This is a genomic window from Shewanella sp. SW32 (genome assembly GCF_025653365.1).
Lineage (GTDB): Bacteria > Pseudomonadota > Gammaproteobacteria > Enterobacterales > Shewanellaceae > Shewanella > Shewanella oncorhynchi.
The window spans coordinates 55,846-113,516 of record NZ_JAKKSJ010000018.1 but is presented as its reverse complement, the minus strand read 5'-3'; the positions used below and the strand labels follow the sequence as shown (position 1 = coordinate 113,516).

Sequence of the window (57,671 nt, the reverse complement as noted above, 5' to 3'; positions counted from 1 at the left end):
AACAGCGATACGGAACCCACTTTACTAAACACACTGGATACGGCATTGAGTGCGAGTTGTTGCTTCTCAAATTCAGTTATCGCAGTGGCATAATCAAGATCTTCCAATTTGGATAATGCCGAGGTGTTAATCAATTTTTCATCAGTGTGCTTATCAGTGTATGTTTCCAGTACTTTTAAACTGTTACCTGCTAAGCCCTGTTGTTGACTTATTTGTTTGACACCACTCTGTACATTATTCAATAACTGTGCCAATTCTGATTGACCTGAAGGGGTTTGTACTTGATCGCCATTTTCAAATAGGGCTATGGCCTTACTAAGAGTGTCGAAAATACTCACCTCAGACTCTTGATGAAGGGTAAAGCTGTCACCTATCTTTGGCTCACCTTCAATGTTTAGCGTTACACCGTCAAAATTGATTGAGGTTGAGGGGTCAAAAGGGGCAGCAGCTAAAATCACATTAGCAGGGGCTGCGGTATCTGTGACTTCCACATTAATGCCACCCGCACCATCATCTAAAAAATTAATCTTATAGTCGGAAAGTGAAGGCGTTACACCGTCAAGCTTGGCACTTGTGACACTGAAATCCCCTTGCTGGGGTGACGAATAATTGACGCTATAATCGCCCATTGCATTGGGTGATTTTATAAAAGCGGTATCTCCAGCCACATTGGTATTAAGCTGAATACCTGTAGCAATCATGCTATTACGAACGCCTGAGTCGCCTGAGTAAATAATTTGACCATTGTTATCGAATTCGAACGGTTTCGTGTCCGTTTTATTACCTGCAAAGAGATAGTTTCCCGATTCATCTTTGGTATTCGCAATCGTCAGTAATTGATCCAGACTTTTACGCAGATCATCGGCAATTGTTTGCCGCTCTGCCTCGGTCATACTGCCGTTTGACCCCCTTAGCATCATATCTTTCATGCTCGATACTAATGTATCCGCTTGGCCAAGTTGACTTTCGGTTTGTTGTAAGTGATTCGTTGCATAATCAATGTTCTTAATGAACTGATCGACGAGTGCATTTTTCTGATTCAGATTATCGATACCCTGCGACGCCACAGGATCATCACCGGCAGTATTGACTTTCTTACCACTGCTCAATTGGTCAAGAATTTTGCTGGTCGCCGTTTGCTTTTGCAGCACACTGGTAATGCTTTGATTAAAGATCTGCGCGGATGATAATCGCATAGTTAAATCTCCTAACGCACTGAGGATAATAAGGTGTCAAAAATCTGCTGTGCGGTCGTCATTATCCGCGCAGAGGCTTGATAGGCTTGCTGAAAACGCATTAAATTTGCGGCTTCTTCATCTAAGTTCACGCCCGACTCACTCTCTACTCGCGCATAAGCTTGCTGATACACGGCCTCAGCCGAACCAGTACGCACTTCGGCCGCTTTCGTTTTACTGCCAATATCGAGCTTAGTGTTCTCGAACACATCCGCTAAGGTCGATTTGCCATTATTCATCACTTTGCTTTCGCTCAATTTAGCCATAGCAACAGCATTAGAGTTATCGCCCTCGGCAAAGGATAAATCGAAGGTAAATCTGTCATTGCCTGCAGCCGCTTTGCTGTCAACTTCAAAGGTAAAGCCAAAAGCGCTGATGCTCGGTGGGGTATAAGCTGTAGCTGCCCCAAGTGATGTTCCTGCGGCATCAAATGCTTCATAGGTAGGTGGCAACACTGTGGTATCGAGCTTTATTGTCAATTCACTGCCCGTCACAGGGAAATTTGCGGCATTGCGATTGCCAATTTGAGTCAACTTAACTTGGGTATTACCCGAGTTAGCGGCATCTGCAGTAATCTTTGGGGATGCGGCGGCAATACCTTTAGGGTCTTTCATGACAACTTCAATGCCATTGGAGGCGCCCGCGGTCGGGCGAATGGCAAAACGATCCCCCGACGCCATCGCGCCCGCTTTTATGTCAATTGAAAATCCAAAAGTCGAGCCTGATAAAGTCAGCGGTGTTATCACCCCCGTTTCCGTATCTCTCAACTCATAAGAAGCTGGCGCAGTACTGACACATGACAGCTCGTAGGCACCACCAGTTAATAGACTGGTATCATCGATGGTGACGCCTAATGTTGCATTGCCCGTATTACCAGAAAAACCAGCTACACGACCCAAGGACATCAGAGGATCATTGATATCTTTGAAGATATTAGCGCCGACTTGCCCATTGAGGTCAATGCCTTGCGCTTGCATTTTGTTGAAGTTATCAGCCACGCCCAAAGCTAATTGGTCAAGCTCATGACCCGCGGGGATTAACGTCTGGTCACGAAAGTCAAACATAGCTCCTAGCTGACCGCCAAGTTTACTTGGGTCAACTGTGACGCTTTGCGAACCAATACTTGAATTAAGCTGTAACTCTTTGGGAAATGGGTTACCCGCTTGAGTGCCCATACTCATGGCAATCTCACCGGAAACTAGCATCACAGAGCCACCGAGCATAATACTCTTAGCGCCATTTTCTTGCGGGATAACATTCACTTGGGCGTACTGACTTAACTCTTGAACGAGTGCATCTTGCTTATCGAGTAACTGCGCATCTTGATTCGGTGACTTCATCAGCTCTAGGTTTAAATTTGCCAGTTCTGTACTGATCTCATTGATACGCTTAGTCATACCAGTGATCTGGTCATTGGTCTGATTAAGCTGGCCATTCAAATACGACTGCATCTGATTAAGACTGCTGGCAACTTGCTGTGCGTTTGTTAGGGTCGAACTCCTAATACCCAAATCTGCAGGTAAATCAGCCACACTATTCAGCCCCGAAAACAGGTCATTCAAGCTTTGTGGCACAACTTTACCTACCTGTGAAAACAGCTGATCTAACTCACTCAATTTACCGTAGCTGGCTTCGGCGGCGCTTAACGTTGTTTGGCCAATGCGTAACTCTCTTGCAGCATAGTCATTGTAGATACGCTTAACGTCATTAACGTAAGTTCCTGTACCATAAAAACTACTACCAAAACGCTGCGATTCAAGAGTCGACTGGGTTGCCACTTGTCTGTGGTAACCAGCGGTATTGGCGTTAGCTATGTTATTACTGGTAACACCCAGTTGCGACTGGGAGGCAAGCACCCCAGTTCGCGCTATATTCAGTAGATCAACGGCCATTAGTTGACACTCCTATGAACAAACAGGGTTGTAAGGTTCATCATTTGTCTTCTCCTGGCAGAATTGATTTCAGCTCTTCACTGATGGACTGCATCACTTTAATGACTTTTTCAGCATATCTAGGATCTGTGGCATAACCCGCATCCTGCAAAGCTCGAATAAACTGAGTTGGCGAAGCCGCCACTTTCTTCGCATCTTGATAACGATCGCCTTCGGCAATGAAGGACACAAAATCGTTGAAACTATGTTCAAAGTCACTGTAAACACGGAAGTCGGCTTTTTGCTGCACAGCCACACCGTGTTCGAATTCTAAGGTGCTGACGTTCGCTTTATCGCCTTGCCAACGACGATCAGCTTTAATATTGAATAGGTTATGACTTGGCGCGCCGTTATTGCCGCGAACAATTTTTTGTCCCCAGCCAGTTTCCAGTGCTGATTGCGCCAATAATACTTCTGGTTGGGTACCTAATGTTTTTGCAGCTTTTTCAGCATGTGGATATAAGGTCGCTAAAAATTCTTCTCGACTACCAAACCTGACAATCTTTTGGGTTTCCCTAAATGCTGCCGTCGGCAAAACTTGGCCGCTAATCACAGGTTCTACCACTGAAAGTGATTGTTCACTCCAGCTCGGCTTAGGCGTATCGATAGCCAGTGAACGATTAGGCGCATCAATGTCCATTGATGAATTGGCATCTTCAGCTCTATCCGGTTCAAATACAGGCCGAGCGATAGCAGCCGGCACACCATGATTTACAACTGTGGGTTCAACCACAGGAGCGGCTGAACTCTGCATAGGCACATTAAGCGCTTTATCGTCGTGGAGCATTTTCATGCCACCATCGTCACGCAATACCGATGCAGGCGTGAAATGACTGGTTTCAGGAGAGAGTTGCTGCACCATCATATCGGCAAGGCCCAATACACCTTTGTCAGATAAATCGACCGATAACTGCTGATCGCGCATCTGCTCGTAAAACTGAGTGTATTGGCTATTGAGTGGACTATCAGACTGAAAAACCGCATTGGCATCGCGCATACTTTTCATCAGCATTTGCACGAAAATACCTTCAAATTGTTGGGCGACCTTTTTCAAGGCGCCCTTCTCATCCTTCTGAGCCTGGGCGCGGAGTGAATCTAAGCCGCCCAGGTCAAGAAAATGTGATGAACTTGAAAGCTTTTCCATGATTTTCCCGACAGAAATTAGATGATGATAAGTTCACCATGCAAAGCTCCTGCCACTTTTAATGCTTCAAGTATTGCTAACACATCTGAGGGGGCTGCACCGACCAAGTTAACCGCTCTAACCAGCTCATCCAGCGTAGTGCCTGGATTAAACATAAACATACGGCGGTCACTTTCTGTCGCTGTAATCGTACTATTGCTAGTGACAGTTGTTTGACCATTGGCTAAGGCGTTTGGCTGTGAAACCTGGGTTGCCTCAGCAATCGTGACTGTCATGCCGCCATGGGTAATCGCCGCTGGGAGTAAACGCACGTTTTGCCCAACCACTATGGTTCCAGTACGTGAGTTAACGATCACTTTGGCAGATTCTTCTGCGGGAATAACATCGAGGTTTTCAAGCGTAGCTAAAAAAGACACCCGTTGTGATACATCACGCGGAGCACTGACCTGCACAGATGTCGCGTCTAAAGGACGCGCCATATCAGGGCCTAATAGCTCATTAATCGCATCGGCCATCCGTTGTGCAGTCGAAAAATCAGAACGACGTAAGTTAAACGTCAAATAATCGCCGGTTGAAAATGGGGTCGCCACACTGCGCTCGACAATCGCGCCATTGGGTATACGGCCAACTGTTGGAGTATTTTGAATCACCTTTGAACCATCTAAACCATCGGCACTAAAACCACTCACCACTAAGCTGCCTTGGGCTATCGCATACACATTACCGTCTACCCCTTTCAAAAAGGTCTGTAATAAGGTGCCACCGCGTAAGCTTTTGGCTTCGCCTAAGCTAGATACCGTTACGTCAAGATCTTGACCAGGTTTGATAAAGGCGGGCATATCCGCGTGTACGGCTACCACTGCAACGTTTTTAATTTTCGGTTTGACGTTGTCAGGAAGATTAATCCCAAAGTTTTTGAGCATAGTCATAAAGGTCTGCTCGGTATAACTGGTTTTTTCCCCCGTTCCCGGCAAACCGACCACTAAGCCATAACCAATCAACTGGTTACTACGCACACCTTGCACATTGGCAATATCTTTAATTCGTTCAGCCTGACTAGGTAGAGAAAACACTAGCATGGCAACGGCTAACACCAGTTTATATTTCATGATACGACTCCTTAGAAGGGCCACCAGTCGCTCATAAAGAACTGGCTTAACCAGCCCACTTTTTGAGCATCTGCGAAAGTGCCTGTGCCACTGTATTGGATACGGGCATTAGCCATTCGCGTTGAATCGACAGTGTTATCGGGTTTAATGTCCTGCGAGCGAACGAGACCAGTGACACGAATAAACTCATCACCATTATTAATTGAAATCCATTTTTCGCCACGGATCACTAAGCTGCCGTTGTTTAGCACTTGCATCACGTTTGCCGAGATGCTGCCATCTAGACTATTGCTCTGATCCGCATCCGATTCACGCTTAGTGTTCATGCTATCTTTGTAACGCAAATCAATTGGCACTCCGCCAATGGACACATTACTACCACCTGCAAAGATGGGATCTAAGCTCATATCTGAGCCTTTTTTGATCTGATTGCCTGCACTCTTCTTCGCCTGAGTCGATTCCTTCAATACGATAGTGATAATGTCACCGACTTTGTGGGCGCGTATATCCGAATACAAGCTAGATGCTTGGCTGTCTTGATAAATAGAGCCTGTTGCGGCAATTTTTGTCGGCGGCGCCTCTGGATATACCGGTGCGTAAAAGGGATCATCCGCAAGGGGTTTCTTTTGCGTCGAGCTACAAGCTGCAAGCAATAACGCGACGGCCAACACAAGATATCTAGCCATGATGTTTGCCTCTATAAATTCTGAGTCACATAAGACAGCATCTGATCTACCGCTGAAATCACTTTAGAGTTCATCTCGTAAATGCGCTGACTTTCGATAAGGTTCACCAGTTCCTCGGTCACGTTAACGTTAGAGGTTTCTAAGGCGCCTTGACGAATCGCTCCCATGCCATCTAACGAAGCGGTACCTTGAATTGGCGTGCCGCTCGCACCGGTTTCCGTATATAAGTTTTGTCCCATAGGATCTAGACCCGATGGATTAATAAAATCCGTCATAGTCAACTGACCCACGACTTGGTTCTCAGCAGTACCTGGGGTTTTCACTGAAACTTCACCCTCCGCGGAAACGGTAATACTGGTCGCATTGTCAGGAATCGTGATCGCGGGTTGCAGCAAGTAGCCAGAACCGGGTGTCACAATCTGGCCCGTATCGTCTAAGGTAAACTGACCATTTCGGGTATAGGCCGCAGTACCATCAGGTAGCTGGATTTCAAAAAAGCCGGGGCCTTCAATCATCAAATCCAATGAGTTATCCGTAGTCAGCATGTTGCCTTGGGTAAACATTTTCTGCGTGGCGACGACTTTGGTACCCGCCCCTATGTTTAACCCATTAGGTAACTTAGTGTTAGAAGCGCTGACACCGCCCGCTTGGTTAACTGTTTGGTAAAGCAAATCTTCAAATACTGCGCGGCTTTTTTTGTAGCCCACAGTGCTGGCGTTCGCCACGTTGTTCGAGATCACCGCAATGTCAGTTTGCTGTGCGTCTAAGCCAGTTTTACTAATCCATAACGCCGGATGCATAATCTATCTCCTAACTAATACGCATTAATGAGGATGAAGCGCGATCATTTTCTTCCGCGGTTTTCATCATCTTGACTTGCAATTCAAACTGACGCTGAAGGTCAATCAAAGACACCATTTCATCGACTGGATTTACGTTACTGCCTTCCACTGCGCCACTTTCAACTGCGACGAAAGGATCAGCTGGTGCTGGTTCGCCTGACATTTGTCGAAATAATCCATCTTCACCACGCATCATCTGCGCATTGCCGGGATTAACTAACTTCAATCTAGCCACTTCTTCTATCACTTCAGCAGTCGCCCCCTGAGGGCGAACAGACACTATGCCATCCTGTGAAATTGACACTTTATCAATAGGTAATGGCAGCACTATCGGGCCAGCGTCCCCCATCACGGGATTGCCTCTGTCGTTATACAACATGCCCGTCGCATCGAAACTGAGACTACCTGAACGGGTATAAGCTTCACTGCCATCTTTTGCCTGCACGGCAAACCAGCCGTCGCCTTTAATGGCAACATCGAGATCTCGTCCAGTGGTTTTTATGGGGCCTGAGCGAAAATTAGCTGACGGAGATTCTGTCATCGCAAATACCCTGGAAGGCAACCCTTCACCGAAGGCTTGCATTGAGCGAGCTTGTGCCATATCGGATTTAAAACCGTCGGTATTAGCATTGGCTAAGTTGTTCGCACGGAGCGCCAGCTCATTCATATTTTGCTTAGCGCCACTCATGGCGACATAAAGGAATTTGTCCACAGACTGCTCCGTCAAATTTTCTACATGACAATAGCAAAGCAAGCATCGTGCCAATAAAGTTGACGTTTAATTTACTGATAGAATTGAAGAATAAGGAAATGAAGAAAATTGACAGCAGGATAAAGGCTAAGTGTTGCCACTGGCGGCAACACTTAGTCAAACAATGTAATGATTAGCGGATTTGTAATACGGTTTGTTGCAGTGTGTTGTTCACTTCAAGGGTACGAGAGTTCGCTTGGAAGTTACGCTGCGCCGAAATCAAATCGACCAGTTCAGTGGTCAAATCGATATTCGATTGCTCTAACGCCGATGAACTGAGACTACCAAAAGTTCCACTATTGGGCTCACCCGCTAACGCAGGACCTGAAGCTAAACTGGCTTTCCACGACGTATTCCCCACTTGCGTTAAACCTTGTTCGTTAGCAAAACGAACTAAAGCAACCCGTGCTAAAGCAACGTTCGAACCGTTAGAATAGCTTGCTGTAATTAGGCCATCAGCACCAATTTCAACGTTAGTTAAACGACCAACCGTCGTACCATCTTGTTTCAATTCAGTCGCCGCAAAAGGATCTGCATATTGCGTTGGCGCATTGAACTTCACTGTTAATGCTTGAGTGCCATCCGCTCCAGCACCTAATACACCAGCTGGTTTATTACCAAGTGGCGCCGTAGTAATAACTGCAGGATTACTGTCAATATAGGCTCCAACTGAGTTAAACTTCAGCACCGCCCCCGTCCAGCCACCAGCAGTTTGCGCTGAAACACCACCACCGCCCGCAACAGGTGGCACATCTGGACTACCGTCACCATCAGTATCCACATCGTATTTACCTGCAGGGCCATTTAAATTTACAGGTTTATTATCAATAGCATAATAAGCCACCCAATTACTCTCACCATTATATGCACCGTCTTTAGGCTTCACAAAGTACGTGGTCATGATGTGGCCCTCACCGAGTGAGTCATAAATAGTCATTGAAGTGACATTGTTATAAGTTTTTGGATCGGTGTGGTCAAATAAAGCAGGATCTAGGGCTTCAGCTTTAGCATTTAAGTTCATTTGTAAAGTAACATTCTCAGTCTTTACTGGACTACCTGCAGTATCGGGAATTTGTACAGGCTTAGCCGTGGTTAAACTCACAGATGTTGAGTTGCCGTCTTTATCCACAGGGAAAGTCTGTAAATAATTACCAGCCGAATCCACCATGTAATTATTAGAATCTACTTTAAAAGCGCCTGCACGGGTGAATGCGTGATCTAATGTTCCTAATTCAGAGGACGTTACAAAGAAACCACCACCTTTGATTGCCAAGTCGAGGGAGTTATTCGTCAGTTGTAAGCTGCCTTGATGGAATTGCTGTGCCACTTGACTCGTTGCAACACCACCACCAACAGCAGTTTTAGCATTTGAAAAAATAGAATTAGCGTACACATCCGCAAATTCAGCACGGGACTCTTTAAAGCCAATGGTGTTCGCATTAGCAATGTTATTCGCCGTAGTGTTTAAATCTTTCTGCGCGGCAGCAATGCCACTCAATGCAATGTTAAACGACATAATTCACCTCTACACTTGACTTAATTCATTGATGAGCGACTTACGCCCAATTCGGATGCTGCAAAAAATTCTTTTAGGCAAACTTAGGTTTCAGATACAGCTAACACATCGGTTAACTTGATGCCCATACCGCCTCTCAAGTTGAGAATGGCGCCAGTACTGGCCGTACCGAGAGAAACGCTAGTCACATGAGCATAGGTCGAGACTGGCAATTCTTGGGATTTCCCATCCACTAACCCACTCGCCTTGATCGAATAGTTACCTGCGGTTACAGGTTTTCCATCTTTATCGAGGCCATCCCAGTTGACATCGACATTGCCCCCCTTGCTGCCATCAACTTTAAAGGTGGTCACAACTTGGCCTTTATCATCCTCAACACGTACAGTAACTTCAGGAATTTTAGCTGGCGTGCTAATCACACCTTTTATTGTTGGGCTTTCAGCTGAAATGTTACCTGTATCGGTTGGGATCAATACCTTGCGACCAACAAGTCCTGATGCCTGCAATGCTTGGCTCGACGTCATAACACCGTTTAAATTAACGATTTCATTATTCAACTTAGTAATACCATCAACCGTCGAGAATGATGCCATCTGCGCAATCATTTGGTCGTTGTCGACGGGCTTAAAGGGATCTTGCATCGATAACTGTTGGCTTAATAACGAGAAAAAGTCATCTTGAGTTAACTGCTGGCTTTTTGCTTCCGGTACTATTGACTCTTTTGGCAAACGTATGCCATCAAGAAACGGATTACCCGTTGAGCTGGTTGATGAATTCGTCGTAACGGCATTTGGCTGACTCTTATTTTGAGCCGTCTGCGCCGACGCTTGGTTAATTTGATTAATGAGGCTCACAGCTTACCTCCTAAGTAACACATGTTATTTACCCATCCCAAGTGTTTGTTGCAGCATAGACTTAGCTGCTTCAGCGACTTGAACATTCATTTGATATGAGCGCGAAGCAGAAATCATATCTGCCATTTCTTCCATGACATTAACATTCGGTTTATAAATAAAGCCGTCCGCATCCGCCATAGGATGATCGGGCGAGTATTCTTTCAGTAGTGGTTTATCACTTTCTACAATGCCTTTTACTGCAACGCCTTGAGAAGCTTGTTGCTGACTTTGGGCTTTAGCCATTTCGGCTTCAAAAATGGGATGACGGGAACGATAGGTCTTATCTACACTACTCGAGACGGAATCCGCGTTGGCTATGTTGCTCGCGGTGGTGTTTAGCCTGACCGATTGAGCAGACATTCCCGAGCCAGCAACATCAAATATGCTAAATAAACTCATGATTAATCCCCTCTCAACGCTTTCTTCATGCCACTAAACTTACTGTCTAAAAAACCTAGTGACATTTGATATTCAAGTGCATTTTGCATGAATGCCGATTGTTCCTGTTGGATATCAACAGTATTACCATCACCGGTATCGGGTTGATTTGGCACACGGAACTTAACAAATTGCCCAGTCAACTCCGCAAGCCCAAAATGCTTATCTGGCTCTTGCATTTCAAGACTATTTCGCTGCAGCTGTTGGCCTCGAGCGGCCTGCATTGCCGCAGAAAAATCAACATCGCGGGCTTTGTAATGTGGCGTATCTGCGTTAGCGATATTGCTTGAAATAACTTCAGCCCGCTGCGCTCTAATACCGAGAGTGTATTGATGCACACCCAGTGCATTATCAAAATTGATCGCCATAAAATTGCCTCCTCGTGTTCTCACGAAAATAAAGCAATTCATGTGCCAACATCAGGAAAATTTTGAGAATAACAACAAGGATGAGCAAGTGATGGGTAAAAAATTACCGACAATTGTCGGTAATTTTCTTTAGAGCGGCTGAGTTAAGTCTTTTTCTGGTAATAAATGCCAGGGTTACAACGAACCATATCAAACTCGTCCGTTAAACCAGCGATAGATTCTGATGCACCGAGAAATAAAATCCCTTTGGGATTGAGAGCGGCAGCGAATTGCCGCAAAATTTTTGCCTTTGCCTCTGGTGCAAAATAAATCAGCACATTGCGGCAAAAGATAATGTCGAACTTGCCAAGCAGACTATAACTCTCAAGCAAATTATGCGCTCTAAAGTTCACCAACCGCTTCACATTATCCTTTAACTTCATATTACCTGAAGGTAATGCATCAAAAAACTGACGCTTACGTTCTTCAGATAAACCACGCGCTAATGCCAAACTATCGTACTCGGCATTTTTGCAGCGTTCCAACATGGAAGGAGATAAATCCGTTGCTTGAATCGAAGCACTACCAGCCAAGGCACCAGGCTTCTTCTGTTGATACTCAAGAATAGTCATAGCCAATGAGTATGGCTCTTGGCCTGACGAGCAAGCCGCAGACCAAATTTTAAGCGGACGCCCCAGACGACTGTATTCTGGTAGTAGGACATTATTCAACAACTCAAATGGATAACGATCACGGAACCAAAGGGTTTCATTGGTCGTCATAGCATCGATCACTTCAGCTCTGAGCGCACGCTCAGTAGGCTTCATCGAATGCTTAACCACATCAGATAAGGATGGCAGGTTATATTTGCCCATCAAAGGAGCAAGACGACTGCGCACAAGATATTGCTTATTTTCACCCAGTACGATGCCGCTGTGTTGCTCTAAGAACAACCTAAATTGATTATATTCAGCCTCAGCGAGTGATTTATTTGGCACATTCACATCCTAAATCCTATAGCAAGCACCAAAATCAGTGCGAAACCATCATGTTATAAAGTCGAGATTATAGCGTAAAGCGTATCTAGGTACTAACCGACAGCAATTACAAACTTAAATGCTTATTCACAGCAGCGGCCAGTTCGTCAGGATTAAACTTAGCGATAAAGTCATTGGCCCCCACTTTTTGAACCATTGCCTGATTGAATACACCACTTAACGAAGTATGCAGTACCACTTTAATATGCTTAAGCTTAGGATCATCTCGGATTTCAGCTGTCAGGGTGTAGCCATCCATTTCAGGCATCTCAATATCAGAGATGATGAGGGGGATCTCATCGGCCACATTATCCATCTCTTTGGCGATCTCTTTAAGCTTGTCTAATGCTTCGCGACCATCTTTTGCGGTATCAATTTGTAAATTCAATGACTCGAGTGAACGAATAATTTGTTTACGCGCCACGGCAGAATCATCAATAACCATAATATGGTAATGCTGAGTTCTGTCGAGGGTCAGTTTTTCATTGGCTTCTTCACTGATAGCCGTTTTAACTGGTGAAATCTCATCTAAGATTTTTTCCACATCGAGAATTTCAACTAATTCACCTTCAATTTCAGTCACAGCTGTCAGATAAGAATAACGGCCAGCACCTTGCGGCGGAGGCATAATCGCTTCCCAATTCATGTTGATGATCCGCTCAACAGAACTGACCAAGAAGCCTTGAACACTGCGGTTATATTCAGAAATAATGATGAAACAGTTTTCAGTGCTCGCTAAAGGTTTTCCCCCTGTTGCCGCACTCAAATCAATCACTGAAATGGTTGTTCCACGAATATGAGCAACACCCTTCACATAAGGATTAAGTTTAGGCAAAGTGGTCAGTGGTGGACACTGCAGTACTTCTTTCACCTTAAACACGTTAATCCCAAACCGTTGACGACCGTTTAATTTAAAAAGCAGTAATTCTAAACGGTTTTGTCCAACGAGCTGGGTTCGTTTGTTGACTGAATCAAGAATACTCGACATAACTCTGCCTTGTTGTTCTGTTTATGTTCGGCCCTATAACTCAGTTGAGTATAGGCATATTAATTGCTTACGTCTTATCTATCGATAAACATAGTCGAAACTGAGTCAATCTTCTGACAGTGATGCAAATTATTATTACAGTGGTCAGCTTCGAACTTAATAAAAGTATAGGTGCATTCTGGCGTTACAAGCTAGTCTCTTCATTATGAAAGTAAATTTAGTCTGTTTTTTTAGTCTTTTCACCCTCTTCATGCCCGCTTTTGCGAGTGCAGAGCCTATTGTCCCCACCGTATCGGCAATCTCAGAATTAGCTAAAGCGCTTATTTCAGAAAAAATATCCGTTCCAGAAAATGCCAAAGTAAATATTTCGCCACAGATGGTTGACGCAAGAATGCTGCCGTCACAATGTTCGTCTCCAATGAAAGTTGAACTGGCTAGCGATAGGGAAATTAGCCGTAATAACACCTTAAAAGTCAGCTGCGATACACAAGACTTAGCTTACCCTTGGCAAATCTATATCTCGGTTCGGGTGGATATCTTATTCCCCGTTGTTGTCTCAACCGAAATCTTAGCACCAGGCGAACTCATCTCTCCTAGTCAAGTAGAAGTCCGTTACATTGAACAAAATAGCTTGAGAGGTGCCGAATTCGATGACCCGAGTAAATTGGCTGGCGTGCGAGTAAAACGACGAGTAGCAAAAGATAATCCCATATTAAGCAACAACTTATGCTTCGTTTGTAAAAATGATTCGGTATCTATCTACGTTCGTTCTGGCTCATTCGAGCTCAAAACAGTAGGCGAAGCCCTACAAGATGGCAATAAAGGTGATCGGATCAGAGTCAAAAATAGCAGTTCAAACAAAGAACTAGATGCTATAGTCACAGGCATTGGCGAAGTTGAAGTAAGAATGTAAAATAATCTAAAGCTTTTTTGTAAGCTGCCGATACCCCAGTTAAGAAATCCCGTACACACGACGCTGGAGCCTAAAATGGCAATTGATATTAGCAAACTCAACACTGCAACGACTGCGCAAGTTCGTTCAGGCGCAACGAAAACGAGCAGCGATCAATCTGCTCAAGTTGCTACAAAATCGACAACACCACAGAGAAGCGACTCAGTGGTCATTACGGCCCAGGCACAACAACTTCAAGGAGCTCAGACTAAAATGGCTAGCCTTCCTGAAGTTGATCAAAAGAAAGTAGCAGAAATCAAACAAGCTATTGCCGAAGGTCGCTATAAAATTGACCCTGAAAAGTTGGCTGCCAATATTGCAAGTTTTGAAGCCGAACTTAATGACTTAAATAAAGAGTAACTATGACTGAAATAGCTAAACTGGTAGATCTACAACACGCCCATTTGGCTGTTCTTAAGCAAATCATACTCAAGGAAAAAGGCGCTTTGGTTGACCAAAACGCCGATTTACTGCTTTCCCTTGCTAACGAAAAATCGCAATGTCTGAAAGAACTAAAGAATAATGATGATATTCTGGCAAAACACAGTGATAAATCGCTACTCACTCAGCAAGTCGAACTCGTGCATAAAATGGCTGAGATCAAAGACGCATTGACTGAATGCAAAGAATTAAACGAACAAAATGCCAGTTTAATTGAGATGAATTTAGCGAGTTTAAATCGCTTTGCTCAAGCTTTACAAGCCAGCAGAAACGCCTCCAGCCTCACCTATAACGATAAAGGCAAGACCTCGACTATCTCAAGCTTAGGCAATGATTTAAAGGCCTAACAAGCGCATCACTCCCACTTAGCATTCCCTTTTCTAAGCTCTGATTAGATATTAATGTCTTGTACAAAAAGAAAAGCCGCGTAAATACGCGGCTCAATACATGCTGTTGAACATACTCTCAAAAACGCTAGAAATACGTCACTTCCTTCACTCGTTGTGGACGGCTCTGTTGTTGATAAAGCGCCCAAACCTGTGAAAAATCAAGTTCTAACTCAGTGACATAATGCTCGCCTGCGGGATAACTCTTAACGACTCGTGCGCCGCGGATCACGCCAGAAACTGACGCTTTGACATTATCGTCCGTCAACATCCAATCACTGACACTGCTGTTTGCCGTTATTTTCTGCCCATAAACTTGTTCCGCTAATTCACGATAAGCCACAATTTTTGATGCCTGCATAGCCATCAACACTCTTTGTGATTGCTCTTTAGCCGGTTGAGTCGCTAAGGGCGCATATCCTATAGCCGTTAACTTAGGAAAACTCGGTGGCGGCACATCTTCCCATTGCACATATCTATCTTTAGCAGCGCAGCCAGTTAGCATTAGCCCCGTGATAAGTAATAAAAAGTAGTGTTTCATTTTCCATCTCCTAAGACACGCACTTCATTCATGCCTGGACTCGCCTGACGATATAAGATGCCATTTTGTGACACAATTTGCTCCGAAGGCTGCATGTAGTTTGCCAACTCTTTTTGAGTCACAAAAGTTTGAGATGCCGATACCACGCGATTGTTACTAATGTTCACAATCCGAGTATTGATCGCCATACCATTGGTTACTACGCTCATAGTCGAAACGACAAGATGCTCAACAGGAAGATCTTTCGACAATTTTTGCCAATCTCGCGTCAAAATAAAATCCCCGTCAGATGTGACTCTCAAGCCATCAGCTAAGTTTAAATCCACCACATTAAACTGAAAGCTATGGAGCGACGTCATTAATCCTTGCTGTAACTGTTGCGCTAACGCATTAGTGCCATTCAAATCGCCCACTAATACTGGTGTTGCAACTACGATAGGTTGATCAGAACGCAAAGCATCATTTTGCTTAACAAGCTCAGTCACTATTCGCTGTGCTAAATGGTTAATCACTGCCGTTGGCGGCAACCCATTGCCATCCACTAAACTCGGTTTGGGCGGCGTAACCGGTTTAGCTACACATCCACCTAACATTATCAATGTTAAGGGAATAATCACACGCTTTAGCATTGGATTTACCTCATCTATGGGTGCATTGGCAGTCAAGTGACTCACTTTCTAAGCTTCAAATTTTTAATGAGTAACAAAAACCAGCAATCTTTGGACCAATATTAACCTCAGTCCGACAATATTCTTCTATTACGCAGTATATCGACTGTAACAATGGAAACTTTATCAAAAGTTCTCATACTCAGGCACGAAATTTGCTTTATTGACATATTAGATTAAGAGTCAGAAAACTGGCTCGATTGGTAATATCGCCATTAGCTTAGCGATAAGGATTGAATTGATGCACATACCAGGTTCAGCTTCGCTCATCATTTTGAGCCTTTTACTACTTTCTTTGCCCACCAGAGCCGAATGGATAGAAGCCAGCGGAGAAGCAACTATTATCAATGGTAATACAGCTCAAGCAAGGGAAGAAGCAATTAATCAAGCAGTTAGCTATGCGACATTAAGCACAGGTATTCAAATCTCCAGTGAGCAACAAACCTCTAATGGTAACCTCACACAAAATAACTTTGCGATAAATCGCAACGCCCAAGCCATAAACATTCAACTCGTTAGTGAACAAATTCAGGGAAATAAAATATATGTATCCCTACGCCTCGATCTAAATGATGATCCAACACAACAGTGTCCTAATGGCCAATTAAAGGCCGCTATTTTAATACCTCAAACACAAATAAAAGATCGTTCTCAGCTTAGATATGGACAACTTTCAGGCTTTGAAGAGGTCATTTCAGAGGCGTTAGGGAACACTATAGAAGATTACTCTTCAACTGGCTTTAGTCACATCCATGCTAACGAGCGACTCGATATTGAACAAGACCTAGTGGATATTCGCGGTTATCGACTCCCAAGCTGGCTCAGTGAAATTACCGACAGCCAATATATTCTTCAACCGCAGATCATTGATATATCGATAGAGCCTGTACAACCCACCTTCTTAGGATTTTGGGATGAAGCTCCGCTAAGGCAATTTCAATTCAAACTCAGCCTCTATCATGGAATCAGTGGCGAAGAGGTCTGGAGCAAAAGCTACAGCACATCGGCCCCATGGGAATTTGAAGAACAGGCTATCATTGCTCCCAACAGTAATAGATTCTGGCGTTCCTCCTATGGAAAAAGTATTACTCAATTAATATTGCAGGCTACCCGAGATTTAGACAGCACACTTAATTGCAGGCCATTACTTGGCCAAGTCGTTAGCCGACAAGCAGACAGGATTATATTAAATCTAGGCCGTAAACATGGCATTCGTGTCGGTGATAAATTCCAAGTAGTATTACAACAAAACTTACCCGATAGACTCAATGAAATGCGCGCCGTCGCGACCAAAAGTCGTGCAACGGTAAAAATTGAGCAAGTAAGCGAAGAAAGCTCCACCGCAGTACTTGTAGACCAAAATGCCGCCTACAATGTACAGATAAACGACATAGCGCTTAAGATTTAAGCAACTAAATCATAAGCCTTTTAATCAAAGATAAAACCAGTATAATCACTGTCGTCTCTTCATAGCTCAACAGGATAGAGCAGCCGCCTCCTAAGCGGCCGATCGGGGTTCGAGTCCCTGTGGAGAGACCAGATAGTGCTTGTGTGATTTCAACTTCACTTGAAGATTTTTCTGATAAGAATAATTTTCAGAAACACAATTTAAAACTTCCTCAGTCTATATCCCTTAAAAAAAACAGCTCTCTTAATCGTTACTATAAAATCCAATACTAGGATATAGCCACATTGCGCCATTTCCCTAATCTTGACTAAATCAGTATAATCTGCGGCATTGAGATTTGCTGAGCCCGACACGTTATCAGGCTCAACCAAGGAGAGCATGCTTGGCCAACACTTATATACCGCTAGATCAATACCGCCGTAAGTGGATTTTCAACCACAAAGACTTGCCTGTCACCGACGAGGACAAGGCGCATATCCTGCCGTTAACAGATAAAAGTGCGATGGAAATCTGGAATCAATGGATCAGCAACAAGAGTAGTCGTGCGGAGCAATTTACTAAGGGAGATTGGGCGGCGAAGGCTGATGCTTGGGTGGAAACAGATCATTGGCAGAGCGCTTGGGATAGTGAAGATAGCAGTTTACCCACCATGTTAGCTGAGTTTATACAATGGCCCGATGAGACGCCGGTGTATTTTTGCTATGAAAAATATCAGATTATTGAAACTCGTTGGGATGTGTTCGTCCGCAATTGGAAGTGTTTTCTTTTCTTTGACGACGGTCCCATTTTGATCTCGCCAAAACAGAAACAAGCGGTGATGTTCGAACAGAGTGGTCAATACAAGCTAGGCACTCGCGGATAATTTATACAGGGCGCTTAACGCTGATAATTTCCCATCGATAGCTTTACGCCAACACTTTTACGCAATAGTTTAGCGCGAGGAGTCATCTTGTTGGTATGCTCATATTTAATGATGAGTATGCCATAATAGCCATTTTCGAATGATGCGTAAGCACAATTAGCCTATCACTCCCCTCTTCTTTAGATTAACATCCGTTTTCGGTGCCGAGTATTTGAGAAGTTGGGGTCAACTTTTTGCTGTAAATACTCATAAAAATCTGCTTAAAACCCAATAATTAAAATAGAAAATTGAGGTGTATTATGAAGTTACTCTCCACTCTTACCCTAGCAAGCGCGCTGTTATTACCCCACACATTAATGGCCAAAGAAGTCTCAGGAGTGCAAGTCGCCGAGACAGTGACATTAGATAGCCAAACATTACAGCTCAATGGCGCGGGCGTTCGCAGTAAGTTCTTTATGGATTTATATGTAGGCAGTTTGTATTTGCCAGCAGCATTAAGTAGCACTGCAGCGGTTATTGATGCACCAGTTGCAGCGATACGCCTTAACATTACCTCAGGCATGATCACCTCAGAAAAAATGCGCGATGCGATCACTGAAGGTTTTGAGCAAGCGACGGCAGAAAACACCGCTGATATTCAACCGCAAATAGATACCTTTATGGCACTGTTTAAGGAAGAAATTAAAGAAGGTGACCAATTTACCTTAGTCGCCAATAAAGCCCGCGGCGTGACGGCCTATAAAAATGGTCAGGAACAAGCCACCATCGAAGGTGAAATGTTCCGTCAAGCACTGTTAAAAATTTGGCTAGGTGATAAGCCTGCCCAGAAAAGCCTCAAAGAGGCCATGCTGGGCAAATAACTGACATTAACGTTAGAATTTGAATTCGATATCCAAGGCCGCTGCGCCTTGGTTATCCATTTCAAGCGCGGCTTGATTTGTCACTTCTAACTCACCATCAAAGTAATAACCAGCATAGAGGTTTACGGTTAAAGCAGGCGTTGCCCGCCAACCACCACGCAGATAGCTCACCCATTCGTTCGTTTCTACAGCAATATCATCATCCTCAATAAGGAATCGCTCAGTACGACGTGAACTCCCCAAACCAATATTCCAATCAGGATTGAATTGATAACTGAGCTCTAGTCCTGCTGGACCACTAAAACCGGCTTGGAATGGGTTAGCCAGTGCCCAATGTTCATCTATCTGCCAACGCATGGCAAGATAAGGCACAGTGCGAACCTCATCGATATCATTAAGATACGCGACTCCAAAGCCAATCATGTTTCCCGAATCAAATGCATACATGGCCGATGCCACAATACCGTAACTCTGAGCTTGGCTAGCCGATGCAGTATCGGCGTAGGCATATTGGATCTGCGGCGCTAAAAAGAAGGCCCAATGTTTATCCATGCGATAATTTAACGACACTCCGGCACGATAACGATTAATATGATCCCAATTCTGTCCGTCGGTGCCAAACAGCGGTGCGACATTGTTTGCGCCAGTAAGCGTGATGTTCCGCCAGTCATAATCAAGTCGGTCATAGCCCACACGAAAGCCTAGCGACCATTGCTTATCCAGCGATACATTCATCCCAGCATTCAGTAATAAGCTGTCCCTTTGTAGCTCAGTATTGCCATTAGCTACCTCGGCGCTTTGGGTGCTGATCTGTGTGACACTTAATCTAAAAGGTTTGTATTCCTGCGAAGGTTTATCCGCTGCAATAGCGGCACAGCTCATTAACGGTAACAATAACAAACTGCCTTTCAGCAACCGCTGTTTTACGCTTAATGGTGCGAGTTCTCGATTAGCCACGCTAGCTCCTTGCATTTAAAATAATGGATAAATTTTTGTGCATAATACGCGCTATTGAATAAAAAGGTTCACACTTTCAAAATGAAGATACAAACTAATACCTTTGAAACAAACAAGCCTTTACTCTACCCGATGCGCCCTCAAAAACATGTCAGCACAACCCAATATATAATGATTCCTGTCGTCAAAAAGCTCATCGGCCGCTAACCCCAATTCTAATTTGAGTTTTAGCTCACCAAACAACATTAAACATAAACGCACTGCACTATGGTGAGCATTACCAAATCGATATTGCCCTAACGCCTCTACAGCGACTAAATAATCCGCCAATAAGCCCACTATGTGTTTAGGGCCCGCGTCAAAGAACAATCGCGACACTTCAGGATGACTTTCGGATTGCGCCACACAGGCTTTGAATACGGTAATAGCTTCAGGACTGACAATCATCTCCCCAAATTGCAAAGCAAATTGGGTTAATGCCGATTCTGGTTTAGTGGGATCACTTAACAAATCATCGTTAAGATTATGGCCAACACACTTAGATTCAATTGCCGCAACAAATAATTCATCTTTGCTGCCGTAATGGGAATATACGGTTTGTTTCGACACGCCCGCAAGCTTGGCAACCTCATCCATACTGGTATGAGGGAAACCTTGACGACAAAACAAATCAATAGCAGCCACAAGGACTTGCTGACGTTTTTGTTCACTACGGCTCAAAGGTAATTGCGTCTCAGAGGAATGCGTCATATCAACTCTCAAATGGATAGACATAATTAATTGGCATTAGTTAAGCACGAAATAGACTAGACAGTCTAGTTTTGTGCAACTAGACTAGCAAGTCTAGTTACATAGCATTAACGTTTAACTTACAGCGGAAGCCTTTAAAATGGATCGAACTGCCCGACTTTCTTGGCGCACTCTTAGCGTCTGCGTGTTTACTTTAGCCACATTATCCGCCTGTCAAAAGGAAGTCACCGAACACGCTACGACAGCCACGCTACCCACAGTCACAAGCCAAACGTTGATCCAGACACCAAGTTATGAACACTTTCAGACCTTCACTGGCACCATCCGTGCAGGTAATACCACAGGTGTAGGCTTTGAACTAGCGGGGAAGTTGAACAATTTACAGGTCGATTCTGGGAGTAAAGTTAAGCAAGGACAAATACTTGCAGTTCTCGATACCCGGCTACTCGAAGCCGAGCGTCAAGAGATCCAAGCAAGTCTGGCACAAACCCAAGCCGATGTTGATCTGGCCACCAGCACTCTAAAACGTAATCAAGAATTAAAAAAATCAGGCTATGTCTCTGAACAGCTATTAGATGAAAACCGCTCACAATTAAATAGCTTATCCGCAGCGAAAAACCGTCTACTCGCCTCGCAGCATGCCAACCAACTTAAGCTCGATAAATCCATTTTAATAGCTCCCTTTGACGGTACCATAAGCCAAAGGCTACATAATCTTGGCGAAGTGATTGCCGCGGGCAGTCCTATCTTTACCTTAGTGGGTAACATCAATCCTGAAGCTTATATTGGTGTTCCTGTTGCGCTAGCGGAACAATTTCACACCAAACAGCAAGTGCAAGTCAGCGTGCAAGATCAAACCTTTACTGCTGAAATTGCCGGTATCAGCGCAGAAGTCAATCCCATCAGTCGTACCCTGCAACTGAGAATAAGCCTGCCCCGAGATGCACATGTAATCAATGGCGAAATTGCGTATCTGCATCAACAACAGCAAATCCCGCAACCGGGCTATTGGGTACCCATTTCCGCACTGACGGATGGTATTCGCGGATTATGGAATCTCTATGTCATCGCAAACGATGAACAGCAATCCATCATAGAGCGCCGCGATGTGGAAATCCTCTACACCACCCAAGACATGGCCTACATTCAAGGCGCGATTCAGCCTAATGAAATCTATGTCAGCCAAGGGCTGCATAAGCTGGTCGTAGGCCAAACTGTATCTCCCATTGCTGCAGCCACGAGGTAATTATGATTAAAGCCTTTGTTGAAAACGGCCGCTTAGTCAGCCTCGTTATTGCACTATTACTTGTCGCAGGCTTTGGTGCGATATCGAGCCTGCCGCGTACTGAAGATCCCCACATAACTAACCGTTTCGCCTCAGTGATCACCCCTTATCCTGGCGCCTCAGCCGAACGGGTAGAAGCCTTAGTGACTGAAGTCATTGAAAACCAGCTCAGGCGTTTGGAAGAAATTAAGTTGATCCAATCGACCTCTCGACCAGGGATTTCAGTTATACAGTTAGAATTGAAAGACACAGTTAAAGAAACGGCTCCTGTATGGTCTCGAGCGCGGGATTTATTGGCCGATGCGAAAATTAATTTACCTGAGGGCATACAATCTCCCACACTCGATGATCAAATTGGTTATGCCTACACCGCCATCTTAAGTTTAGTGTGGAATAGTAATACGCCCGTACAAGTCGACATGCTAAACCGCTACGCAAAAGAATTACAGAGTCGGCTCAGGCTGTTATCGGGCACGGATTTTGTCAAACTTTACGGCGCCCCAACCGAAGAAATGCTAGTGCAGCTTGATGGTAACAAGATGAGCCAGTTACAGCTCTCTCCTGCGTCCATCGCCCATATTCTCAGCGGCGCCGACAGTAAAATTGCTGCGGGTGAAATCAACAACCGTGAATTTCGAGCCTTAGTTGAAGTCTCCGGCGAGCTTGATTCTTTAACCCGTATTCGCCAAGTGCCGCTTAAAATTGATAGCCAAGGGCAAATTATTCGCCTCGGCGACATAGCCACAGTGACTCGCCAAGCTCAAACCCCAGCGGATAGCATAGCGTTAGTCGATGGTGAACAAGGCGTAATGGTTGCAGTACGAATGATCGATAATACCCGTGTTGATCTTTGGCAAGCGCAAGTCAATAACGTCGTTGACGAACTCAATCGCGAAGTCCCCGCCAATATCCAGATCCAATGGCTATTCGAGCAAAACAGTTACACCAGCGAACGACTTGGCGGGCTAGTGGTTAACCTGCTGCAAGGATTTGTCATCATCTTACTGGTATTACTCCTCACCCTAGGCTTAAGAAACGCCATTATAGTGGCGATTTCATTGCCGCTCACAGCGCTGTTTACCTTGGCCTGCATGAAATATATCGGCCTGCCGATACATCAAATGTCGGTGACAGGACTCGTCGTCGCCCTTGGGATCATGGTGGACAATGCGATAGTGATTGTCGATGCCATATCACAAAGGCGTCAGCAAGGAATGAGCCGTTTAGCCGCAGTGAGCGAAACCTTACACCATCTTTGGCTGCCCTTAGCGGGATCGACTATCACCACTATTTTGGCTTTTGCGCCCATAGTACTCATGCCCGGTGCTGCGGGAGAATTTGTCGGTGGCATTGCCATGTCAGTGATGTTTGCGCTGCTGGGCTCTTACGTGATTTCCCATACGTTAATTGCAGGGCTCGCGGGACGTTTTAGTCATGAAGGTAAACAGGATGTCTGGTATCAACACGGGATCAACCTCCCGCTAGTGAGCCAATATTTTCAAGCGAGCCTGAGAATTGCCCTTAAACGCCCTATCGTCAGCGCGCTGCTTATCGGCATTACACCAGTATTAGGGTTTTTCGCCTCGGGTAAGATGACGGAGCAATTCTTTCCGCCATCGGACAGGGACATGTTCCAAATTGAAATCTATCTTGCGCCCCATGTGAGTTTAGAAAACACCTTGAACCAAGTGCAGTTGATGGATAAAAAACTCCACGCAGTCACAGGGATCACTCAAGTCGATTGGGTGGTGGGCGGTAATACGCCCTCATTTTATTACAACCTGACGCAGCGCCAACAAGGGGCGACTAACTATGCACAGGCCATGGTAAAAGTGACTGACTTTGAGCGTGCGAATGAGTTAATCCCCGAATTACAACAGCAATTTGATAGCGCTTTTCCCGAAGCGCAAGTACTAGTACGAAAACTCGAGCAAGGCCCGCCCTTTAATGCGCCAGTGGAGTTAATGATCTTCGGCCCGAATCTAGATACTTTGCGATCATTGGGCGACGACGTTCGTAATATTCTCGCGCAAACGCCGGACGTACTTCACACACGTGCAACCTTAAGTGCCGGTGCGCCTAAGCTGTGGCTACAGGTAAATGAAGATGCCAGTCTAATGAGTGGGTTAAGCCTGACGGACATTGCCAAACAGATCCAAATGTCAACCACAGGCGTTATCGGTGGCAGCGTGCTTGAGCAAACAGAATCGTTACCCGTACGAGTTCGCCTTACTGATGACAGTCGCGAGCAGGTGAGCCGCCTTTCTGAAATTCAATTAATGACACCTTCGGGTGAGTCTGTTGCATTATCCGCCCTCGCCCACAATGAAGTACAAGTGAGCCGCGGCGCCATTCCAAGGCGTAATGGCCAAAGGGTTAATACCATAGAAGCCTACATTGTCAGTGGGGTATTACCTGCTCAAGTACTTAATGATGTTAAAGATAAAGTGGCTCAATTACCGTTGCCATCGGGTTATCGCATTGAAATCGGTGGGGAAAGCGCTAAGCGTAACGAAGCAGTCGGTAATTTACTGTCCAATATGATATTGGTCGTCACCTTGTTATTAGCCACTGTAGTGCTGTCGTTTAACTCCTTTCGGCTCACAGCGATTATTCTATTGAGCGCGATACAATCAGCAGGACTTGGCCTATTAGCCGTGTTTGCATTTGGTTATCCCTTTGGATTCCCGGTCATCATAGGGCTACTTGGATTAATGGGACTTGCCATTAACGCTGCGATTGTGATCTTGGCCGAACTAGAAGATATGCCGAGCGCTCGGCTCGGCGATATGGAAACCATAGTCTCTACCGTCAACAGCTGTGGTCGTCATATCAGCTCAACGACCATTACCACCGTGGGCGGTTTTATTCCGCTCATCATTGCTGGCGGCGGGTTTTGGCCTCCCTTTGCCATTGCTATCGCGGGTGGCACCCTGCTGACGACTTTACTTTCTCTGGTATGGGTTCCAACTATGTATTTGCTGCTGATGAAAACCCGTACGGCGAACACCCCATCCGCGATTCAAGCTCAAATCGCATGATGAACTAGATATTGGTACAGTTTATCTTTAAGGTTTAATCGCTCTAATTTTAACGCTAAAAAGTGCTCATCGGCGGTGGGCACTTTTGTTAACTCCAGCGCCCTAATTTTATTATCGAGTTCATGGTAACGACTAGCCATGGTCGCGAAGACGGTATTATTGACTTTTAAATGCTTAATTTGATCGACGAAATCAGGAAACTCATAAACCAACGCATGATTCTCACCTAGCATATACACTTCTCCTATAATGTGGTTCTAACACTATAAACTCCATTTACCTTAAGCAGCTTAGTCTATACCCTCAAAATACAGCCAGTACTTGGACATGTTATCTACTAACATTTCTGCAAAATAAGTCGATGAGTCCAAGTATAAAACTGCAAAAATATCAATGAAATGAGTTTAAAATTGCAGAAGTTTTAGACCCACATCAAGACTACAGAGTAAAACTTAGGCTACATTGATGTAACCGTTACCTATAGGATCTTACGATGAATTATAAAAATTGGCCTATTGCAAAACAAATTGGCGCCCTCGCGTTTATTCTTACTCTTCTCATCTTTGGCGTATTGAGTACCGTCTCCTATAAAGCCGCTTCAAATGTATTAGAAGATAAAGGTATCAGTGCCATGAAATCTGAAATGCGTGCAGTTTCAGACATGTTAGAGCTGCAGTACGATAGTCTTCTGCAACTTGCGAGACGCAACGCCGATGTTTTTAAGGAAATGTATCCTGGACAATTTAGTCTGCAAAATAAAACTGTCAATGTGATGGGAGTTGGCTCTCCAGCCCTAATGCATGAACAAGAACAAGTGAACTCATCAAAAAGTAAAGTCGATCGTTTTGCTAATCTAACTGGCGGTACCGCTACGGTATTCGTGCGTGATGGCGATGACTTTATGCGAGTTTCGACTTCGCTCAAAAAAGCCGATGGCAGCCGTGCACTAGGTACTTCCCTTGGCAAAACACATCCAGGCTATCAAGTGCTGATCAGCGGTAATGAATACGAAGGTTATGCCAAACTTTTCGGCAAAGACTACATGACAGTCTATCGTCCAGTGAAAGACACACAGGGCAAAGTTATTGGTATCTTATATATTGGCTTCGACATCACCAGTTCCTTAAAACAATTACAAGAAGCAGTTAACAGAATCACCTTAGAAGAAAGTGGCCATTTTCTATTAGTACGCAAAGCAGACAATGTACTTGTCGCGCATCCTCAGTTTAATGCTGGCGACGTTATCACCGAGAGTATGCTCGATGGGTTAAGTGTGGCTGAGGCCACGAAAGATGATTCTGAGTACAGTTATAGCAATAGTAAAAATGAGCCTATGTTTGCCTATAGCCAAACCGTAACCGGCTGGAATTGGATGTTGGTAGGCCAAGTTAAGGCGAGTGAACTCAATGAAGAAAGTATGCAGTTACTCACTATCAACGCTATCGTTGCCCTCACAGGGATTGCGCTGATCACAGCACTGCTGTCTGTGGTATTAATCCGTGCACTTAAACCGTTACATGCCCTACAAGTGCATATGGAAAGGCTAGGAAGTGGCGATTTCAGTCATCACTTAGCGCCATCAGAACCACAGAGCCAAAACGAAGTTGATCGCATCACCACCAGCGTATCGACCATGTCCTCAGAGTTAAGGCAGTTGATCATTGCCCTGCAGGATTCGGTGATGAGTTTAGAGCAGCAAGCTTCTAAGGCACAAAGTATCGCCAAACAGAATGGTGAAGAAGCTCAGGCCTTAATGCTACAAACGGATCAAATTGCAACTGCCATCGAAGAAATGTCGACCTCTATTCGCGATGTGGCTAATCATGCCCAAGATGGCGCAGTTCAAAGCCAGCAAGTGGATGCCGCAGCCAAAGAAGGTCAAAACCAACAGACTAAAGTGGTGCAGGATTTACTCAAACTCAGTCAGCAACTCAGCAACAGTCATCAATCGGTTGAAAAAGTCAGCCATGAAAGTGAAGCGATCAGCAAAGTGACCGAAGTCATTAACAGCATTGCCGAGCAAACTAATTTACTCGCATTAAATGCAGCGATTGAAGCGGCGCGCGCAGGCGATCAAGGTCGAGGCTTTGCTGTCGTTGCCGATGAGGTGAGAACTCTCGCCCAGCGGACCCAGTCATCCATTGTAGAAATTGGCCAAACAATTGAAAAGCTGCAAACTCAAGTGAAAAGCACCACAGAACAAATGAGCCAAAGTCATCAATTAGGAATGGAATCTGCAGCACAGGGTGAAGCAACGGGTGAACAACTGAAGGAAATCACCCGTAGGATTGGCGAACTCGCGATTAGCTCACGCAATATTGCCTCGGCTACTGAGCAGCAAAGCAGTGTTGCACAAGAGATAACCCACAATTTGCATCAGATCAGCGAACTCGCTAACGAAGGCGAGCACCGTGCCACTGAAACAGTGCATTCTGCCAATGAACTGTCTTCCTTAGCCGCCGCCTTAAAACGCCAAATAAGCCAGTTTAAGGCATAACTCAAATACGGACTTAGATAACCTGAGCTCGGGATAAGCAGAGCCGCTGAATAGGCATCTTTTCGGGCCTCTCTGCGTTGCTCTGTCTAACCATAGCTCGCTATGGCGTACGACAGAGCGCCTTGATATGCGCAAAAATCTGCGCATTCAGTCAGGAAATAGATTTTTCGCTTTAAACGAATAATTTTATGTAATTGATTTTATTTGTTAAATTTAGATTTTCGACACTCGTTATCCCGAGTTCAGGTTAGATACAGAGTTAGTGCTTTATCAAACGTTAAATGCCGCCCTAACTGGGCGGCATTTTTTATAACAGCACTACATCAAAACGATAGGAGCAACATTTAAGAAAGGGATTTGGGACTTTGATTTAGGATCCTGACGTAAAGGAGTAATGGAGTAATGGAGAAAATATCTTAAACCATGCGAGCAAGCATCTGCAGAGAGCACAATCAAAAAGCGATGATATCAGGCCTATTCGCTGCAGTTATACCACCACTCTGCAGCGAAGTTAACTGCTTGGCCTAATACAATAACGCAGCTCTACTTCAAACTAAAATAACCTCAGCCCATCAAAAAATCCCAATAAAAAACCCCGCTAATGCGAGGTTTTTAAATCGAGTTTAGACGTTACTCGGCATCTTCTGCCGATCTGTCCATGTTCTCTGTATTTTCAAGCCACAGGGCATTGATAATCCCGAAAGAACAGGCCAACAAAACCCCTAATATCCACGTAAAATACCACATAGCAGATGCTCCTTAATGCCTAATAGAGTGAGGCTTTGTTATCTTCAATATGCTTACGGCCGATACGACCAAACATCTTGTAGTAAGTCCAGACAGTGTAGCTCAACACTATAGGTACGAAAATCGCTGCAGCAGCAGTCATAACACCTAAGGTCATTTTACTGGCTGTTGCATCCCACATAGTCAAACTGACGTTAGGGTTAAGTGATGATGGCATGACGAATGGGAACATTGCTGCACCGCAAGTCAAAATCACCATAGCCACAGTGAGTGAGCTGAATAGGAACGCAAAACCTGAACGGTTAAAGCGGCTAACCAAAATCACTAGCAGAGGCAATGCCACACCTAAGATGGGGAACAGCATAGTGATGGGGTATTTGTCATAGTTGGCAAGCCAAGCACCCGCTTCAATTGCGACGGTTTTCATGGCTGGGTTAGAAACCGCATTATGGTCCAGTACTGAAGTCACTACATAACCATCAATACCATTGGCTAACCACACACCCGCAGCAGCAAACAACACAGCCACTAACAGTGCGAAGAATTGCGTGGCTTTCGCAGCACGAACACGCAGCTCACTGTCAGTCTTCATTTGTAGCCAAGAAGCGCCTTGCATCATAAACATGCTCACGCTCACAAGACCTGCCAGCAAACCGAAAGGATTCAACAGGCCGAACAGACCACCGTGATAAGTCGCACGTAGGAACTCGTCGAATTCAAAAGGCACACCTTGCAACAAGTTACCAAAGGCCACGCCTATGATCAGCGGTGGCACAAAACCACCGGCAAACAAGGCCCAATCCCATGACTTACGCCACTTTGGATTTTCGATTTTAGAACGATAATCGAATCCGACTGGACGCATGTAGAGGGCAAACAGCACTAACATCATGGCGACATAGAAGCCAGAGAAAGACACTGCATACACCATAGGCCAAGCGGCAAATAACGCACCGCCTGCTGTGATTAACCACACTTGGTTGCCGTCCCAATGGGGAGCAATAGTGTTAACCATGATACGGCGTTCAGTATCGTCTTTGCCTATAATTGGCAGTAACGCACCGACACCCATGTCAAAACCATCAGTAACCGCAAATCCGATGAACAGTACGCCGATCAGAGCCCACCAGATAACTCTTAATATTTCATAATCAAACATAATGAAATCCTCTGCTTAGGCTTCTAGGTTCTCGAAATGATAACGACCAGTTTTCAAACTGCTCGGACCAATGCGGGCAAACTTAAACATCAAGAACATCTCAATCACCAGCAGTACAGTGTAGAACAAGGTGATAGAAAGGATACTGAACCATAAGTCGCCAGTCGTTAAGCTTGACGCAGACATAAAGGTCGGTAGTACCTCAGAAATCGTCCAAGGTTGACGACCATACTCAGCCACAAACCAACCACACTCAATCGCGATCCAAGGCAATGGCAAGCTATAAAGTGCAGCTTTAAGTACCCATTTTTTCTCGGCGATTTGATGACGTGTGCTTTGCCAGAATGCCGCAGCAAATACGAACAACATGATAAAGCCTAGACCTACCATCACACGGAAGCTCCAGAAAATCGGTGCTACGTTCGGGATAGAATCTTTAGCTGCTGCTTTAATTTGCTCTTCAGTCGCATCGACCACTTTGTCTGTGTAGCGTTTCAGTAAGAAACCGTAGCCTAAGTCGACTTTCGCTTCTTCAAAAGCAGCACGTAGTTCAGGAGTTTCTTCACCCGCACGCAGTTTCACTAGCATGGCATAGGCTTTCATACCGTTACGGATACGCACTTCATGCTCAGCAATCAAGTCATGAATACCAGTCACTTCTTCATCCAACGAGCGTGTTGCCACTATACCCATCGCATAAGGAATTTTGACTGCAAAATCTGTTTTCATGGTTTCTTGATTCGGAAAACCGACAGCAGTAAAGGCCGCTGGAGCAGGCTCTGTATGCCACTCAGCTTCAATCGCTGCTAACTTAACGCGCTGTGCTTCACCCACTTTATAGCCAGATTCGTCACCTAACACGATAACCGACAGAATCGCCGCCATACCAAAGCTTGCCGCAATCGCGAATGAGCGACGAGCAAAAGGTAAGTCACGTTTCTTGAGGATGTAATAAGCACTGATCGCCAGTACAAACATGGCACCCGCCACATAACCCGAAGCGACGGTGTGAACAAACTTAACCTGCGCGACAGGGTTAAACACAACCTCAGCGAAGCTGGTCATTTCCATACGCATGGTTTCGTAGTTAAACACTGAACCCACAGGGTTTTGCATCCAACCGTTTGCCACTAAGATCCACAATGCGGACATGTTAGAACCAAAGGCCACTAACCAAGTCACGACTAAATGCTGACGCTTAGTGAAACGATCCCAACCGAAGAAGAACATACCCACGAAGGTAGATTCAAGGAAGAAGGCCATTAAACCTTCAATAGCCAGAGGCGCACCAAAGATGTCCCCTACGTAATGCGAATAGTAAGACCAGTTAGTACCAAACTGGAATTCCATTGCCAAACCTGTGGTAACCCCCAAGGCAAAGTTAATACCAAATAACTTACCCCAGAACTTAGTCATATCTTTATAAATTTGTTTATCTGTCATCACATACAGTGATTCCATGATAGCCAGCAAAAATGCCAACCCCAAAGTCAAGGGAACAAATAGGAAGTGATACATGGCTGTCAGCGCAAACTGCAACCGCGATAGCTCAACAACCTCTTCAACAATCATCGGTGACTCCTTACTTGGTGCGTCCAATTGCTATGACAAAACCCGCGTCAATCACAGCAAGTGCCTTTGTAGGATAGTGAGTTTTCATTTTGTGTTTATATCTGCGACAACAGTATAAACCGTTAAATTTAATCTTTTGCATTAGTTCGAAGCAGCAAGGGCTAAAAAGTACCAATATCTGTTGCATATTGAGACGCGAGTCACACTATCGCAAGTAACTGAGACCGACGCCCTACCACTCACTCAATCAAATGATTTCATCGATATAAATATCAGATAGTTAAGATATTTATTCATTTTCATTTGTGGCTATTTTATACCACCTCGCTTTGATGCAAATCAATCAAACTCAGGGGTTTAGGTGGGTTTTGCGGTGAGGCACACACTTCCCCACCAGAGAGGATTGACAATCGATAAAAACAAGAGTATTGAGCAGCCATTAATTAATATAAAGTCATACTTTTACCAACTAGGCAGTAAAAATCAGCTCTAACCATCAAAAAACCAATAAATAAATAATGTTGCAACAAATTAACTAAAAAAATATTGTCACAAATTTAAGTGGCCACAATTTAAAACCTTTAAAATCAAATATAAATACATATAAATATAAAAAACCACAATCTAACAGGCTAAAATGCATTAGTTTTAATAATGAATATTTGTATTTTTTCTCGTTTGAGAAGCTAACCTAAGTTGTTTAATATATGTCCTGTGTTAAGGAGACAATTTGGTAGAACTGGTGTCGTAGCCCAGCCAAGACCAACTTCGCGCACATAGGTACTAACTTTTGGTGTGGAGATATCGATATGACTAAATTATTTGAACGTCTGGTTAACAGCTACAAGCGTGTTTTTGTTGAACTTTATACAGCTAATGAGCTGAAATAATCCCCAGAATTACTCGTGAAATTTATTGCATTTATGTGAAGTTTTGTTAGCGCAAAACGGGCCCCCATCTCCCTGAGATTGGGGGCTTTTTCTATATTAAGACCCTAGCATCCCCCAACAACACCAGAACCCCATAAAACACCACGCCCCGTATCAAATGCGCAACATACCTATTAATAGGTATTTACCGATTAAAGTGGCTATTTTGCCACTTTAATCCATTAGATTATTTGCAATAAGCGTTAATAATTTGAAATACAATCACTTCCATAAAATGCATTTTATATATAAAAAAAGGAGCGAAATTATCGCTCCTTTTTTACGCTTTCATTAACCTGCTTTTGCCCCTCAACAAAGGCAAAAGCCGTTGACTTTAAACGCTTAACCTAAGGTCACTCGCGCATTACGGAACATACGCATCCAAGGGCTATCTTCACCCCAAACATCTGGATGCCAAGAGTTAGCCACAGTTCTGAATACACGTTCGGGGTGCGGCATCATCAAGGTTACGCGGCCATCTGTGGTACAAATCCCAGTCAAGCCATTTGGCGAGCCGTTCGGGTTTTGTGGATACTGAGTCGCGATATCACCTTTACCATTGACAAAACGCAGCGCAATCGTGCCTGACGCTTCGGCAATCGCCAGCGCTTCAGGGCTAGCAAACTCAGCCAAACCTTCACCGTGAGATACAGCAATGGGCATACGTGAACCGGCCATACCTTGGAAGAATAACGACGGGCTCTGTTGCACTTCAACTAAGCTGAAACGCGCTTCGAAACGCTCCGAGCGGTTACGCACAAAACGTGGCCAGTGCTCGCTACCTGGGATAATTTCTTTCAGGTTTGACAGCATTTGACAGCCATTACACACGCCAAGGGCAAAGCTTGAGTCACGTTCAAAGAAACGAGAAAACTCATCGCGAGCTCGCTCATTAAACAGAATCGACTTAGCCCAACCTTCACCTGCGCCTAATACGTCACCGTAGGAGAAGCCACCACAGGCCACTAGGCCTTGGAAATCCTCTAGGCTGATACGGCCAGATAAAATGTCCGACATGTGTACGTCGCGGCTTTCAAATCCAGCGCGGTCAAAAGCAGCTGCCATTTCCACGTGGGAGTTAACGCCCTGCTCACGCAAAATCGCCATCTTAGGCGCAGCGCCCTTAAGGATATAAGGTGCGGCAACATCAGTGCTTGGATCAAAACTTAAGTTAACGGTTAAGCCTAAATCAGTTTCGTCTTGCTTAAGTTTGAACTCTTCAAGCGCGCACGCTGGGTTATCACGCAGAGCTTGCATACGATACGTGGTTTCTGACCACACAGTACGCAGCGCTACACGGGTATCACTGAAGATTTCACGCGCGCCATCTTTAATAGTGATGCGTTGATCGTCGGCTAGAGTTCCGATCACATGGCAAGGCACGCCAGCGATAGCGAACTGAGCGGCAATTTTCGCAGCATTGTCACGGCTCACTTGCAATACAGCGCCGAGCTCTTCATTAAAGAGTCGTTCTAAATCAGTGCCCTGCAAGTCTTCTACATCTATGTCTAAACCTGTATTACCGGCAAAAGCCATTTCCACTAAGGTAGTGAATAAACCACCGTCGCTACGGTCGTGGTAAGCGATAACCGACTTCTTAGCCACCAGATTTTGCATCGTTTCGAAGAAACCGCGCAGCAGTGCAGCATCGTCAAGATCCGGCGCAATATCACCCAGCTCACCAAACACTTGGGCTAAACAAGAACCGCCTAAACGATTTTTGCCCGCACCTAAATCCACTAACAGTAAAGACGTTTCGCCTTTATCGGTGCGTAGCTCTGGCGTCACTGTATTGCGAATATCTTGCACCACACCAAAGGCGGTAATGACCAATGACATAGGCGACGTCACGGTTTTATCCGCGCCATCTTGCTGCCATGCAGTCTTCATCGACATAGAGTCTTTACCGACCGGAATGGTCAGGCTCAGCTCTGGACACAATTCTTCACCTACGGCTTTCACCGCTTCATAAAGACCCGCATCTTCACCAGGGTGACCCGCGGCAGACATCCAGTTGGCAGAAAGCTTAATACGCTTAAATGAACCGATATCGGCACCAGCGATGTTCATGATTGACTCAGCCACAGCCATACGGGCAGAGGCGCCAAAGTCTAGTAGCGCTAGCGGTGTACGTTCACCCAGTGACATAGCTTCACCGGCGTAGGTATCAAAGCTTGCCGCAGTCACAGCGCAATCGGCCACAGGCACTTGCCATGGACCAACCATTTGGTCACGGTTAACTAAACCTGTAACTGTGCGGTCGCCAATAGTGATAAGGAAGGTTTTATCTGCGACTGTAGGCAAGCTCAGTACGCGTTTAACCGCTTCTTTAACATCAATCTTGTTTTGTTCGAGCGCTGGCGATACGGCTTTGGCCGATACCACATCGCGGCTCATCTTAGGCGCTTTGCCTAATAAGACTTCGAGCGGTAAATCGATAGGATTATTGTCGAAATGGCTGTCGCTAAGCGTTAAATGTTTTTCCGCCGTCGCTTCACCCACCACCGCAAACGGTGCGCGCTCACGCTCACAGATGGCAGTAAATAGCGCGAGGTTTTCAGGGGCAATTGACATCACATAACGCTCTTGTGATTCGTTACACCAGATTTCCAGCGGGCTCATGCCAGGCTCATCCGAAGGCACATTACGCAGATTAAATAAACCGCCGCGCTCACCGTCATTCACAAGTTCTGGGAAAGCGTTCGACAAACCGCCCGCACCCACATCGTGGATAAATTGGATAGGGTTTTTATCGCCAAGCTGCCAACAGCGGTCAATCACTTCCTGACAACGACGTTCCATTTCTGGGTTTTCACGTTGCACAGAAGCAAAGTCGAGATCTTCACTCGATTGACCCGATGCCATAGATGAAGCAGCGCCGCCACCCAAACCAATGTTCATCGCTGGGCCACCCAGCACAATCAGCTTAGCGCCAACGGTGATTTCGCCCTTTTGTACGTGTTCTTCACGAATGTTACCTAAACCACCGGCTAACATAATCGGCTTGTGGTAACCACGGACTTCAACACCGTTGTGGCTGCTGACTTCCTGCTCATAGGTACGGAAATAACCGACCAATGCCGGACGACCAAACTCGTTGTTAAATGCCGCGCCGCCAAGAGGACCTTCGGTCATGATGTCCAGCGCACTGACGATACGCTCTGGCTTGCCATAGTTACCTTCCCATGGTTGAACAAAACCTGGGATTTTTAAATTGGATACACTAAAGCCTGTTAAACCCGCTTTAGGTTTAGAACCACGACCTGTCGCGCCTTCATCACGGATTTCACCACCCGAACCGGTTGCAGCGCCAGGATATGGGCTGATAGCGGTTGGATGGTTGTGGGTTTCCACTTTCATCAGGATGTGCATTGGTTCAGTGTGGTAGTTGTATACCCCATCAGGATCGGGGAAGAAACGACCCGCAACCGAACCTTCCATCACAGCAGCGTTATCTTTGTAGGCAGATAACACGTGATCAGGCGTGGTTTCAAAGGTGTTCTTGATCATCTTGAACAGTGACTTAGGCTGAACTTCACCGTCAATGGTCCAATCTGCGTTAAAAATCTTATGACGACAATGCTCAGAGTTCGCCTGAGCAAACATCATCAATTCGATGTCATGGGGATTACGGCCTAAACGGACGAAGTTCTCGACTAAATAGTCGATTTCATCTTCGGCTAAGGCAAGCCCCAATTCAGTGTTAGCCACTTCAAGTGCGCGGCGACCTTCGGCAAGAATATTGACGCTCTTAAACGGCGCAGGCTCAGTGCGTTTGAACAACACATCGGCTTTGGTAAAATCATCGAGGATAATTTCAACCATGCGATCGTGCAGCAACGCATTTAAGGCTTGTTGCTGAGGCGCTGTCAGTGCATCTGACTCGACATAATACGCAACGCCTCGCTCCAAACGCTTCACTTTACCAAGGCCACAATTGTGCGCGATGTCAGTAGCTTTTGAAGACCAAGGAGAAATAGTACCGGGGCGAGGAGTGACAAACAGGAGTGAACCTTGGGGGATATGAGCTTCTATCGCAGGTCCATAGGTGAGAATTTTTTCAAGTTGCTGGCGTTCATTTGTGTCGAGCAACTCGCTCAAATCCGCTAAATGGACATACTCAGCATAGATTTGGCGTACCGGAAGCGCCGCGTTTTCGCAGGCCTCCATCAGCTTTTGCACCCTAAACGTCGAGAGTGCAGGGGCTCCGCGGATGATCTCCATCACGTCTATTCACCTTATTATTTATTATTGCAGGGGTCAGAGGTGGCGCTATTATAAGGAAATGTCTGTCACAAATCACCTGCGACCTTACGCAAAACAGTGTTTCCTGTGATATAAAAAGCCCAGTATTGTGTCGACTGCACTTTCCCCCAGAATGATTTTTTTTCGAAATCGCAGACAAACGGATATAATCCCACCAATGTCAGCCAGTTCACCACTAATGCCCCACTGTTAACTCGCTATCTATAATATTGATTTTATTTACTATAAGTACATTTAATGACTCGATTTCTGTTCGCTCTTATCTTAGGTTTCCTACTGACTGCCTGTCAGCAGGTGACCGTGGACGAAACAGAATTCGTGCCAAAAAAATTAACTGAGCTAAGAGTCGGTACACTTTACGGCCCACAGATTTATATGACCTCGGGCCAAGGTGATAGCGGTTTCGATTACGATATGGCGGTATTGTTTGCCGAATACTTAAATGTGCCCTTAAAAATGGTGCCCTACACAAACCGTATCGAGTTGTACGAAGCCCTCAAAAAGAATGAAATCGATATTATTGCTGCAGGCATGACAGAAACGCCCACAAGGCGAGAACAGTTCCGCTTAGGTCCACCGCTATACCGGGTGAATCAAGTGTTGGTGTATCGCGAAGGCATGCCAACCCCAAAAGACATCAGCGACTTAAAAGGCAAGATCACCGTTATCGCCGACTCTTCCTTCGTCGAGACCTTGACCCAGTTGCAAAAGCATTATCCAACGCTGGTGTGGGATCAAATTACCGACAAAGACAGTGAAGAGTTGTTGGCTATGATTGCCAACAAAGAAATTGACTACACTATCGCCGACTCTAGTAGCGTACAGATCAACCGTCGCTACCTGCCCGACTTACGCTCAGGTCCTGTGCTAGAAGAAAAACTCGATGTGATCTGGCTATTACCTCCCACTCACAGTGATGAACTTATGAGTAAATTGCTGGCCTTTTGGCACCAAGAGAAGCTTGCCGGCACGCTGGATCACCTCAACGAGAAATACTTTGGTCATGTAAAACGCTTCGATTATATCGATACTCGCGCATTTATCCGTGCCATTGAGACAGTATTGCCGCGTTATCGACAATTATTTGAAACCCATGCAGGCAATTTAGATTGGCGTAAACTGGCAGCAACCAGCTATCAAGAATCACATTGGAATCCTAATGCCCGCTCGGCCACAGGAGTGCGTGGCATGATGATGTTGACTCAGCCAACCGCCAAAGAGATTGGGATCACCAACCGACTCGATGCCGAAGAAAGTATTCGCGGCGGCGCGGCGTATTTGAACGATATGATCAATCGCCTGCCAGAATCGATCCCCGAGAGTCAACGCATGTGGTTTGCGCTGGCCTCTTACAACATAGGATATGCCCATATTGAAGATGCACGTAAGCTTGCGGAATCGATGGAGTTAAATCCCAATGCTTGGCGAGATTTAAAAAAGGTACTACCGCTACTGCAAAAGCGTAAATATTATCAAAAAACACGTTATGGTTACGCCCGAGGCAGTGAAGCCGTTCATTACGTCGACAGCATCCGTCGCTACTATGACACGTTAGTCTGGGTGGATAATCAGTCGAAACAACCTGACCCCGATGAAGACTCGAGCGATCTTACCGCGGAAGAACCCGTGCTTCCTGCGGGAACGTTAAGCCCTGATCAACCTAAATAGCTTAACTCGTTAGCGCTTAAGTGTATGGGCCAAACGACAATCCAACAACTCACTTCTTATGTATCAAGCACAGAGTGTTACACAACTAGAACATCAACATAAAAACATCAAGATGTACGTAGACGTCTTCAACAAGGTGCGATATCAAACAACAGGAGAACCGAATTAAGGTTTGCCAAACTAACTCAAATTTGCGATGAAAAACATCGCTTAGTTCAGCTTATCTGACCAGTGCTATTGCTGCACTCCTGTGCAACTGCTACTGTCTTGGGTTATGACCTAAGATAAATCTCTGTAGGGCATCGATAATAACAATTAATGGGGTCAATATGAGAAGAAAAACTATCAACAATACCGTTGCGCGTCGTCGTACTTTGCTAAAAATTCGTCATCGCCGTATTTTAAATCGTCAAAAACTCTTCTTTACTTTTATTCAGTCTCAGGATTAATTCTGTCACGTTAATCGCCACTTATCCAATCGCTTGCTGCGCCTTTTGGGCCTGTTTCAGGGCTTTTTTCTCTTCCCTGCGACGTTTAAAAAAACGACTCAATTGCGCGCTACAAGCATCGGCCAGCACCCCAGATGTGACTTCAACTTGGTGATTAAACGCCGGATGTTGCAGCAAATTCAGCACAGTACCCGCTGCTCCCGTTTTTTCATCCCGTGCACCAAATACCACACGAGCAATTCTGCTATGCACCATAGCGCCCGCACACATAGCGCAAGGTTCAAGCGTGACATATAAAGTCGCATCTAAAAGACGATAGTTTTCGACCAAACGCCCTGCTTCCCGCAAACATAAAATTTCCGCATGGGCGCTAGGATCGTGCTGGCTAATGGATAAATTGTAACCCGTCGCAATCTGCTGACCGTCTTTGACCAATACCGCACCCACGGGCACTTCGCCCTCGGCCTCGGCTTTTTCTGCCATCAGCATCGCGACTTGCATCCAATGTTCATCTTGCTGAGATTGTTCATCTTGCTGCATTTGGTCCACTCATGCCCTCAATCGATTCGCCCAAAAATAATGCCGGATTATATCAGTCACGCACAGATATTTCACGGCTGAGTCATTCAACCTAAGTTAATCCATCAAACAACAAAAAAGGCGCACTCGGCGCCTTTTAATCGTTAATTCAAATAATTAACTTATTCCCATTCGATAGTCGCTGGCGGCTTGCCAGAGATATCGTAAACCACACGGGAAATGCCATCGACTTCGTTAATGATGCGGTTTGATACGCGGCCTAAGAAATCATAGGGCAGATGTGCCCAATGAGCTGTCATAAAATCGATTGTTTCAACTGCGCGCAGTGATACAACCCAGTCATATTTACGGCCATCGCCCATCACGCCAACAGAGCGTACAGGTAAGAACACAGTAAAGGCTTGACTGACTTTATTGTATAAGTCGGCTTTATGCAGTTCTTCGATGAAGATAGCATCGGCGCGGCGCAGCAAGTCACAGTATTCTTTCTTCACTTCACCTAATACACGCACACCAAGACCGGGTCCAGGGAACGGGTGACGATAAAGCATGTTGTATGGCAGGCCTAACTCAAGACCAATTTTACGCACTTCGTCTTTGAACAGTTCACGCAGAGGCTCGACTAAACCGAGCGCCATATCGGCTGGCAAACCGCCAACGTTATGGTGAGATTTAATCACATGTGCTTTGCCTGTGGCACTGCCGGCAGATTCAATCACGTCTGGATAAATCGTGCCTTGCGCTAACCATTTGGCATTGGCGCATTTTTTCGATTCTTCATCGAAAATTTCCACGAATACGCGGCCGATGATCTTACGCTTAGCTTCTGGATCGGCTTCGCCTTTCATCGCATCGAGGAAACGGTTTTCCGCATCAACGTGGATGATATTCAGGCCGAAATGATCGCCAAACATTTCCATCACTTGCTCGGCTTCATTCAAACGTAATAAACCGTTATCAACGAATACGCAGGTCAGTTTTTTGCCGATAGCGCGGTGTAGCAGCATAGCCACAACCGAAGAATCAACACCGCCCGATAATCCTAAAATCACTTCATCATCACCGATTTGCTTCTTCAAGCGCTCAATCGCATCTTCAATGATAGAGGAGGGTTTCCAGTTGGCTGCACAGCCACAAATGTCTAAGGCAAAGTGCGATAACATGCGCATACCTTGGCGAGTGTGGGTCACTTCTGGGTGGAACTGTACGCCGAAGAATTGCTTTTCTTCGTTTGCCATAGCGGCAAATGGGCAAGTGTCCGTTTTAGCGACCGCCACAAACCCTTCAGGAATAGCCGACACTTTATCGCCGTGGCTCATCCATACGTCGAGTAAGGGTTTGCCGTCACTGCTAACCGCATCTTCGATGCCTTTGAATAGCAATGAATCTGTTAGCATTTCAATTTGAGCGTAGCCGAATTCACCTTCGCCCACACCTTGGATCACTTTACCGCCCAACTGCTCAGACATGGTTTGCATGCCGTAACAAATGCCCAGTACCGGCACACCTGCGGTAAAGACGTATTCAGGCGCACGCGGCGAGTTTTCAGCCGTGACACTTTCTGGTCCGCCCGCAAGAATAATGCCGTTCGGGGCAAATTCGCGGATTTGGGCTTCGGTGACATCCCAAGCCCATAATTCACAGTAAACGCCGATTTCACGGATACGACGGGCAATCAGTTGAGTGTACTGGGATCCAAAATCGAGGATCAGTATCTTGTGCTCATGAATATCGCTCATGGGTAACCTTTATCTCATCTATTGTTTTAACATTGCTCAAAGCAGCGATTGCCAGCTTTAAGTATTGGATCATACGTTTTACAAAGAGGCGGCTTACGCCGCCCCTCTTATCAAACGATTAAGAACCTGAACGGTAGTTCGGCGCTTCTTTCGTGATAGTCACATCATGTACATGGGATTCGCCCATGCCTGCTGAAGTCACTTTCACAAATTGGGCTTTTTCATTCAGCTCTAGAATGGTGGCGCAACCTGTTAATCCCATACAAGAACGTAGGCCGCCCATATGTTGATGGATGATTTCCTTCAACTTGCCTTTATAAGGCACGCGCGCTTCTACACCTTCGGGGACTAACTTATCGGCAGCATTGTCCGATTGGAAATAGCGGTCAGAAGAACCTTGAGACATAGCGCCTAATGAACCCATACCACGGTAGGATTTATAGGCACGGCCTTGATATAACTCAGTTTCGCCCGGAGCTTCCTCAGTTCCCGCAAACATTGAACCCGCCATGATGCAAGATGCACCCGCGGCTAATGCTTTGGCTAAATCGCCAGAGAAACGAATGCCGCCGTCGGCAATCACAGGAATACCTAGGCTCTTCATGGCTGCGGCAGCATCGGATACTGCGGTAATTTGTGGTACGCCCACGCCTGTCACGATACGAGTCGTACAGATAGAACCTGGGCCAATACCCACTTTAACTGCGTTAACACCCGCTTCGACTAAGGCTAATGCACCTTCAGCCGTGGCAACGTTACCACCGATAATTTGCAAATCAGGATGTTTAGCGCGAGTTTCACGAATGCGTTGTAAAACGCCTTCGGAATGACCGTGGGAAGAATCGATAAGTAAAACGTCAACACCGGCTTTAACCAGAGCGTCAACACGCTCTTCATTACCAGCGCCCGCACCTACGGCGGCACCAACACGTAAACGGCCTAACTCATCTTTACAGGCATTCGGTTTACGTTCGGCTTTTTCGAAGTCTTTAACTGTGATGAGGCCTTTCAGCTTATAGTTATCATCAACCACAAGAACTTTTTCGATACGATGTGAGTGCATCAATTTTTGCACTTCATCTAATTTAGTGCCTTCGGCAACAGTGACTAAACGCGCTTTAGGCGTCATCACTTCTTCTACCGTTTTGCTCCAATCTGTCACGAAACGTACGTCACGGCCAGTGATGATACCAACCAGCTCGTTGGCTTCGTTGACCACGGGATAACCCGCAAAACCATTCTTCAGTGTTAACACTTTCAGATCGGCTAAGGTCGTTGATGGGGTAACAGTCACAGGTTGTTGAACCACGCCCGCTTCGTAAATTTTTACTTTACGAACTTCTTCGGCTTGTTTTTCAATGCTCATGTTTTTATGAATAAAGCCTAAGCCGCCTTCCTGCGCCATCGCGATCGCAAGACGAGCTTCGGTAACTGTGTCCATAGCGGCAGACACAAGTGGGATATTCAATTCAATGGTATTGGTCAGGCGAGTTTTTAGAATGGCGGTATTTGGGAGTACAGTCGAATGCGCAGGAACAAGCAACACATCGTCAAAAGTAAGCGCTTCTTTAATTAAACGTAGCATATGCAACATCTCCCCAGTTGAGTAGGATTTAGAGGTGAAATATTGCGGCGGGATTATACCTTGCATATCGCCACTGGTAAATGGAAAATAGTAAATATCCCCATTTTATTGAGTTATTCGATGCAAGGCACCAAAAACAACATTTATACTGTCTCGCGGCTCAATGGTGAAGTCAGACAAATTCTCGAAGGACAACTGGGTAAAATTTGGCTTAATGGCGAAATATCCAACTTTTCCTCCCCCAGCTCAGGTCATTGGTATCTCACCTTAAAAGACCACTCTTCACAGATCCGTTGCGCCATGTTTAAGGGCCGTAACCAGACGGTCAGCTTTAAGCCCATCAATGGTCAGCAAGTGCTGGTCAAAGGCGCGATCAGCGTTTATGAACCCAGAGGCGACTATCAATTATTAATTGAGTCCATGCTGCCCGCTGGGGATGGATTACTCGCCCAGCAGTTCGATGCACTCAAGATGAAGCTCGCCGCCGAAGGATTATTCGCCGCCGACACCAAAAGATTGCTACCCAAAAATATTCAACGCATTGGCGTTATTACGTCACCTACGGGTGCGGCGATCCGTGATGTTTTACATGTATTGGCAAGGCGCGATCCTTCGATTGAAGTCATTATCTATCCGACCCAAGTTCAGGGCGAAACCGCGGCGCAGAGTATTTGTCAGGCAATCAATATCGCCAACCAACGTTTAGAAGTCGATGTATTACTGCTCACCCGCGGCGGCGGTTCGCTTGAGGATTTGTGGTGTTTTAACAGCGAAGCCCTCGCCCACACGATTTATAACAGCGCCCTGCCCATTGTCAGCGCCGTCGGCCACGAGGTTGATACGACTATCAGTGATTATGTTGCTGATATCCGCGCCCCAACACCCTCTGCGGGCGCGGAGCTATTATCACAAGACAGTGATAATAAGGCGCAAAAACTCGCCACAGCCTTATCGCGCCTGCAACAAAGCGCGAAACATTATCAGCTTAAACAAGAAAGACGACTTAGTTTGCTAGAGCACAGACTGCAACGCCAAGACCCTAAACGGACTTTGCAGCAGTTCGAACAAAGATTCGATGAGATGCAATTACGACTAGAGTCCGCGCTGTCGAATCGCTTGCATCTGCTCAGCCGCCGTCAGCAGTTGCTCGCAAGCCGCCTTGAACAGCAATCTCCCAAGCATAAACTCGCCATTGAGGGTAACCGCTTAAGCTATCTTGCGAGCCGCTTACAGGATGCATTGCAGGACAAACTCAGCCAAAGTGAACAGCGGATAAAATACGCGGCCCATCAACTCGAAACCGTCAGTCCGCTTGCCACGTTAAGCCGTGGTTACAGCATTACCACTGACATCCACCATCAAGTGGTCGACTCTGCTGATAAACTGGCCATCGGTGATAGTTTGCAGACCCGCTTGCGCCATGGACAAGTGATTTCAACCGTCACTCAGATAAAGCCGCTCGAATAAATCTACATGACGCTGAAATAGTCTTAAAACACAAAAGGAACCCTAAGGTTCCTTTTGTTTCAAATGTGTCTGGTAAAAAACACTATTTGGTTTTTCTGTCTTTGATATGGCTTTGTGCGCGTTTGCGACGGCGCTCTTGGCTCATAGTTAACTTCTCAGTCTTGTTTTCAAATGGGTTATCACCCTCTTGGAAACGTAGCTGGATTGGCGTACCCACCACTTTCAACGAACGACGGAAGTAGTTCATCATGTAGCGTTTGTACGAGTCAGGCAGTCTACTCACTTGGTTACCGTGAATGACCACGATTGGCGGATTGTAACCACCGGCGTGAGCGTATTTAAGCTTCACACGACGGCCATTCACTAATGGCGGCTGGTGATCGTCCTGCGACATTTGCATAATACGGGTCAGCATAGAAGTGCTGACGCGGCGTGTAGCACTGTCGTAAGCTTCTTCAATCGATTCAAATAAATGGCCAACACCAGTACCGTGCAGCGCCGAAATAAAGTGAATACGGGCAAAGTCGATAAAACCAAGACGACGGTCAAGCTCGCTTTTCACACGATCTTTAATCCCTTGGTCGATACCATCCCACTTGTTGACGGCAATAACCAAAGCGCGACCCGCATTGAGTGCGAAACCCAACAGACCTAAATCTTGTTCGGCAATCCCTTCACGGGCATCGATGATAAGCAACACCACGTTAGCATCTTCAACCGCTTTCAAGGTCTTGATCACTGAGAATTTCTCAATGACTTGATGTACTTTACTGCGGCGACGAACACCCGCAGTATCGATAATCACGTACTCGCGACCTTCGCGTTCCATTGGAATGTAAATACTGTCACGGGTCGTACCGGGTTCATCAAATACCACGACACGCTCTTCACCTAGAATACGGTTAGTCAGGGTCGACTTACCTACGTTAGGTTTACCTATGATCGCCAGCTTGATAGGTAAATCTTGCAGACGCTTTTGCTCAGCTTCGGCTTCTTCTTCGGTATATTCACGCTCTTCAGTAACTTCGTCTTCACCTTGACGCACAATGCCCATCGCTTCGGCATAAGGGGTCAGCGCGTATTCGATCATATTAGTCACGCCGCGTCCTTGAGACGCCGCCATTTGGTAAACTTCACCTAGACCTAAAGACCAAAACTCGGCACAAGCTGAATCGGCATCAATACCGTCAACTTTGTTAGCAACCACAAAGGTGGTTTTTTGACGGCTACGTAAGTGCTGTGCAATCGACAGATCCGCAGCGGTTAAACCCGCGCGCGCATCGGTCATAAATAGAACGACATCGGCTTCTTCAATGGCAGCAAGGGATTGCTCAGCCATTTTCGTCTCGATCCCTTCTTCAGTGCCATCGATACCGCCGGTATCGACCACAATGAACTCATAGCCGGATAAGAATGCTCGACCATATTTACGGTCACGTGTTAGGCCAGGAAAGTCAGCAACCAGCGCATCACGCGTGCGCGTAAGACGATTAAATAGGGTGGATTTACCGACGTTCGGCCGACCAACAAGGGCCACTACAGGGATCATGATTTTGCCTCTAAAAAACTTTTCAATAAAAAGCCCCCGGAACACACTTCCAGGGGCTCAGCAAGGATAACACTTTTAACTATGGAAGTGTTACAACAGCCAACTTTCCGCTGCGACCTTGAACATAGATTTTATCATCCACCACTAACGGCTGGCTGTATAATCCTGAGCTGTCCACTTGGACACGACCCACAATCGTCCCTGTACTGCGATCGATGAAGTGTAAATAACCTTCGAAATCACCCACAACTAAATAGTCTTTATATACAGCCGGAGATGTCAGAGTGCGGTTAGCTAACTCAGAATTACTCCACAGTTCCAAACCGTTACGTTTATCAACTGAGTAGATACGGCTGTGATCGTCAACTAAGTACAAGCTTAGGCCCGCTGATGCTAACTCGTTAAAGCTAGAATACTTACGTGTCCACACAACTCGACCCGTGCGCAGTTCCATCGACACTAAGTTACCGTTGTAGCTCACTGCATATAAGTTGTCGCCAAGGATCAAGGGCGTCATATCCACGTCGGCCATACGCGTAAACTCGTTACCACCCGTTGGATTGTAAATCGCCTGTTCCCACGCAGCTTGACCATTGTTTTTAATCACAACAGCCACTTTGCCATCGGCGGTACCTATGAAGAAACCACCCGCTTCGTAAGCTGCAGAACCTGTACCGCGCAGGGTCAGATTCGGCAATTGCATTTCATACACCCACAGCTTAGCGCCAGTATCGACGTTAAACGCTTCGAGTGAACCAGAACTGGTACTGACCACCACGACGTCATCGGCCACAGTGGGAGCAGACAGTAATTCACCGCCAGCAACGACATGCCATAACACTTGACCATCTTCAGCGTTCAATGCAGCAAGCAGCCCACTTTCGCCACCTAAAAAGACTTTATTACGCGCAGCAGTCACACCAGCAGCAATACGCGCACCTTTATTTTTCGCTAAAGCGTTATCACGAAACTCTTCGCTGAAATCTTTAGTCCAAACGCGCTCGCCAGTGGCCTCATCGAAGGCAACCACTTCACCATAACGGTCGGCGGCAAAAATTTTTCCATAACTAACGGCGGGGGCGAGGCGAGAATAATAATCTCCAACACCATTGCCGACAGAGGTGCTCCAACTCACTTCAGGAAACACTGTCGCCTGAATGGCAGTTAACTCACTTACCGGTTCTTCTTCGACATCGCTCGACGAACAGGCGGATAACATGGCCAGACTTAATCCAGCGGCTAGCAGGTTTTTGCACCAAGACTTCATCAAGGGATCCCTTATGCCTGATTTAGGCTATCAAGTTTGATTTTAAGCGCAGGGCTTGTCACCACACCACCATTGTCCATGGCAGCTTGATAAGCTGTTTTTGCCTTCTCAACTTCACCTTGACGAACTAAGAAATCACCTTTCAACTCATCGCGCTGAGCGAAGAAAGCTTTATCTGTTACTTGATCTAAGGTCGCTAGAGCTGCATCAATTTGACCTTGCTCTGCTTGTACTCGTGCTAAACGCAAAGTCGCAATCACATCTAAACCAGCACCAGGTTTAGCCGCAATCACCTTGTTCAAGGCATCAATCGCTTTTGGATAATCCTTCGCTTCTACCGCAGTTTTGGCCACGATCAGTTCTAACAAGGCTTGATAGCCCTTTTGATCGTGATTTTTAGAAAACTCGGCGACACCCGCAAGCATTGCGGCTTCATCGGCAGATTTAGTGGTCAAATTTTGGAACGCTTTTGAAGCTTCTTCCGCTTGCGCCACTTTAACGTCAGAATAATAATTCCACGCATATAGGCCGCCTAAACCCACTACGGCACCGATTAAAATTGAATTTCCGTAATCTTTCCAGAACTGCTTGATAGCATCAACTTGTTGTTCTTCTGTGCTATAAATTTCCACGCGCACGTCCCCTTTATTTGATCAGTTCAGCCAAAAATGCGCCTAAGGCACTTCGAGCTACCCGTTGTTGTTCGATGTCATTGCGTAAATGTTTAACCGTAACCATACCTTCGGCAAGTTCATCTTCACCTATCAGTAGTGCCACACTCGCACCGCTTTTGTCGGCACGCTTCATTTGTTTCTTCACGTTACCGCCGCCACAGTGACTCATCACTTTAAGGTTTGGCAGTGCGTTACGTAATTCCTGCGCGACCTTGATGGCTTCAACCAGACAGCTATCACCCATGGTCGTGACATACACATCCACTTCTGGCGGAATATCTTTGGTCAGCTCTAAGGTTTCAAGCAGCAAGACAATGCGCTCTAAGCCCATAGCAAAACCGACCGCTGGAGTATCTTTACCACCTAACTGGGCGACTAAACCATCGTAGCGACCACCCGCAAGTACAGTACCTTGTGAGCCTAAACTAGATGTAACCCATTCAAATACAGTGCGATTATAGTAATCTAAACCACGTACTAGACGCGGATTAATGGTGTATTTGATACCCACAGCATCAAGTAGTTCACGCAATTGTGAAAAATGTGTCTTCGATTCTTCACCGAGAAAATCCATTAACTCAGGTGCATCAACCAATATGGCTTGGACATTTTGATCTTTTGAATCCAATACTCGCAGTGGATTGCTGTACATGCGACGCTTACTGTCTTCATCGAGCTCATCTTTATGCTGCTCTAAAAACGCTATCAAGGCATCACGATAAACAGCGCGCTCAGCAGGATCACCTAAGGTATTTAGCTGCAGCGAGACGTGCTCGCTAATCCCGAGTTTTTCCCACAGGCGTGCCGATAGCATCAAGACTTCAGCATCAATATCAGCCGAGCCAATGCCATACACTTCAACGCCAAATTGGTTAAATTGGCGATAGCGGCCTTTTTGTGGACGTTCGTGGCGGAACATAGGCCCCATATACCAAAGACGTTGCTCTTGGTTATATAGCAGACCGTTTTCGTTACCTGCACGCACTGTCGACGCGGTACCTTCAGGGCGTAGCGTTAAGCTGTCACCGTTATTATCTGCGAAGGTATACATTTCTTTTTCAACAATATCAGTCACTTCACCGATAGAGCGTTTAAAAAGATCTGTATTTTCCACTATTGGAGTGCGGATTTCGCTGTAACCGTAAGCACTGACGCTCGAACGTAGTACCGCTTCCACTTTTTGCCATAGAGGACTTTGAGTTGGCAGAATGTCATTCATTCCGCGAATCGCTTGGATCTGTTTTGCCACTGTATCGACTCGTCCGATTTCGCTAAATTAATAAAAATGTCACGCATTATAGGCTTTTGAGCGTAAAACGTAAAACGACCCCGTCGGTTTCGGGGCCTAGCTCAACATCATTAGGCGTAATCTATGCACAAATGCGGGTACATATTACTCAGTTGTGTCTTTGATTTGAATACGGTTCGCCATTTGACTGGCTTTTGCACGAATTTTCGCTTCGAGGGAATCGACAATGTTATCGTTGTCAAAACGTTCTTTTTGACGTTCACCCTCGTCGTAATATCCGCTCTTATTATGCCCACCGGTTAAGCCGATATGCGACACTAAGGCTTCACCAGGGCCGTTAACTACGCAGCCGATAATAGACACATCCATGGCGGTAGTCACGTCTTCGAGGCGACGCTCTAACTCATTGACTGTACTGATCACATCGAACTCTTGACGAGAACAAGATGGACAGGCAATGAAATTAATGCCACGGCTACGAATACGCAGTGACTTTAAAATGTCAAAACCGACTTTGATTTCTTCGACCGGATCAGCGGCCAAGGAAATACGTAGGGTATCACCTATGCCTTCGGCCAATAACATACCTAAGCCTACGGCCGATTTCACTGAACCCGCGCGCGCGCCACCGGCTTCGGTAATGCCTAAATGCAGGGGTTGACGAATTTGTTTTGCTAATAAACGGTAAGATTCGACCGCTAAAAATACATCGGAGGCTTTAACGCTGACCTTAAACTGGTCAAAATTCAATCTATCCAGAATATCCACATGACGCATAGCTGATTCAAGCAAGGCTTCAGGTGTGGGTTCTTTATACTTGTCCATTAGATCTTTTTCTAATGAACCACCATTCACACCAATACGGATAGGAATATTATGGTCACGGGCACATTCCACCACGCTACGAATACGCTCTTCATTGCCTATATTACCCGGATTGATTCGAAGGCAATCGACACCGTACTCGGCAACTTTTAAAGCAATGCGATAATCAAAATGAATGTCGGCCACTAAAGGAACATTGACCGCTTGCTTAATGAGTTTAAAGGCTTCAGCCGCATCCATAGTGGGTACAGAGATACGCACTATATCGGCACCGACTTTCTCTAAGGCACGAATTTGAGCGATTGTCGCTTCAACATCTGTAGTCTTAGTATTGGTCATTGACTGAACAGCAATCGGCGCCCCATCACCAATCGGTACATTACCCACATAAATGCGGGTGGAAGGACGTCTTTTTATGGGAGTTTCATTATACATGCTTAATACGCTCTATTTCGGTACGTGCTGCAGATCATTACGCGGTCGTTAGACTTTAGGCAAGGTTAAACGCGCGACTCGTCCCTTGGGGAAATCCGCTAGGCTAACAATTTGACCATCTAAGCTTAAGGTCGCTACATGGGGTGCACCTAAAATGACTTTAAACGGTGGCACACCGCTCACTTGCACTGTTGCGCCAGCGCCTTTAACACCATCGACTAACGCTTTACCTTTAGCATCAACAATGTTTATCCAGCAATCACCCGTCAACTGGACATCTATAATCGATTGTCCTGCAACAGCAACCAAAGTACTTGCTGCAGTGGCAGTGGTCGTTGATGTTGTGGTCGGTGAAGGCGTTGCACTAACAGGCTGTTGGACTACAGGAGCTGTCGTTTGCGGAACCGATGGCGTTGTCGTAGTGGCTGCGATTGCTGAACCACCATCTTCATTACTCGTATCAACGGTCTGAGGATAATTATTGTCCGTTGGTCCTGTGCTGACATCAATAGTGCTTGCATCAGTATCTTTAATTGGACCATCGATAGACATTGAGCCGTTTGCGGCAATCTCAGTCAAACGAGGACTGGCATCCGTTTCGGTCAATAACACATCACCTGGCAGCGTCTGATTTGCTGCTGCGACCTCTTCAGCCGTGGGTTGCGACACATCAATAGTGCTCAGCAAAGTCGTTTTTTGCATCCACCAGACGACTAACGAACCGAGTAACACTATGACGATAAAAATACTCAGCCAAGTTAAACGTGTATCGCGAGCTTGATATGTGGTTTTGCGTGAAAAACTTTGCATTGCAGGCTCAGTCACGACTGGCACTTGCTGCACAAGACAAGCTTCAATCAAAGCCGCATCGGCACTAACCATACGCGCGTAGTTTTTCACATAGCCACGTACATAAGTCGATGAGGCAATATTGGTAAAATTGTCAGCTTCAATATCTTCAATAATACGAGGACGTAGATGCAGCTTTACAGCGGCATCTTGAATACTAAGGCCCATTTTTTCGCGGGCGGCTTTTAATAAAGTACCAAGCGTGACATCTAGCGCGACTGATTGCGGTGCTACCGACTCAACTGGCGCATTGGTTTCATGATCTTTCATTGATGCAAATTAACTCTGTATTGCTTGGCCTGAGGTGATGCTGGGAATTTGGCAAGCAATAAAATACCAAATCTCTTCACAGCGGCATCATCATTCACTGCCTGCTCTATTTTGATCCCGAGCGCTAAACTTTCTGGAGTTTGCTCAGCCACTTGGTGATAGCGCGCTAATTGGTTTCGCGCCTGAATAAAATCACCTTGATCGACTTCTAACTCTGCCAACTCCAGTAATGACACCGAGCGTCTCGGGTCATACTTTAACGCCATCTGAAAATACTGTCGTGCCTTTTCTGCTTGTCCTGCTTCGCGACTACAAAGACCTAAGTTCTCATAGCTTGAGGCAGTGCGCGTATATTTGGGCATTTCAATTGCGGCCAAAAACATTTTTTCAGCTTTGTTGTATTGCTTTTGTTGGCACAAAAACACCCCGAAATTATTCATGGAATCGCCAGAGGCGTCCTTAGTACTAATGGCATTCATGTACGACTCTTCGGTACGCACTAAATCGCCCACGGTTTGATAGTAATAAGCCAGAGCGGTATGCACATCTTCGAGCTCTGGAGCATATTCTAATGCTTTATCAAGATTGTATTTGGCTTGTTCCGTGCTACCTCGATTTAAATAGGTTAAACCGAGCTGCATCCGCTCTCTTGCGGCGGCGACTTTGTCTAACTTTCGTTCCGAAACAGGAATATCTGTCCCAGTATAAGTACGCTCAGTGACGCATCCTGCCATCAATAACGACAGGCTTAAAATCAACGAAAACCTTGGCAATCCATGCTTCATGGGCAAGCCTATAAATCTGTGCAAACAAAGAGTTAATTCATTGTGACTGAAATCTGGTTTTCTTGCATGCGTTTTTTCGCTAAACGTTTCGTTCTGTCGCGAATATCACCTGCTAACTGACCGCAAGCGGCATCGATGTCATCTCCACGGGTTTTACGTACGATGACAGTAAAACCGTATTCCATAAGAACCTTAGAAAAACGGTCGATACGTGAATTAGATGAGCGGCCATAAGGCGAGCCAGGATACGGATTAAATGGGATCAGATTTACCTTACAAGGTGTATCTTTCATTAACTTAGCTAACTCATGGGCTTGGTCTGTGCTGTCGTTGATATGATCTAGCATCACATATTCAACCGTCACGCGGCCGCGGTTAGCATTTGATTTAGCAATATAGCGACGAATACCCGCTAAAAACTCATCCAGCGGATACTTTTTATTGATCGGGACCAGAATGTCACGCAACTCATCATTGGGAGCATGAATACTGACAGCAAGTGCCACATCGATGGCATCGCCCAGTTTATCTAACGCTGGCACTACGCCTGAGGTTGATAAAGTCACGCGGCGCTTTGATAAACTAAAACCAAAATCATCGAGCATGATGTCCATCGCAGGGATCACATTGGCTAAATTGAGTAATGGCTCACCCATGCCCATCATCACGACGTTAGTGATCGGACGCTCGCCCGTGTCTTTTGCAAATCCTAAAAAGTGCGACACGCGCCAGATTTGGCCGACGATTTCAGAAACCGTTAAGTTACGATTAAAACCTTGCTGACCCGTCGAGCAGAAAGTACATTCCAGCGCACAGCCAACCTGTGAAGATACACACAAGGTCGCACGATCATCCTCAGGAATATAAACCGTTTCCACTTCTTGGCCTTGGCCAACATTGATTGCAAATTTTATCGTACCATCGGTCGATTTTTGGAAACTCGAAATTTCTGGTGCAACGATCTCGCAGCGGACCGCCAATTTTTGACGTAACACTTTGTTGATGTTGGTCATCTCTTCGAAGTCACTGACACCGAAATGATATAGCCATTTCATGAGCTGATCGGCACGAAAGGGTTTTTCACCCATTTCCGCAAATAATGCGCGCATCGCCTTACGATCAAGGTCTAATAAATTGATCTTCTTTTCACTCATATAGCTAACCTCAACACCAAAAACCGGATCCTGCAACAGGGCGGCGAATTATACAGACGCAAATAAATTTTAGCCAGTAACTCAATTCACCTATGATAGAATCTCCACGGGCTAATATTGGCCTAAAATACGGAGTTGTAATTCCACCTATATGTTAACCCTCATCATTATAGTGCTTGTCGCTGTCGCTGTTTCTTTTCTGTGCAGTGTGTTCGAAGCTGTTCTGTTATCGGTTACCCCAAGTTATATCGCATCACTCGAACAAACTGACAGTGCCGCAGCCGCGCGCTTACGTAGATTGAAACAGAATGTCGAAGCCCCTTTGGTGTCAATCCTTACCCTAAATACTATCGCTCATACCGTCGGTGCCGCCGTTGCAGGTGCGCAAGCGGCTAAAGTATTTGGTGACGATATGTTAGGTGTTTTCTCGGGCGTATTAACCTTTATTATCCTGTTTTTCTCAGAAATCATTCCTAAATCATTGGGTGCAAACCATTGGCGTCGCCTCGCACCAAGTGTTTCTGTTGCCGTGCTGTGGATGAAGCGTACCACTAAACCGCTGATCTGGATGTCACAGCAAGTCACTCGCCTAATGGGCAAAGGTGATGAAGGCCACTACATACGCCAAGAGATGAGTGCTATGGCCAAAATTGGCCATGAATCCGGTGAGCTTGATGAGCAAGAGTCAAAAATTCTGACGCAAATGCTGAAGGTGCGAGATATGCCAGTTACGGCGATCATGACACCACGCACTGTGATGTTTTCTTTGCCCATAGATCTCACCCAAAATGAGTTTGTGCGCCAATACCGCGACAAGCCTTTTACCCGAATTCCAGTTTACGACCAAGATCATGATGATGTGATTGGTTACATTACCCGCACCGATGTATTGCTAGCAGAGCGTTACACGCCAGAAGCACCGATTGGTGAACTTAAACGAAGTTTATTTGTGGTGCCTGAAACCGCAAAAATACTGCCACTTTTTGAGCGTATGATTAAACGTAACACCCAAATTGCGATGGTGGTCGACGAGTACGGCAGTAGCCAAGGTATCGTAACTCAAGAAGATATCATCGAATCTATGTTAGGATTAGAGATTGTCGATCTAAACGACCCCGCGACCGATATGCAGCAATTGGCACGTAAACTTTGGACTAAGCGCATGAAGCAAAAAGGCATTCGCCTATCCGATGACGGTGATTTTGAAGCCGCATCCGATGATGACGAAGCCAAATCCGGCTGAAGGCTAACCAAGTTTAGTGCTTGTTAATATAAAGGGAGCCTAGCTCCCTTTATTCTTTTAGAATGCGGATGACTCAGAACCCTCTGAAACTCGCATTTTCAGGTTGCTTGGGTATATACTCACCCGCCGTAATAGAGGTAAGTTATGACACAGAGCTACACACTCTCACTCGCGCACATTAATGACACCCATTCGAATTTTGAACCCTGCCGCGTCCAATTTAGCCTTAACATAGGCCAACATAAGCTAGATGTGACCAGCCATAGCGGTGGTTATGCCCGCATCGGCCATCACATCACAAAAGCGCGTCACACCGCTGCACAAACTAATACGCCTTTTATTTTCCTGCATGGTGGTGACAGCTTCCAGGGCACGCTGTATTTCAGCCATTTTAAAGGTAAGGCCAACGCCCACTTACTCAATCTGTTGGCACCTGATGCTATGGTCATTGGCAACCACGATATCGATGAAGGTAACGCCAGACTTGCCGAGTTTGCCAAGCAAATTGATTTCCCATTGCTTGCGGGCAATATGGATTTAAGCCAAGAAGATCTCAACAAACCCGGTTGTCTGCGAGGTTTGCCTAATATCTTGGATTATGATCATGAGCAAAAACGCGCGAAATACCTGCTTAAGCCCTTCCACGATAAGACATTAGCCATTGTCGGTATTACCTTAGATCAGATGAAAGAGATCGCTCGTCCCGATCCCGACACCCATTTTTTCGATGCTATCGTCACTACTGCGCACACGATTGAGCACCTTAAAAATCAAGGTATTAAGCATATTATCGTGCTCAGTCACTTAGGCTTAGATCAGGATAAACGCCTCGCGGCCGAAGTCGATGGTATTAGCCTTATCGTCGGCGGTCACACACATACACTACAGGGGGATTTTCGCGCCTTAGGTTTGAGCAACCTGCCCTACGGTGAAGTTATTAATAACACGCCCATAGTGCATGCGGGTAAATATGCCGAAGTCGTCGGCTTGGCCGAGGTAGTATTTGACGCTGAAGGTAAAATGCTGAGCTTAACAGGCGGCAACTACTTCATGCTAGATCAACACTTTATCTTAAGTGCTAACACGGCCGTCGATAACCAAGATTACCAAGCTGTGCGCCAGCAGCTTAATCAGCATCCGAATATCTTTTGGGATGATGCCGATGCCGATATCGATGGCGTGATCCGAGATATCTACAAACCGGCTATCGCAGAGATGGAAAACAAAGTGTTAGCACTGGTGCCGAAGAACTTAGTCCATACCCGCTTACCCTCTAAAGCCCTGCCCCACGGCAGTGAAATAGCACCTTGGGTGAGTCGCAGCATGTTCCAAGAAGCCAAACTGGTCGACCCAAGAGTGAACTTTGCTCTGCATAATGCTGGCGGTGTGCGCCAATCGGTGGCCCAAGGACAATTGACACTAGCCGATGTGATGGGGCAATTACTCCCCTTCGAATTACCATTAGTTAAGTATGAAATTCAAGGTCAATTCCTCTATCAAGCGCTCGAATCGGCGATTAACGCGGCGACCAACAACAGCGTCCGTGGCACAGGCGCGGGCAGCTTCCCTTACACCTACGGCCTACGGTATTACTACGATGGGCGACGCCCACTGGGTGAGCGTTTATTCAGACTAGAGATGATGCAGCAAGACAGCCAATCACTATGGTATCCCGTTGAACCTGAGTCACTTTACGTAGGAGTTTCAACATCTTACACCGCTGCAGGTAAAGAAGGTTATTCTCCATTGCTGCAAGCCCGCTGGCAGGAGTCGATGGAGTCACTGACTTTGCCACAGGCCTTTATTAGATTCTTGAATCGCTCACCGAATCTGTCTGATTTATTGTCACAGCATGTGCATTACACCAGCCACAGCCAACGTATAGGTTAGGCGCTATGCTCCTCATGGCGTAAGCATTAATGCTGTGAGGAGCAAAGTAAGCGGCTACTTACAAAGCGCTAAACAAACCTGAGCTTAAAATTGCCAATCACATTGCGGTAAACGCGCAGTAAACCAATCCTGCGCCTTGCCTTCAGCATATTTACGCCATGCCATAAACACAGCTTGCGTTGGGCGCGGCATTTCCACATGACAAGCCACTAGGCTTCCCGCCGCCAACGCATCTAAGATCAAGTGCTTTGGAATGTAACCCACACCTAATCCCAATTGCTGCGCCTTAATTTTGGTCTGCATGTTCGGCACACGGATCACTTGGCGACTATCAAATAAACCACTTGATCGCTGTGCTAGGGCGGTCGAACTGTCTGCCACCACAATAGAAGGAAATTGCAACAATGCCTCGGTCGGAATTTGACCTGCATGTTGCGCCAATGGATGCGAAGGATTTAAAGCAAATACAAACTCCAACTCCCCAATTTCAACCACATGATATTGGCCTTTGGGCAACTCCCCTGTTACGCCGATAGCGATATCGGCACGGCCAGAATAGAGCGCATCCCAGCCGCCACCTAAGGACTCTTCGCTGATATTCACAGTCACTTGCTTACCCAGCTCAGTAAACTCACCAATCAACTGCAGCAGGGGTAAATCCGGCACCACTGTATCTATGGCTAAGGTCAATGAAGACTCCCAGCCTGTCTCGAGTTGACGCACCGCCTCTTCGAGCCTTGATGTTGCCGCAAGGATTTCTCTGCCTTGGCGCAGCACAAGTTGACCGACTAAGGTCAGCTCGGCGCGCTGGCCCTTACGTTCAAATAATTTTGTGCCTAAATCGCTTTCCAGTTTCTGCACTGTGTAGGTCAGTGCCGACGGCACCCGAAACAAGGACTCGGCCGCTGCGGAAAAACTGCCTTTCTTATCAATAGCATCGAGCACGATTAATCCATCGAGACTAATAGATGGCAACATAAAAACCTCATATTCAAATTATTTGAAGTAGACATTGAAAATGTTCCGATTTTCTTTGCCAAAGGTCAAGTCTACACTGCTTAGCAATGGAGAGGTTCTGCGGAACTGCAGCCAAACTGACTTAAGACTGAGTGAACAATACACTTAACTATTCGTTAAATAATTTGAAATGAGGAATATCCCATGAAAGCACTGATCACAAAAACACTGAAATCAGCCCCGAGTTTTGCCCCACTGGCACTGCGCATTCCTATCGGGATCATCTTAATCGCCCATGGTTCACAAAAACTGTTTGGCTGGTTTGGCGGTTACGGCTTAGAAGGCACTGGACAATGGATGGCATCCATTGGTTTGACGCCAGGTTACTTAATGGCATTGATGGCAGGTTCAAGTGAATTCTTCGGCGGCCTGTTCCTATTGCTCGGCCTGCTGACTCGACCAACGGCTCTCGTCTTGTCATTCACTATGGTTGTGGCGATTTTCTCGGTACATATAGGCAACGGTCTGTTCCTTGCCAATAACGGTTATGAATTTGGTCTCGCCCTATTAGCAGCCACAGTCTCATTGACGGTATCAGGTGCTGGCAAATTCGCTGTCGATAACCTATTCGCTAACCGCATCAAATAAAAGGGAAAGCAAGATGATCACATTAAGAAAAGCACAAGATCGCGGTCAAGCAGACTTAGGCTGGCTAAAGAGTCAACATACCTTCTCTTTCTCTAGCTACTATGACCCAGAGCACATGGGGATATCATCCCTAAGAGTCATCAACGATGACAGAGTGGCACCCGGCGCAGGTTTTGATACCCATGGT

General features: G+C 45.9%; 49 protein-coding genes and 1 tRNA gene (2 of these 50 only partly in view). 16 read left to right on the top strand and 34 right to left on the bottom strand.

The genetic code is table 11. The annotated features are described in order from the left end of the window. From flgL to L5M28_RS12630, 13 genes are all read right to left on the bottom strand, one after another. On the bottom strand, positions 1 to 1,196 hold the 5' portion of the coding sequence (gene flgL, locus L5M28_RS12690; protein ID WP_263203486.1) for a flagellar hook-associated protein FlgL. 13 nt of this gene lie to the left of the window's left edge; 1,196 of the gene's 1,209 nt are visible here — the first part of the coding sequence; the start codon lies at positions 1,194 to 1,196; its stop codon lies beyond the left edge, outside the window. 11 nt (positions 1,197 to 1,207) lie between these two features. After that, positions 1,208 to 3,127 carry a flagellar hook-associated protein FlgK gene (gene flgK, locus L5M28_RS12685; protein ID WP_263203484.1) on the bottom strand — a complete coding sequence of 640 codons (1,920 nt, stop codon included), beginning with the start codon at positions 3,125 to 3,127 and terminating at the stop codon, positions 1,208 to 1,210. Between the two features lie 40 nt (positions 3,128 to 3,167). Further along, positions 3,168 to 4,310, bottom strand: coding sequence for a flagellar assembly peptidoglycan hydrolase FlgJ (flgJ, locus tag L5M28_RS12680; RefSeq protein ID WP_263178792.1), 1,143 nt, complete (start codon positions 4,308 to 4,310; stop codon positions 3,168 to 3,170). Positions 4,311 to 4,327: 17 nt separating this feature from the next. Further along, the gene (locus L5M28_RS12675; protein WP_006085641.1) at positions 4,328 to 5,419 is read right to left on the bottom strand and encodes a flagellar basal body P-ring protein FlgI; all 1,092 of its coding nucleotides are present in this window, start codon (positions 5,417 to 5,419) and stop codon (positions 4,328 to 4,330) included. Between the two features lie 11 nt (positions 5,420 to 5,430). Continuing rightward, positions 5,431 to 6,105 (bottom strand): flagellar basal body L-ring protein FlgH, encoded by a 675-nt coding sequence (gene flgH / locus L5M28_RS12670; RefSeq protein WP_028761204.1) that lies wholly within the window; start codon positions 6,103 to 6,105, stop codon positions 5,431 to 5,433. An 11-nt stretch (positions 6,106 to 6,116) separates the two neighbouring features. Then, entirely contained in the window at positions 6,117 to 6,905 is a 789-nt protein-coding gene (gene flgG / locus L5M28_RS12665) for a flagellar basal-body rod protein FlgG (protein ID WP_006085642.1), read from the bottom strand. Positions 6,906 to 6,915: 10 nt separating this feature from the next. After that, on the bottom strand, positions 6,916 to 7,659 hold the full coding sequence (gene flgF, locus L5M28_RS12660; RefSeq protein WP_105251930.1) for a flagellar basal-body rod protein FlgF: 744 nt from the start codon (positions 7,657 to 7,659) through the stop codon (positions 6,916 to 6,918). Between the two features lie 172 nt (positions 7,660 to 7,831). Further along, positions 7,832 to 9,214 (bottom strand): flagellar hook protein FlgE, encoded by a 1,383-nt coding sequence (gene flgE / locus L5M28_RS12655; RefSeq protein ID WP_126491502.1) that lies wholly within the window; start codon positions 9,212 to 9,214, stop codon positions 7,832 to 7,834. An 83-nt stretch (positions 9,215 to 9,297) separates the two neighbouring features. Continuing rightward, positions 9,298 to 10,068 carry a flagellar hook assembly protein FlgD gene (flgD, locus tag L5M28_RS12650; RefSeq protein WP_263203479.1) on the bottom strand — a complete coding sequence of 257 codons (771 nt, stop codon included), beginning with the start codon at positions 10,066 to 10,068 and terminating at the stop codon, positions 9,298 to 9,300. A gap of 24 nt (positions 10,069 to 10,092) precedes the next feature. Next, positions 10,093 to 10,509 (bottom strand): flagellar basal body rod protein FlgC, encoded by a 417-nt coding sequence (gene flgC / locus L5M28_RS12645; protein WP_006085646.1) that lies wholly within the window; start codon positions 10,507 to 10,509, stop codon positions 10,093 to 10,095. A gap of 2 nt (positions 10,510 to 10,511) precedes the next feature. Beyond that, positions 10,512 to 10,916 carry a flagellar basal body rod protein FlgB gene (gene flgB, locus L5M28_RS12640; protein ID WP_105251927.1) on the bottom strand — a complete coding sequence of 135 codons (405 nt, stop codon included), beginning with the start codon at positions 10,914 to 10,916 and terminating at the stop codon, positions 10,512 to 10,514. Between the two features lie 143 nt (positions 10,917 to 11,059). Beyond that, on the bottom strand, positions 11,060 to 11,899 hold the full coding sequence (locus tag L5M28_RS12635) for a CheR family methyltransferase (RefSeq protein ID WP_168824478.1): 840 nt from the start codon (positions 11,897 to 11,899) through the stop codon (positions 11,060 to 11,062). A gap of 100 nt (positions 11,900 to 11,999) precedes the next feature. Beyond that, positions 12,000 to 12,920, bottom strand: a complete 921-nt coding sequence (locus tag L5M28_RS12630) for a chemotaxis protein CheV (protein WP_028761211.1) — start codon at positions 12,918 to 12,920, stop codon at positions 12,000 to 12,002. A gap of 205 nt (positions 12,921 to 13,125) precedes the next feature. On the opposite strand from L5M28_RS12630, the gene flgA reads away from it, so the two are divergent. From flgA to L5M28_RS12615, 3 genes are all read left to right on the top strand, one after another. Next, positions 13,126 to 13,833 (top strand): flagellar basal body P-ring formation chaperone FlgA, encoded by a 708-nt coding sequence (gene flgA, locus L5M28_RS12625; RefSeq protein WP_028761212.1) that lies wholly within the window; start codon positions 13,126 to 13,128, stop codon positions 13,831 to 13,833. Between the two features lie 75 nt (positions 13,834 to 13,908). Beyond that, positions 13,909 to 14,232: a flagellar biosynthesis anti-sigma factor FlgM gene (gene flgM, locus L5M28_RS12620; protein ID WP_107948432.1), complete on the top strand. Its 324-nt coding sequence runs from the start codon at positions 13,909 to 13,911 to the stop codon at positions 14,230 to 14,232. 2 nt (positions 14,233 to 14,234) lie between these two features. After that, a complete protein-coding gene (locus L5M28_RS12615) occupies positions 14,235 to 14,660 on the top strand; it encodes a flagella synthesis protein FlgN (protein WP_028761214.1) in 426 nt (141 codons plus the stop codon). Positions 14,661 to 14,787: 127 nt separating this feature from the next. Here the strand turns inward: L5M28_RS12615 and L5M28_RS12610 are convergent, their stop codons facing one another. Both L5M28_RS12610 and L5M28_RS12605 read right to left on the bottom strand, forming a co-directional pair. Then, positions 14,788 to 15,240: an LPP20 family lipoprotein gene (locus L5M28_RS12610; RefSeq protein WP_113939453.1), complete on the bottom strand. Its 453-nt coding sequence runs from the start codon at positions 15,238 to 15,240 to the stop codon at positions 14,788 to 14,790. Next, positions 15,237 to 15,869: a FlgO family outer membrane protein gene (locus L5M28_RS12605; RefSeq protein WP_028761216.1), complete on the bottom strand. Its 633-nt coding sequence runs from the start codon at positions 15,867 to 15,869 to the stop codon at positions 15,237 to 15,239. Before L5M28_RS12605 ends, L5M28_RS12610 begins: the two co-directional genes overlap by 4 nt. Before the next feature lie 280 nt (positions 15,870 to 16,149). On the opposite strand from L5M28_RS12605, the gene L5M28_RS12600 reads away from it, so the two are divergent. The 4 genes from L5M28_RS12600 (at position 16,150) to L5M28_RS12585 (ending at position 19,038) form a co-directional block, all read left to right on the top strand. Beyond that, positions 16,150 to 17,316: a flagellar assembly protein FlgT gene (locus tag L5M28_RS12600; protein WP_113939452.1), complete on the top strand. Its 1,167-nt coding sequence runs from the start codon at positions 16,150 to 16,152 to the stop codon at positions 17,314 to 17,316. Between the two features lie 55 nt (positions 17,317 to 17,371). Then, positions 17,372 to 17,447, top strand: a tRNA-Arg gene (locus tag L5M28_RS12595). 251 nt (positions 17,448 to 17,698) lie between these two features. Next, positions 17,699 to 18,178 carry a DUF2947 domain-containing protein gene (locus tag L5M28_RS12590; RefSeq protein ID WP_113939450.1) on the top strand — a complete coding sequence of 160 codons (480 nt, stop codon included), beginning with the start codon at positions 17,699 to 17,701 and terminating at the stop codon, positions 18,176 to 18,178. A gap of 299 nt (positions 18,179 to 18,477) precedes the next feature. Next, positions 18,478 to 19,038, top strand: coding sequence for a chalcone isomerase family protein (locus L5M28_RS12585; RefSeq protein ID WP_105251908.1), 561 nt, complete (start codon positions 18,478 to 18,480; stop codon positions 19,036 to 19,038). A 12-nt stretch (positions 19,039 to 19,050) separates the two neighbouring features. Here the strand turns inward: L5M28_RS12585 and L5M28_RS12580 are convergent, their stop codons facing one another. Beyond that, positions 19,051 to 19,995: an autotransporter outer membrane beta-barrel domain-containing protein gene (locus L5M28_RS12580; RefSeq protein WP_263181302.1), complete on the bottom strand. Its 945-nt coding sequence runs from the start codon at positions 19,993 to 19,995 to the stop codon at positions 19,051 to 19,053. A 120-nt stretch (positions 19,996 to 20,115) separates the two neighbouring features. Continuing rightward, positions 20,116 to 20,745 carry a TetR/AcrR family transcriptional regulator gene (locus L5M28_RS12575; protein WP_131523683.1) on the bottom strand — a complete coding sequence of 210 codons (630 nt, stop codon included), beginning with the start codon at positions 20,743 to 20,745 and terminating at the stop codon, positions 20,116 to 20,118. A gap of 139 nt (positions 20,746 to 20,884) precedes the next feature. Here L5M28_RS12575 and L5M28_RS12570 point away from each other — a divergent pair, with 139 nt between their 5' ends. Next, positions 20,885 to 21,991 carry an efflux RND transporter periplasmic adaptor subunit gene (locus L5M28_RS12570; protein WP_263181301.1) on the top strand — a complete coding sequence of 369 codons (1,107 nt, stop codon included), beginning with the start codon at positions 20,885 to 20,887 and terminating at the stop codon, positions 21,989 to 21,991. Positions 21,992 to 21,993: 2 nt separating this feature from the next. After that, positions 21,994 to 25,071, top strand: coding sequence for an efflux RND transporter permease subunit (locus L5M28_RS12565; RefSeq protein ID WP_263203477.1), 3,078 nt, complete (start codon positions 21,994 to 21,996; stop codon positions 25,069 to 25,071). Here the strand turns inward: L5M28_RS12565 and L5M28_RS12560 are convergent. Further along, positions 25,059 to 25,304 (bottom strand): YdcH family protein, encoded by a 246-nt coding sequence (locus L5M28_RS12560; protein WP_263203475.1) that lies wholly within the window; start codon positions 25,302 to 25,304, stop codon positions 25,059 to 25,061. The genes L5M28_RS12565 and L5M28_RS12560 overlap by 13 nt on opposite strands. Before the next feature lie 260 nt (positions 25,305 to 25,564). Between L5M28_RS12560 and L5M28_RS12555 the strand changes: the two genes are divergently transcribed. Continuing rightward, the gene (locus L5M28_RS12555) at positions 25,565 to 27,568 is read left to right on the top strand and encodes a methyl-accepting chemotaxis protein (RefSeq protein ID WP_263203474.1); all 2,004 of its coding nucleotides are present in this window, start codon (positions 25,565 to 25,567) and stop codon (positions 27,566 to 27,568) included. Between the two features lie 630 nt (positions 27,569 to 28,198). Here the strand turns inward: L5M28_RS12555 and cydX are convergent. From cydX to purL, 4 genes are all read right to left on the bottom strand, one after another. Continuing rightward, the gene (gene cydX, locus L5M28_RS12550) at positions 28,199 to 28,315 is read right to left on the bottom strand and encodes a cytochrome bd-I oxidase subunit CydX (RefSeq protein WP_011788717.1); all 117 of its coding nucleotides are present in this window, start codon (positions 28,313 to 28,315) and stop codon (positions 28,199 to 28,201) included. A gap of 19 nt (positions 28,316 to 28,334) precedes the next feature. Next, entirely contained in the window at positions 28,335 to 29,474 is a 1,140-nt protein-coding gene (gene cydB / locus L5M28_RS12545) for a cytochrome d ubiquinol oxidase subunit II (RefSeq protein WP_028761243.1), read from the bottom strand. Positions 29,475 to 29,489: 15 nt separating this feature from the next. After that, a complete protein-coding gene (locus L5M28_RS12540) occupies positions 29,490 to 31,046 on the bottom strand; it encodes a cytochrome ubiquinol oxidase subunit I (RefSeq protein WP_028761244.1) in 1,557 nt (518 codons plus the stop codon). A 1,271-nt stretch (positions 31,047 to 32,317) separates the two neighbouring features. Further along, positions 32,318 to 36,199, bottom strand: coding sequence for a phosphoribosylformylglycinamidine synthase (purL, locus tag L5M28_RS12535; protein ID WP_263203490.1), 3,882 nt, complete (start codon positions 36,197 to 36,199; stop codon positions 32,318 to 32,320). A 279-nt stretch (positions 36,200 to 36,478) separates the two neighbouring features. Here purL and mltF point away from each other — a divergent pair, with 279 nt between their 5' ends. Then, positions 36,479 to 37,909, top strand: coding sequence for a membrane-bound lytic murein transglycosylase MltF (gene mltF / locus L5M28_RS12530; RefSeq protein ID WP_131523679.1), 1,431 nt, complete (start codon positions 36,479 to 36,481; stop codon positions 37,907 to 37,909). A 470-nt stretch (positions 37,910 to 38,379) separates the two neighbouring features. On the opposite strand, the gene tadA is transcribed toward mltF, so the two are convergent. The 3 genes from tadA to guaB form a co-directional block, all read right to left on the bottom strand. Next, positions 38,380 to 38,898 carry a tRNA adenosine(34) deaminase TadA gene (gene tadA, locus L5M28_RS12525; protein ID WP_113939495.1) on the bottom strand — a complete coding sequence of 173 codons (519 nt, stop codon included), beginning with the start codon at positions 38,896 to 38,898 and terminating at the stop codon, positions 38,380 to 38,382. A 161-nt stretch (positions 38,899 to 39,059) separates the two neighbouring features. Further along, on the bottom strand, positions 39,060 to 40,637 hold the full coding sequence (gene guaA / locus L5M28_RS12520) for a glutamine-hydrolyzing GMP synthase (protein ID WP_028761248.1): 1,578 nt from the start codon (positions 40,635 to 40,637) through the stop codon (positions 39,060 to 39,062). Between the two features lie 118 nt (positions 40,638 to 40,755). Further along, a complete protein-coding gene (guaB, locus tag L5M28_RS12515) occupies positions 40,756 to 42,222 on the bottom strand; it encodes an IMP dehydrogenase (protein ID WP_006085677.1) in 1,467 nt (488 codons plus the stop codon). A gap of 120 nt (positions 42,223 to 42,342) precedes the next feature. On the opposite strand from guaB, the gene xseA reads away from it, so the two are divergent. Next, complete coding sequence (gene xseA, locus L5M28_RS12510; RefSeq protein ID WP_219253447.1) at positions 42,343 to 43,689, top strand: exodeoxyribonuclease VII large subunit; 1,347 nt, start codon at positions 42,343 to 42,345, stop codon at positions 43,687 to 43,689. A gap of 82 nt (positions 43,690 to 43,771) precedes the next feature. Here the strand turns inward: xseA and der are convergent, their stop codons facing one another. The 8 genes from der to L5M28_RS12470 all read right to left on the bottom strand — a co-directional run bounded on the left by der (position 43,772) and on the right by L5M28_RS12470 (position 52,746). Next, positions 43,772 to 45,238, bottom strand: coding sequence for a ribosome biogenesis GTPase Der (gene der / locus L5M28_RS12505; RefSeq protein WP_105251897.1), 1,467 nt, complete (start codon positions 45,236 to 45,238; stop codon positions 43,772 to 43,774). Between the two features lie 79 nt (positions 45,239 to 45,317). Then, on the bottom strand, positions 45,318 to 46,505 hold the full coding sequence (gene bamB / locus L5M28_RS12500; RefSeq protein ID WP_028761250.1) for an outer membrane protein assembly factor BamB: 1,188 nt from the start codon (positions 46,503 to 46,505) through the stop codon (positions 45,318 to 45,320). 11 nt (positions 46,506 to 46,516) lie between these two features. Continuing rightward, positions 46,517 to 47,137 (bottom strand): tetratricopeptide repeat protein, encoded by a 621-nt coding sequence (locus L5M28_RS12495; protein ID WP_168824527.1) that lies wholly within the window; start codon positions 47,135 to 47,137, stop codon positions 46,517 to 46,519. Positions 47,138 to 47,150: 13 nt separating this feature from the next. Then, positions 47,151 to 48,428 (bottom strand): histidine--tRNA ligase, encoded by a 1,278-nt coding sequence (hisS, locus tag L5M28_RS12490; protein WP_173243697.1) that lies wholly within the window; start codon positions 48,426 to 48,428, stop codon positions 47,151 to 47,153. Positions 48,429 to 48,572: 144 nt separating this feature from the next. Further along, positions 48,573 to 49,688, bottom strand: a complete 1,116-nt coding sequence (ispG, locus tag L5M28_RS12485; protein ID WP_105251894.1) for a flavodoxin-dependent (E)-4-hydroxy-3-methylbut-2-enyl-diphosphate synthase — start codon at positions 49,686 to 49,688, stop codon at positions 48,573 to 48,575. A gap of 48 nt (positions 49,689 to 49,736) precedes the next feature. Then, positions 49,737 to 50,807, bottom strand: coding sequence for a RodZ domain-containing protein (locus L5M28_RS12480; RefSeq protein WP_263203469.1), 1,071 nt, complete (start codon positions 50,805 to 50,807; stop codon positions 49,737 to 49,739). After that, positions 50,804 to 51,592, bottom strand: a complete 789-nt coding sequence (pilW, locus tag L5M28_RS12475; RefSeq protein ID WP_131523673.1) for a type IV pilus biogenesis/stability protein PilW — start codon at positions 51,590 to 51,592, stop codon at positions 50,804 to 50,806. Before pilW ends, L5M28_RS12480 begins: the two co-directional genes overlap by 4 nt. 32 nt (positions 51,593 to 51,624) lie before the next feature. Further along, the gene (locus L5M28_RS12470; protein WP_263203467.1) at positions 51,625 to 52,746 is read right to left on the bottom strand and encodes a bifunctional tRNA (adenosine(37)-C2)-methyltransferase TrmG/ribosomal RNA large subunit methyltransferase RlmN; all 1,122 of its coding nucleotides are present in this window, start codon (positions 52,744 to 52,746) and stop codon (positions 51,625 to 51,627) included. 151 nt (positions 52,747 to 52,897) lie between these two features. Here L5M28_RS12470 and L5M28_RS12465 point away from each other — a divergent pair, with 151 nt between their 5' ends. Both L5M28_RS12465 and L5M28_RS12460 read left to right on the top strand, forming a co-directional pair. Continuing rightward, on the top strand, positions 52,898 to 53,989 hold the full coding sequence (locus tag L5M28_RS12465) for a CNNM domain-containing protein (RefSeq protein ID WP_263203465.1): 1,092 nt from the start codon (positions 52,898 to 52,900) through the stop codon (positions 53,987 to 53,989). Between the two features lie 144 nt (positions 53,990 to 54,133). Next, a complete protein-coding gene (locus L5M28_RS12460) occupies positions 54,134 to 55,879 on the top strand; it encodes a bifunctional metallophosphatase/5'-nucleotidase (protein ID WP_263203463.1) in 1,746 nt (581 codons plus the stop codon). A gap of 84 nt (positions 55,880 to 55,963) precedes the next feature. On the opposite strand, the gene L5M28_RS12455 is transcribed toward L5M28_RS12460, so the two are convergent. Beyond that, entirely contained in the window at positions 55,964 to 56,857 is an 894-nt protein-coding gene (locus L5M28_RS12455) for a LysR substrate-binding domain-containing protein (RefSeq protein ID WP_263203461.1), read from the bottom strand. 183 nt (positions 56,858 to 57,040) lie between these two features. Here L5M28_RS12455 and L5M28_RS12450 point away from each other — a divergent pair, with 183 nt between their 5' ends. Both L5M28_RS12450 and L5M28_RS12445 read left to right on the top strand, forming a co-directional pair. After that, positions 57,041 to 57,484, top strand: a complete 444-nt coding sequence (locus L5M28_RS12450) for a DoxX family protein (protein ID WP_028761260.1) — start codon at positions 57,041 to 57,043, stop codon at positions 57,482 to 57,484. 13 nt (positions 57,485 to 57,497) lie between these two features. Continuing rightward, positions 57,498 to 57,671 carry the beginning of a pirin family protein gene (locus L5M28_RS12445; RefSeq protein ID WP_028761261.1) on the top strand. Its footprint extends 537 nt past the window's final position, so the window shows 174 of its 711 coding nt (coding positions 1-174); the start codon lies at positions 57,498 to 57,500; the stop codon falls past the right edge of the window.

What these genes read in the sequence shown, in the direction of transcription:
- flgK (WP_263203484.1), bottom strand. Translation starts at nt 3,127, where the DNA reads ATGGCCGTTGATCTACTGAATATAGCGCGAACTGGGGTGCTTGCCTCC.
- flgJ (WP_263178792.1), bottom strand. Translation starts at nt 4,310, where the DNA reads ATGGAAAAGCTTTCAAGTTCATCACATTTTCTTGACCTGGGCGGCTTA.
- L5M28_RS12675 (WP_006085641.1), bottom strand. Translation starts at nt 5,419, where the DNA reads ATGAAATATAAACTGGTGTTAGCCGTTGCCATGCTAGTGTTTTCTCTA.
- flgH (WP_028761204.1), bottom strand. Translation starts at nt 6,105, where the DNA reads ATGGCTAGATATCTTGTGTTGGCCGTCGCGTTATTGCTTGCAGCTTGT.
- flgG (WP_006085642.1), bottom strand. Translation starts at nt 6,905, where the DNA reads ATGCATCCGGCGTTATGGATTAGTAAAACTGGCTTAGACGCACAGCAA.
- flgE (WP_126491502.1), bottom strand. Translation starts at nt 9,214, where the DNA reads ATGTCGTTTAACATTGCATTGAGTGGCATTGCTGCCGCGCAGAAAGAT.
- flgC (WP_006085646.1), bottom strand. Translation starts at nt 10,509, where the DNA reads ATGAGTTTATTTAGCATATTTGATGTTGCTGGCTCGGGAATGTCTGCT.
- flgB (WP_105251927.1), bottom strand. Translation starts at nt 10,916, where the DNA reads ATGGCGATCAATTTTGATAATGCACTGGGTGTGCATCAATACACTCTC.
- L5M28_RS12630 (WP_028761211.1), bottom strand. Translation starts at nt 12,920, where the DNA reads ATGTCGAGTATTCTTGATTCAGTCAACAAACGAACCCAGCTCGTTGGA.
- flgA (WP_028761212.1), top strand. Translation starts at nt 13,126, where the DNA reads ATGAAAGTAAATTTAGTCTGTTTTTTTAGTCTTTTCACCCTCTTCATG.
- flgM (WP_107948432.1), top strand. Translation starts at nt 13,909, where the DNA reads ATGGCAATTGATATTAGCAAACTCAACACTGCAACGACTGCGCAAGTT.
- L5M28_RS12615 (WP_028761214.1), top strand. Translation starts at nt 14,235, where the DNA reads ATGACTGAAATAGCTAAACTGGTAGATCTACAACACGCCCATTTGGCT.
- L5M28_RS12610 (WP_113939453.1), bottom strand. Translation starts at nt 15,240, where the DNA reads ATGAAACACTACTTTTTATTACTTATCACGGGGCTAATGCTAACTGGC.
- L5M28_RS12605 (WP_028761216.1), bottom strand. Translation starts at nt 15,869, where the DNA reads ATGCTAAAGCGTGTGATTATTCCCTTAACATTGATAATGTTAGGTGGA.
- L5M28_RS12600 (WP_113939452.1), top strand. Translation starts at nt 16,150, where the DNA reads ATGCACATACCAGGTTCAGCTTCGCTCATCATTTTGAGCCTTTTACTA.
- L5M28_RS12585 (WP_105251908.1), top strand. Translation starts at nt 18,478, where the DNA reads ATGAAGTTACTCTCCACTCTTACCCTAGCAAGCGCGCTGTTATTACCC.
- L5M28_RS12575 (WP_131523683.1), bottom strand. Translation starts at nt 20,745, where the DNA reads ATGACGCATTCCTCTGAGACGCAATTACCTTTGAGCCGTAGTGAACAA.
- L5M28_RS12570 (WP_263181301.1), top strand. Translation starts at nt 20,885, where the DNA reads ATGGATCGAACTGCCCGACTTTCTTGGCGCACTCTTAGCGTCTGCGTG.
- L5M28_RS12565 (WP_263203477.1), top strand. Translation starts at nt 21,994, where the DNA reads ATGATTAAAGCCTTTGTTGAAAACGGCCGCTTAGTCAGCCTCGTTATT.
- L5M28_RS12560 (WP_263203475.1), bottom strand. Translation starts at nt 25,304, where the DNA reads ATGCTAGGTGAGAATCATGCGTTGGTTTATGAGTTTCCTGATTTCGTC.
- L5M28_RS12555 (WP_263203474.1), top strand. Translation starts at nt 25,565, where the DNA reads ATGAATTATAAAAATTGGCCTATTGCAAAACAAATTGGCGCCCTCGCG.
- cydX (WP_011788717.1), bottom strand. Translation starts at nt 28,315, where the DNA reads ATGTGGTATTTTACGTGGATATTAGGGGTTTTGTTGGCCTGTTCTTTC.
- cydB (WP_028761243.1), bottom strand. Translation starts at nt 29,474, where the DNA reads ATGTTTGATTATGAAATATTAAGAGTTATCTGGTGGGCTCTGATCGGC.
- L5M28_RS12540 (WP_028761244.1), bottom strand. Translation starts at nt 31,046, where the DNA reads ATGATTGTTGAAGAGGTTGTTGAGCTATCGCGGTTGCAGTTTGCGCTG.
- purL (WP_263203490.1), bottom strand. Translation starts at nt 36,199, where the DNA reads ATGGAGATCATCCGCGGAGCCCCTGCACTCTCGACGTTTAGGGTGCAA.
- mltF (WP_131523679.1), top strand. Translation starts at nt 36,479, where the DNA reads ATGACTCGATTTCTGTTCGCTCTTATCTTAGGTTTCCTACTGACTGCC.
- tadA (WP_113939495.1), bottom strand. Translation starts at nt 38,898, where the DNA reads ATGCAGCAAGATGAACAATCTCAGCAAGATGAACATTGGATGCAAGTC.
- guaA (WP_028761248.1), bottom strand. Translation starts at nt 40,637, where the DNA reads ATGAGCGATATTCATGAGCACAAGATACTGATCCTCGATTTTGGATCC.
- guaB (WP_006085677.1), bottom strand. Translation starts at nt 42,222, where the DNA reads ATGCTACGTTTAATTAAAGAAGCGCTTACTTTTGACGATGTGTTGCTT.
- xseA (WP_219253447.1), top strand. Translation starts at nt 42,343, where the DNA reads ATGCAAGGCACCAAAAACAACATTTATACTGTCTCGCGGCTCAATGGT.
- der (WP_105251897.1), bottom strand. Translation starts at nt 45,238, where the DNA reads ATGATCCCTGTAGTGGCCCTTGTTGGTCGGCCGAACGTCGGTAAATCC.
- bamB (WP_028761250.1), bottom strand. Translation starts at nt 46,505, where the DNA reads ATGAAGTCTTGGTGCAAAAACCTGCTAGCCGCTGGATTAAGTCTGGCC.
- ispG (WP_105251894.1), bottom strand. Translation starts at nt 49,688, where the DNA reads ATGTATAATGAAACTCCCATAAAAAGACGTCCTTCCACCCGCATTTAT.
- L5M28_RS12480 (WP_263203469.1), bottom strand. Translation starts at nt 50,807, where the DNA reads ATGAAAGATCATGAAACCAATGCGCCAGTTGAGTCGGTAGCACCGCAA.
- pilW (WP_131523673.1), bottom strand. Translation starts at nt 51,592, where the DNA reads ATGAAGCATGGATTGCCAAGGTTTTCGTTGATTTTAAGCCTGTCGTTA.
- L5M28_RS12470 (WP_263203467.1), bottom strand. Translation starts at nt 52,746, where the DNA reads ATGAGTGAAAAGAAGATCAATTTATTAGACCTTGATCGTAAGGCGATG.
- L5M28_RS12465 (WP_263203465.1), top strand. Translation starts at nt 52,898, where the DNA reads ATGTTAACCCTCATCATTATAGTGCTTGTCGCTGTCGCTGTTTCTTTT.
- L5M28_RS12460 (WP_263203463.1), top strand. Translation starts at nt 54,134, where the DNA reads ATGACACAGAGCTACACACTCTCACTCGCGCACATTAATGACACCCAT.
- L5M28_RS12455 (WP_263203461.1), bottom strand. Translation starts at nt 56,857, where the DNA reads ATGTTGCCATCTATTAGTCTCGATGGATTAATCGTGCTCGATGCTATT.
- L5M28_RS12450 (WP_028761260.1), top strand. Translation starts at nt 57,041, where the DNA reads ATGAAAGCACTGATCACAAAAACACTGAAATCAGCCCCGAGTTTTGCC.